Genomic DNA, 51759 nt, shown 5'->3' with positions numbered 1-51759 from the left:
CGAACAACAGTGGTAGTAAGGCGTATCTTCTAAACTCACGAGTGTTTTTCTAGGTCTGGCCATCATTAATTACCGAAAATTAAGTAATAACTAAAGCCTAGTAGAGTGTTTAACATTTAGCCAACTAGAATGGGTGGCCTTGTTATTTAACGAAAGGCACAAAATTTCACCTGAAAACTGTTGCTGAAAGAATCAACATTGTTATCATTGTGTTTACGCTCCTGATTTTTAAGCTAATGTTTTAGTAGTTTATTGGTAAAATTGTCAGGTTTTTAAACCCTCCCATTAATTAGTGCATGATTAGAGAGTAAAATAACTATGTGGAAATGGCTTCACTCATATGCGGATCCTGAACGTGCGTACAAACTATCTGATAAACTGCTACCTTGGTTGGCTATTACAGCAATTATCCTAATCGGACTTGGTACAATTCAAGGGCTACTTTTTACTCCAGTTGATTACCAGCAAGGGGAAAGCTATAGGATCATTTACATCCATGTTCCAGCAGCCTCTATGTCTATGGCTGCGTATATGGCGATGGCCTCATGCGCATTTATAGGTGTTGTGTGGCAAATTAAAACTGCTGATTGGGCGGCCGCTTCGATTGCTCCAATTGGTGCTGTTATGACTTTTATTGCACTAATTACAGGTTCTGCATGGGGGAAACCAATGTGGGGAACTTGGTGGGTCTGGGATGCAAGGCTTACCTCTGAACTCGTACAACTTTTCTTGTATTTAGGTGTAATAGCTCTTTACGCCTCTTATGAAGATAAAGTATTAGCAGCAAGGGCAGCAGGTATTCTCGCAATTGTCGGAGTAATTAATGTCCCAATAATTAAATTCTCGGTCGAATGGTGGAACTCTTTGCATCAGCCGGCAACGATAAAAATCACTGAAGAATCTGCAATGTCATCAGATATGCTTTATCCACTTCTGATTAACATCACAGGGTTTGGGGTGTTGATTGGTGCACTAACCTTAGTTAGATTCAAAAATGAAATATTGGCGAGAAATAGCATGCGCCTCTGGGTTAAAGACCTTGCAATGAATCAAGGAGAAAAATAATGGAATTTGACTCTGTTTCTGAATTTTTAAATATGGGCGGCTACGCCTTCTATGTGTGGTTAGCCTATGGAGTTACCTTTGGCTCTTTAATTATTTTGATAATAACCAGCATTAGGCAAAAAAAATTGGTACTACGCCAAATTGGAGCGAAAGTGAGACGGGAAGAACGTCTCAAGAAGCATAACATCCCATAACGATAAACAACGTAAATCAAAGCGCTAGTATTAAGAGTTTACTTGCGCTTTATTTATGTTAACAGGAAGAAATTAGACAAGTGTAGTGGTATCAGTTTATGAAATTTTGTAGGTGATCTACTGGGAGATTAGGCTAGAAGATAGCTGGGTATATTCGATTTTGCTAAAACTCATAATCGTCAGGTCCCCTGTTCGAGTCTGGGAGGGGCCACCAATTTTGATAAGCCGCTTAAAGAAATTTAAGCGGCTTTTTCATGTCAAAAATTTAAATGACTCTCCCCTTACGCCCATTGATAACATAATCGTCAACAATTCATGCAGTTCGAGGCTGGTAAAATCCAACAAATACTTGATAAGTCGTATGAAGAAGTTTAAGCAGCTTTACATGTCAAAATTTAAATTACTCCCCCCTTACGCCCATTGATAACATAATCATCAACAATTCATGCAGTTCGAGGCTGGGATAGTCCACCAAATATTTGATAAGTCGTATGAAGAGATTTAAGCGGCTTTTTCATGTCAAAAATTTAAATGACTCTCCCCTTACGCCCATTGATAACATAATCATCAACAATTCATGCAGTTCGAGCCTGGGGAAATCCAACAAATACTTGATAAGTCGTATGAAGAAGTTTAAGCCGCTTTACATGTCAAAATTTAAATGACTCTCCCCTTACGCCCATTGATAACATAATCATCAACAATTCATGCAGTTCGAGGCTGGGAAAGTCCACCAAATACTTGATAAGTCGTATGAAGAAATTTAAACGGCTTTTTCATGTCAAAAATTTAAATGACTCTCCCCTTAAAAAATACATAGCCACCCATCATTTAGAAGTTATAACATCACGCCTTTCGTTTTAAGTTGCTAACACCTACATTCATTAACTGATGGGATTATTCCAGCCAAAGGACTGAATATTTCATCATTAATCACCAAAATTAACTCATAAACTAAATTCAACACAGCAAAAAAGCTTGATATCTATCAAGTGGAAAATGCTTTTATTTGAAATTAAGAAATGGTGTATTAAGCGCACAACCAGCGCTGACAGTTAGCTGCACCTTGTCGTCGTTTTAGGTCTAAATGCTCACAATAATCTGTTAATGCAGGCAACGCCCCCACCGCACCTTTGAATAAAGCGCCAAACTCAGTGGTGATTTTTAACCAGTTTTCAGCTGGTATATTCAATCGATTGAGAATATCCTGACTACTCGCGCTGATGGCGCCACGTTTATCATCACGAATAATCCGCCCAGTATCTTCAACCAGCACACTTGTTCAACAAATTAGGGGCAAAGATATGATTCCCAAAAACTTAAAATTTAGATTAGGTAGTACAAATAATGAAAAGAAAATCCTCTAAAAAATTATTAAAAAAATTTTATGGTTTGTGCTGCGTGACTAAAGTCTTTTAAACAAACCTTCGCACTCGTCGATACACCATAAAACTAAAAAGACGAACCAGGCTGTGCTAAAAAAGCTAATTCTTCTATGGTTGATGTTCGACCAAGCAACTCATTTCGATGGGGGTAACGGCCAAAACGTTCAATAATTTTTAAGTGTTTTAATTCAAATTGATAATTAGATTCAAGCCCATTACTTTTAAATAGCGCTAACCCTTGTTGATGCACTTTTAACGACTCACTGTGCATATAGGGCATATACAAAAAAGTTCGCTCGATTGCGGTTAATTGTTGATCAAGCCCCTGTAAAATGGCCTCTTGGGATAAGGCTAATGCCATGGGATCAGCGCTAAATGCTCGAGCATCATCACGGTAAATATTGCGGGAGAACTGATCCAATATGATAATTTCAGCTAAGCGCCCTTGCAGATGCTGACGCCATAACCATAATTCCCCCGCTATGGCTTGAGTATGTAACTTACCAAAGCGTGTGCGAATTAATTCATCAAAGCTAACATCTTTTTTAAACCATTGGGCAGGCTCAATTTCAGTAAACCAAAAGTTAATAACCTGCTTTACCTCATCCATTCAAACTCCTCGTGGTAAAAATAAATTTTTGGGGCGTATTCTAGGGTTTATTCTATGCTAGATTAAAATCAGGTTTAGCTTAGTCATAATAAAGCCGACCTTACGCTAATAACTGGCTGATACCAAAATAGAATGACTGCTATTTTGTTTGATAATTATGGAAAATATATGCCACAAAGCAATACGGATGTAGCTAAAAAAACCGCTAAAACTGACATTAACAATGAAGTTCAACCTAAAGTGACAGCGGCTTCGCCTAAGTCTATTAGGCAAGATCCTCTCATTGCAAAAATGCTTAAGCGTTCGCCGTCAGATATTGCTGATAGTTTTACTGATGCGCAGCTCAATGCGATTAAGCAAGCCTTGGGTCCATCGACTTGGGGTGGTCACTTTCTTGATAGCCGTGGCACCTTTAAGTTTCCTTTTATTAAATGGCGTTTTTATTACGTCTTATTATTAGGTAAAAACAAACGCGCCTATACTCGCCGCGAAAAACGAATATCGCTAGTGATGATGATTACCACTGTCACCGGTTTTATACTTTTCAGCATGTTATTTGGTTTGTTAGCTCTGTATTTATTAAAGTCTGCCTTAGGTATCGACTTGTTTCCTGATACCTCGTTAGGGATTTGGCATTACTTTAAAAGCTTGTTTAACTGATGTGTTTAGACTGAGTTTGGAACGCTGTTTTAATTGATGTTATCAATAGCGATTGTCATAGCCTATTCTCATAGCCAATTGTCAGTGCTTGTTGTAAGCGCCTAGTTACGCAATTGAAAATAAATTTTAACCAATAAAAAACGCGCTAGAGCGCATTTTTTATTTCTGCTTTTGAATGCAGTGATTCAACACCTAACACCTAGTCAATTCATCGCCCTGCTAATGCCGTTGCTGGCGCTATTTTGGTTGCTTTATAGGCCGGATAAATAGTCGCCAGTAAACTCATCACAAAGCCCATACCAACAACCACTAACACATCTTGTTGCTGTAGCTGTGACGGCAAGAAGTCGATAAAGTAAATATCAGATTCTAGTAATTTAATCCCAAAAAATTGCTCAACAGCATTGGCAAACGCACTCAGATTAAGTGCCAATGTCACGCCTATAGCAGCGCCAATAGTGCAACCTAAAGCACCATTGAGTGCACCTTGCATAATAAATATCGCCATCACTTGGGCACGCTTTAATCCCATTGTCATCAAAATAGCGATTTCGGCGCTTTTATCTCGCACTGCCATCACCAAAGTAGAAACAATATTAAAACAAGCCACGGCAATCACCAGTGCAAGTACCAAATACATCACCATTCTAACCAGCTGAATATCTTGATATAAATGCCCTTGTGAACGAGTCCAGTTATTTAAATGCAAATACTGATTTTGTGCATAACCCAAATCGCGAGTAATGCGCGGCGCACTGAAGACTTTGTTAACCGTAATGCGCAGGCCTGTCACTGAGCCCACAGGCAGTTTCAGTACTTCAGCAAGATACGGCAAAGACACATAGGCTTGAGTTGATTCTATTTCTCCACCCAAGTCATACACACCAGCAACCACAAAGCGATGACTTTTCGCCGCAGTTAACTTATTGGTTTGCCCCATATCTGGGGTGAACATTGATAAGGTGTCACCGACCTTTAAACCAAGTTTGTCTAATAAGCTGCGACCAACGACAATGTTGTTGGAGTGAGTACTTAAAGAGGCCCACGCCTGTGCTGGCATAAATTCATCAATGGTTGAAACCTCTTTTTCAAGTTCTGGCTCAATACCATTAAGCTCTAGCCCTTGAAAGCCGCCCGGCTTTTGTACCAAGCCCTGCATTTTAATAAACGGCGCGGTAGCAACAATTTCTGGCATGCTTTTAGCCGTTTCTGCAATGCCTTGCCAGTCATGTAATGGCTCGTTAACGCTCAGCAGTTCACCATGTGCAACAACGCCTAATAACCTCTGCTCTAATTCACGTTCAAAGCCATTCATGGCTGATAACACTAAAATTAACACTGCCACACCCAGCGCAATACCTGCGGTGGAGGCAAATGAAATAAAGCCAATAAAGCCGTTAGATTGTCTTGCGCGATAAAAACGCCAACCGATAACCAGTGGCAGTAATGACTTCATTATTTCTCTTCCGCTACTTGCTGTAAAACGCCGTCTTTCATGGTTAATTGACGATCCATTTTCGCTGCTAATTTATAATCATGGGTTACCACTACAAAGGCTGTGCCCAGTTGCTGAGCAAGCTCACGAATCAGTTCGTACACACTATCGCCGCTGCTGGCATCTAAGTTACCGGTTGGCTCATCGGCCAATACTAACTTGGGTTTATTAATCAGCGCCCGTGCAATGGCGACACGTTGGCGCTCGCCGCCTGAAAGCTGCGCAGGAATATGCTCTAAACGATGCCCTAGTCCAACTCTCTCTAATAAGGCTGTAGCTTCAGCTAACGATTGCTTTTTATCTCGACCTTGAATAAACGCTGGCATGGCGACATTTTCAAGCGCAGAAAACTCAGGTAATAGGTGATGGAATTGATAAATAAAGCCTAAGTCTTTATTTCTGACTTCAGCTTGTCTAGCTGCGCTTAGCTGATAAAGGTCTTCACCATCTAGCTTCACGGTGCCAGATGTTGGGATATCTAAGGTGCCCATAATATGCAGTAAGGTACTTTTACCTGAGCCAGAGGTGCCGACAATGGCCAATTGCTCACCTTGATAAACCGTTAAATCAACGCTCGAAAGCACCTTGGTGGTGGTTTCACCGTCATGAAATTGCTTAGTGACCTTGTTAACTTCTAATACTACTGGTTGTTTATTCATTATTCATATCTCAAGGCTGTTGCAGGTTGCACTCGCGCAGCCGTTAATGCGGGATAAATGGTGGCAAGTAATGTCATGATAAGAGTGCCAACAACAATGACCATAATTTGTTGACTTGCTATGATCACCGGTAAATTTTGCCCTACTCCAAGTACTGATATACCCAAGACATTAAGCATACTATTTAAATTTAAAGTAATTGTGACCCCAGCTAAGGTGCCTAATGCCAAACCAATAATGGCATTCAGTGAGCCCTGAACAATAAAGATGTTCATCACCGATTGCGTCGTTAAGCCTTGGGTTTTTAGCACTGCTACATCGGTGGTTTTATCTATTACCATCATCACTAATGCCGACACAATATTAAACGCCGCCACGGCAACGATTAAACTGAGCATCAATGACATCATGTTTTTTTCCATTTTTACCGCAGCAAATAAATGGCCAAAATCATCGCGCCAATCGCGGGTTTCAATAGCTATGCCTTGCTGAGCTAATTTATCTGTCAATGTAACGCCCATTTCAGGGGCGATGAAGGGATCGGTTAAGTAAACCCGTAATTCATTAATTTCACTGGGGCTTACACGCATTAACCGTCTTGCATCTTGATAATGCACATAGGCTAATACTCCATCCACTTGCGAGCCCATTTCAAATAAACCTGCCACGGTAAATTTACGCTGGCTTGGCACAGGGCCTAATGGTGAGTACACCACCCCATCGCCACTTAAAATGCGGATTTTGTCACCAACATTGATGGATAATTTTCTGGCAAGGTCGCTGCCCAGCACCACGTTGTAACTACCTGGAGTGAGCTGCTCAAAGGCGCTGGAATAGGTATTGGCAACGATGGCTGAAAGGTTTTGCTCATACTCAGGAAACACACCATACACTTGTACAGCGCTGATATTTTTACTTGATTGCACCATAGCTTGAGTGGTCACCGTGGGTGCGAGCCCTTGTACTTGCGGCAATGTTGTTAACGACTTAGCTTGGGTTTGCCAATCACTAAAGCCTGCATCATTAATGAGGGTTAGTTGTGGCACTGCGCCTAAAATTCGCTGTTTAAGCTGACCTTCTAGACCGTTCATCACTGAGCTGACAATGATCAGCGCGGCTACCCCTAAAAAAATGCCCGATACCGCAAAAAAAGTAATGAAAGATGCAAAAGCATTGGCTTTACGCGTCCGCCAATAGCGGTAGCCCATGAATAATGAAAACCGAAAGTTCATAAAGAAAAGTGCATCCTTGGTGTTTATTGGAATAAAAAACAGCAGTTTAATTTAACACAAAGGCTAAAACTTGCTAAATCATTAAGATGGGCATGATAATAGGGGTATTAGTCTGATAAATAAAGAGACAAACCTTGTTAACTGAATCCAATGCATATTTTACCGTGCCCCATGACTTTGCTGTTTATCTTGAAAACTGGTCAGGTTCTCAAGGCATTCCGTCTGAACAAGACTTACGCTCGATGCAATCGGTTGGGCTTAAATTACTGTCAGAAGTCAAAGAGTTAGAAGCAAGCTGTTTACTGCAATTAAGAAGTATTGATAACGATGCTAAAGCTGTGGTCGACTTTCTTAAACTGCAATCACGTAAAGTAGATTTAGTGCTGCATCATGTGCTAGAAAAAGAAGTCCAAAGCGGTGAAAAATTCCAAGGCAGCCATTTTGGTGGTAGCGGCATCAGTTTAATTACCCCTAAGCCACTGACCATTGGTGAGTATTTTAAAACCTCGATTTATATCAGTAGCGAGTTAGTGGCCATTTTGTGTCTTTGTCAGGTGAGCCAATGCAAGCTCATTAACTTTGATGATGACGCAGAGCAAAATAATAAAAGAAATCAGCCACAATATGCCGTCAGCTTAGATTTTAGTCAGATTTTAGATGCCGATGTAGAGCAACTGGTTAAAGCCAGCTTAACAGTGCAGCAAAAAATGCTTCAGCAGCGCAAACAAATTCGCCAACAAGCAGCCAAATAACACATATTGCCTGCATATTGTTTTAAGCTTGCTTATAATAGCTATCATAATCTGGTGCTAATCAACTATCGCCAATACAAATTTAGCCAAGCCTGATTGGTTTTGATGATCACAATCTGCGGGCTAAATTTATCACTTTTATAAAAGAAGTTAGTTAGATATTCAATGAAGAATTTTAGCGTTCTAACACCGCCAAGTGTAAAAAAAGGCCAACAGTTTCAAACCTTAACAACACTGGGGGGGGTCTCACAAGCTATTACGCTTTCTAGCCTAATTTCCCAGCATTCGGGTACTAGTCTGGTTGTTACCAATGACACCCCAAGCGCATTACAGCTTGAGGTTGAACTGGGTTACCTTCTGGCAGAATCTGACATCAATGTGTGTTTATTCCCAGATAGAGAAACCCTGCCTTACGACAGCTTCTCGCCCCATCAAGACTTGATTTCACAGCGCTTAGAAACCTTGGCAAAAATGAGCCAGTCACATCACAATGTGATAATCGTACCGGTGAACACCTTGATGGTGAAGTTACCGCCAAAATCGTTTTTAACCTCCAATGTCATGCTACTTAAAAAAGGTGACATTTACGGCTTACAGCAGGTTAGGCAGCACCTAACCGACACCGGCTACTACTTGGTTGATCAAGTTTATGAGCATGGTGAGTTTGCGATCCGTGGCTCGATTTTAGATATTTTCCCTACGGGATCTTCCCAGCCTTTGCGCATTGAATTATTTGACGATGAAGTAGAAACCATCCGCTATTTTGATGTGGACTCTCAGCGCTCAAAAGAAGAAATTGATTCAATACGCATGTTGCCCGCAAAAGAGTTCCCTACCGATACAGCGGGTATTGAAGGCTTTAGACAACGTTACCGTCGCCGCTTTGAAGTGATTTCAAAAGAAGCGGAATCGGTTTATCAGCAAGTGAGCCGTAATTTAATGCCCGCGGGTATTGAAAACTATTTACCGCTATTTTTTGAAGAGTGCGCCACTTTATTTGACTATATTCCTCAGGATACTCAACTGATCACCCTTGGGGATATTGAACAAGCCAGTGAGCATCATTTAACTGAAATTAAAACTCGCTATGAAGATCGCCGCGTTGACCCGTTAAGACCGTTACTGGCGCCCCAAGAGCTATACATACTCACCGATGAGTTATTTGCAGCCTTTAAAAAATACACCCGCTCGCAAATTAGCACGCCTAACAAAAATGCCGAGGGCGAGCTTGAGCTTATTGTAAAAGCCAAGCAGGCAAATGTAGCCAGGCTGCCTGATGTTAATGCCAACCATAAGCTCAAACAGCCGTTAATTAACCTGCAAGCGTACACCAAGGCCCAAGGTCAGACTAAAGGACAATTATTATTCAGCGCTGAATCTGAAGGGCGACGTGAAGCCTTAATTGAATTGCTTGGCAAAATTGACATCAAACCTAAGTTATTTAGCCATTTAAATGCCTTTATAACCGCTAAAGACAACATAGGTTTAATCGTCTCGCCGTTATCACAAGGTTGCATGTTACTTGATACCCCTAAAGGTGATATCAGCGTAATTTGTGAAACAGAGTTATTTGGCCAACGAATTTCTCAGCGTCGTCGCCGTGAAAAGCAAAAACAAGTTAGCTCAGATGTACTGGTAAAAAACTTAGCAGAGCTTAAAGTCGGCGAGCCTATTGTGCATTTAGAGCATGGTGTTGCGCTTTATCAGGGGCTTGTCACCTTAGATACGGGCGGCTTAGTGGCCGAGTACCTGCAACTTGAATATACCGCAGGCGATAAGCTGTATGTCCCAGTGTCATCGCTGCACCTTATTAGCCGTTACAGCATTGGCGCCGATGAAAAGCCGACATTAAATAAACTGGGTAATGAAACCTGGTCAAAAGCCAAGAAAAAAGCCATTGAAAAAATCCGCGATGTGGCGGCTGAATTACTGGATGTTTACGCTAGACGCCAAGCTCGCCCGGGTGATGCGCTAAAAATTGATGCAGAAGAATATGCCCAATTTTCACAAGGTTTCCCCTTTGAAGAAACCGTCGATCAAGAAACTGCAATTGAAGCCGTACTAAGCGATATGCAAACCCCAATGGCCATGGACCGCCTTGTGTGTGGTGACGTTGGTTTTGGTAAAACCGAAGTTGCGATGCGCGCAGCATTTGTGGCGGTCAATGCCGGTAAACAGGTGGTGGTGTTAGTGCCAACTACCCTACTTGCCCAGCAACACTATGAAAACTTTAAAGATCGTTTTGCCGATTGGCCAATGGTAATTGAAGTGATGTCGCGGTTTCGCTCAGCTAAAGAGCAAACTCAAGTGCTGCAGTCATTATCAGATGGCAAAGTCGACATTGTCATTGGTACCCATAAGTTACTGCAGGCTGAAGCAAACTTTGAAAACTTAGGCTTATTGGTTATTGATGAAGAACACCGCTTTGGGGTGCGCCAAAAAGAAAAGATAAAAGCCCTGCGGGCTAATGTCGATATCTTAACCCTTACTGCCACGCCGATTCCACGTACCCTAAATATGGCCATGTCGGGTATGCGTGATTTATCCATTATTGCCACCCCACCGGCTAAGCGCTTAGCAGTAAAAACCTTTGTACGTGAGTACGATATAGCCACGGTAAGAGAAGCTATTTTGCGTGAAATTTTGCGTGGTGGGCAAGTTTATTTCTTACACAATAATGTCGAAACCATTGAAAAATGCGCTGAAAACATTCGCCAATTACTGCCTGAAGCTCGAGTGGTTACCGCCCACGGCCAAATGCGCGAACGTGAACTTGAAAAAGTCATGTCAGAATTTTATCACCAACGTTTTAATGTGCTGGTGTGTACCACCATTATTGAAACCGGAATTGATGTTCCCAGTGCTAACACCATTATTATCGACAGAGCGGATAAGTTTGGTTTAGCACAATTGCATCAATTACGTGGTCGTGTAGGCCGTTCACATCACCAAGCATATGCTTATTTGATGACGCCGCACCCTAAATTAATGAGCGCAGATGCCCGTAAGCGATTAACCGCCATTGATGCCTTAGAAGACTTAGGTGCAGGCTTTATGCTCGCCACTCAAGATTTAGAAATTCGCGGCGCCGGTGAATTACTGGGCGATGAACAAAGCGGTCATATTTCTAAAATTGGTTTTAGCTTGTACATGGAAATGCTTGAATCAGCAGTAAAAGCATTAAAAGAAGGTAAAGAGCCTTCACTAGATTATATGCTTAAATCCCAGTGTGAAGTTGAATTACGCATTACAGCGCTACTGCCTGATGATTATGTTTCTGATGTTAATATGCGCTTATCGCTTTATAAACGCATTGCTAACTGCGAAACTGAACGCATGCTTGATGAGTTAAAAGTTGAGTTTATTGACCGTTTTGGCATGTTGCCAGAACCGACTAAAAACTTAATGGAATTAACCTTATATAAGCATCAGGCAACAGCTTTAGGTGCAACAAAGATTGAAATGCATGCCAAAGGTGGCAGCATTGAATTTAGTGACGACCATGAAATTGACCCAATGTTTATCATTGGCTTATTACAAAGTCAGCCACAAATTTATCGAATGGAAGGCCCAAATAAGTTAAAGTTCACCTTGCCTGCTGAAACCAGCAAGCAACGACTAGACTTAATTAAGACCTTGCTCGAGCAACTTGATAAACATCGTACTGGAGAAACTAAATAGTGCTGCGTAACATTGCTTTTTCTATTGCCGCTATATCGGCACTATCGACACCAATGCAAGCCCAAGCTAAAACATGGTTTGAGGTTGAAGTATATGTGTTTGAAAGACAAACCAACAGTGTCGAAAAGTGGCAAGACGATAATGCAGCGGCGCCAAACCGAAAGAATATCGATTTGATCACCCCAATGATCAGTAACGATATTACCGGGGTTGCACTAGGTTTAAACGGCTGCACCTCAACTGACTGGAGTAGCAGCGAAATCGACTGCCAAGATCCGTTAGTGAGCGCCAACAAAACCGCCTTTCCAAGCCAAGTGCCATTTTCTATTGCTGCTGCGAGTGAGCAGCAAGCCTATTTAGGTGATGGTCCTGTATTACTGGCTGAGTCTCAAAGTGAATTTGGTGAAATCATCCAAGCGGTGCGCCGCGAGTCAAACGTGCGCAGTTTACTTCACCTGACTTGGCAACAAGATATGCAATCTCGTAATCGTGCCAAACCGATACGTATTTTTGCAGGTAAAGATTACTCTGAAGACTTTGAATATTCTGGCAATGCTATTTCTGAGCAAGTAGAGGATGAATTTTCAGGCTTTGATTTTAATTCAAGTTTTGCCAGTTTAGCGCCAGAGCCTCAAACCACTCCAGTGTGGGAATTAGACGGTAATATTAATATTTACCTAAGTCATTATTTGTTTATTGAAACCAACTTAGCACTGCGCCAGCCAATCCAAAAGCAAACAGCGTCCAGTGAATACTTTCAATACACTGAGCAAGCTGATATAGACAAGGTAATGAGTCCATTTTTACAATCGATTCCTATGGTGCAAAACCGCCGCGTGAGAAGTGGTGAAATCCATTATTTTGATCATCCAAGGCTCGGCATTGTGATGCAAATCCGTAAAATGGAACAACCGACGGAAACTCGTCCTGTGGCGTTATTGCTTGATGACACTGAGGTAAATACCGCGGTTACTGATACCAATCTTGATGCTATTGTTGATGCTATTGTTGATACTGAGGCAGAAAGCGGCCCTGAATCCATGGTTGATGCTATTGTTGATACTGAGGCAGAAAGCGGCCCTGAATCCATGGTTGAAAACGCAGTCGCAACTGAAGAGCGGACGCTGAAAAGCTTTTAACTCAAACCACTATAAACCTCTAGAAAAAAAACAGCTAATCATAGGATTAGCTGTTATCACAAGTCTCTAGTAAAACTTAAAAAAGCCCTAGAAATAAAGTTTTTAAAATAATATGACAGTGAGCTTGGGTCGCATGCCAAACTCACTGTATCAATATGTAACATAGGCGCTGCGGTTTTACTATTGTCTCACGTGTGACTGGCCGTTAATTAACCAGCCATAATTTATCGTGCAACTGCAAACAAACTCTGTCGTTTAACAGCAAGCCAAACTTAACCGCTCAAAAATCATCTAAGGCTCAATTTCTATTATTTTTTTGCCGCTAATATTTGCTTTGCCAATTGCTGCGCATGTTGCCAGCGCTCAGACTGTTCAAGGGCATTAATCACCTGCTTAGCATTCGCTCTTAATGCGAGTGCAGATTTAAATTCAGACAATTGCTCAGGCCAAGTAAACTCGGTTAATAAGGTTTTAACCCCTTCAGGATCATTACAAACCAAAATCATATTACAACCTGCTGATAATGCTGCTTGGGCTCTGCCAATATAATCGCCAGCAAAACTTGCGCCTTTCATGCCTAAATCATCTGAGAAAATCACCCCGTCAAATTTAAGCTCTTTACGCAGCACCTGTTGCAGCCAATAGTTTGAAAAACCTGCCGGATTTGGATCTACTTGCGAATAAACCACATGGGCAGGCATAACGCCATTTAGCTGCTGCTGGCCTATTAACTGCTTAAAAGGCTCCATATCATGATTAAAAATAGTCTCTTTAGTGCGCGTATCTACAGCCATCGCCACATGGGTATCTGCTTTTACACTGCCGTGACCGGGAAAGTGTTTACCCACTGTCGCCATACCCGCTTGAGTCATGCCTTGAATAAAGCTGTGAGCTAAACTGGTCACTTGCTCAGGTTCGGCGCTAAAGCTGCGAGTGCCAATAACATCACTGATACCATTAACATCTAATACTGGCGCAAAGCTTAAGTCGATATCACAAGCTAAAAGCTCAATCGCCATTAAAAAGCCTAACTCTTGGCTCCAACGTTTCGCAAGCGCCATATCGCCCTTGGCGGCAGGCAAAATATCCCCCATGGCTGGTAGCAGAGTAAACTCTTCACGAAAGCGTTGTACCCTGCCACCTTCATGATCAACCGCAATCAATAAATCACGGCGAATATGTCGAACAGATTTAATCAAAGCCTGTAATTGTGCTTTATTAGAAAAATTGCGTGTAAATAATATAATGCCGCCCACTTTATCGTGGCTTAATAGCTCGGCTTCTTCTTCGCTGACCGTAACGCCAGCCAAATCCATCATTAGATAACTCACGCTTACTCCTAAAATATCCTGTTAAATGTTAATTACCACTGTCATTGTTGATAAATTTAAAAACAACACCTTGATAACTGACGCTGCAATAAACTCACCTAATCTGAACCACTATGCATAAGAAAATCTAATGAAGTATCTCGTAAAAAGTATGGGATACTGCAGTTAAATGGCGCCATTGCTCTAGATAAAAATACCAGCTACTTAGGCTATATTGCTTGGTATAATCGCAGTTAATTGCAAACTTAGTCTGCCAAATTAACGCCATTATGCCGCTAAATTTTAATTTCCCTAAGGAAATTCCCAATAAAATGACCCGTTACAGGGAGATAACTAACATTGCCGCACAATTTTTACTCACTGCGAGCGCTAGAATAAAACGCCAAAAAATTTAAACGACTAAAATAATAAAAACTGATTAAAGGTTAATAACAATGATTAGTGTATTTGATATGTTCAAAATCGGTATTGGGCCTTCAAGCTCCCATACTGTTGGCCCGATGAAAGCGGGTAAATTATTTATGCAGCACTTAAGCGATCAAGGCTTGCTGGCACAAACTGACGAACTACAATCGCAACTGTTTGGCTCTTTAGGCCAAACAGGTAAAGGCCATGGAACTGGTAAAGCGGTCATTTTGGGCTTAATGGGTGAAGATCCTGATACCGTAGATACCGATGCGATTGATGCCATACTGGAAAAAGTTTCAGCCGAACAAACCCTTAAAATTGCCGATGGCCGCCTAGTCAAGTTCACTCGAGACAACGGTATTACCTATCATCGCCGTAAAAGCCTGCCTGCCCATGCCAACGCCATGACCCTATATGCGTTTAGCAAAGGTGAATGCATTTATGAGCGCACATATTACTCAGTCGGCGGCGGATTTATTCTAGATGAAGATGAAATTACCCAGCGTGATGCCTCGCCTGCGACCCCGATAAAATCCGCCCCTTATGATTTTAATTCTGCCGCGCAGTTACTGGATTTGTGTTGTGAAAATGGTTTAAGTATTTCTTCACTCATGATGTCAAATGAGCTAAGTATTGCCAGCGAAGAGGACGTTAAACAAGGCTTGTGGAATATCTGGCAAACCATGAAAACCTGTATTGAACGTGGTTACCAAAAAGAAGGCATGTTACCCGGAGGTTTAAAGCTGCGCCGACGCGCGCCAGCTTTATATCGCCGTTTGCAAGCAGAAGGCCGTAATAACAATGACCCATTAACCGCCATGGACTGGGTTGATTTATTCGCATTATCTGTCAATGAGCAAAACGCCGCTGGCGATCGGGTCGTCACTGCACCAACCAATGGCGCTGCTGGTATTATTCCGGCAGTATTATGCTACTACCACACCTTCGTCCAAGAAGTTGATGAGGAAGTCTGTTGCCGCTTCTTATTAACCGCGGCCGCTATTGGTATTTTGTATAAGAAGAACGCCTCTATCTCGGGAGCTGAAGTAGGCTGTCAGGGTGAAGTGGGCGTGGCTTGCTCAATGGCAGCAGGTGCACTCACTGAAATAATGGGCGGCACTGTCGAACATGTGGAGAATGCAGCTGAAATTGGTATGGAACATAACTTAGGTTTAACTTGCGACCCTGTTGGCGGCTTAGTACAAGTGCCTTGTATTGAACGTAATGCCATGGGCGCAGTAAAAGCCATCAACGCTTCACGTATGGCACTTCGCGGTGATGGCAATCATAAAGTCAGCCTCGACAAAGTGATTAAAACCATGATGGATACCGGCAAAGATATGCGCAGTAAATACAAAGAAACCGCCAAAGGTGGTTTAGCAGTCAACATTGTTGAATGTTAAGCGCTTATTACTAAGCTAATAATGCTCACTGCTCAGGGTAAGCACAAGATCTTAGTAAAGTAATTAACTTGCTGATGGATTAATTACTCGAATTAAAAAGAGGCTGCAAAGCCTCTTTTTTAATGATATTTTCAGCCTTATCTCGTAAGTATCCCTGCCAAACACAAGCTAAAAGGATTAGACATATTTTTATTGGATAAAAACCATAAAGTCCAATTTATAATTAATTCGTTGACAGCTTTTAATAAAACTTACAGTTTAACTCACCAGTAGCATCACATATAAGGAAGTATCATGCTCAGTGTCGAAGACCATTATGAAACGTTATTATCTGACGTATACACATGGCTGATGGGCGGTTTTGCTCAAGCAAAACAACAGAATATCGCCTTCTTTAGCCATCGTAATATTAAACCAACAGGTTCAGGCATTGCAGTCGATCTCGGTGCAGGTTCGGGGTTTCAATCAATCCCGTTAGCCGAATTAGGCTTTAATGTCACCGCCATCGACCTCAGCCGAAAATTATTAAATGAGCTAACATCTAACGCCAAAACCGTTGACATTAAAACAATCAAGGATGATATTTTAAATTTCCCACATCATCTGAGTGAACCCTGTGAATTAATTGTCTGCATGACAGACACTATGACTCATCTAAAATCAAAATCTGATGTTTTAGCCTTACTGCAACATGCATTTAATTCACTTGAAGATAACGGCAGCTTGATGTTAAGTTTTCGAGATTTATCCAATGAACTCAAAGACACTGACAGGTTTATTCCATTAAGAAGTGATGAAAACATCATATTCACCTGCTTTTTAGAGTATGAAGCTGAAACTGTTAAGATCCATGACCTGGTACACCTAAAAACTAATGGCACATGGACGCTTAATAAAAGCTGTTATCGTAAGTTGAGACTATCCGTCACATGGGTTGAAGCCGCGCTTTTGAACATTGGCTTTGAATTACAAGAATCAAGTGAAAACGGTGGATTTCAAACCATTGTTGCCGTCAAGAAAGTCACAGCCGAACATGAACGTTAACAAGGGGTGGTAGTACACATCATCATAAATAATCCAAAAACAAAAAGTCCGTTGGTGGTTAGCCAACGGACTTTTTGTTTGTGAAACGTGATGATATTTAATATAAATGCCATTCATATTTCACTATCTGGCAAGCTATTGATTTTACACAACTGATGCGGGCAGTAAATGTAATGAATCAATATCTTCAATCAATTTGTAAGCCATTAGAGGGGAGGCTAACAACTCAAATTGATTACGCTTCTTTAGCGTCAGCTGGCATTTCTTTAGCTTCAGCTTCAGCTACTTCAGGAAGTGCAGCAAGAAAAAGTGCACTAGCAAATAAATTTTTGAATGCTGTCATGTCATATTCCTTCAATTTAAACGGTTAACTGGTTTCTATGGAATAGACTATATTCTTAGGTTATAAATAAGTAAAATGACAAAAAATTACCTACTGGATTCCATATTGGCATGAACATATCAATTAAAAACTTACAATGTTTTTTAACTGTGATTGAGGTTGGTCACTTTACCCTCGCCGCTGAGCAACTTTATATGACGCAGCCGACCTTGAGTAAAACCATTAAAAAAATGGAACAAACCCTTGATCAGACATTGTTGATCCGTAACAACCAAAAAGTGGAAGTCACTGAAGCGGGTTTATTGCTGGCTAAAAGCGCTCAGCAAATCGTTGGTCAGTGGAATCGAATGTATGAAGATATGAATGCATTAACCGGTTTAAGAATTGGTCGTCTGCGCTTAGGTTTAAGCCCTATGACTGGCGGGATGTTTATTAATATGCTGGCATCTTTTACTCGCACTTATCCCGGCATTGATGTCAATGTGTTGGAGGTTGGCGGCGTTGCGGTCGAAAAAGCCCTACTCAATGACAGTTTAGATATTGGCGTAACCGCTTTGCCATGCAGTAACACTGACGAATTTAATATCTTACAGCTGCAAAGTTACCCACTCAATGTATGCGTGCATGTTGAGCATGAACTGGCAAATCACAGCTGTATTCATTGGCAAGATCTCACCGGACTGCCTTTTGTGCAATACAACGACCAATTCTCTATCGGTAAAGTGATCAGTCAAAGTTGCCAAGATGCCGGTTTCAAGCTCAATGTGGTGTCTCAAACTGGGCAGTGGGAATTTATGGCGGCAATGGCCAAGGCCAAAATGGCTTTTGCCATCTTACCGGCACCGATTTGTAAGCGAGTTACCTCAAAAAAATTAATTTTTATTCCCTTAGCTGAACAGGTCGCTTGGGAGTTAGCCTTTATTTGGCGTAAAAATTTACCCTTAACCGCTGCGGCCGCGGCTTTTATTGCTCAAGCAAAACCATCTTATAAAGAAGATAGTTAACTTGCTCTGTAAATCATCGCACTAATAAGGGTCATGACGCTAAGTAAGGTTAACTTTGCAGCTTAAATTCGCCAGCTATACTTATTAGGTTATTTGAATTTAAGCTGAGTACACCCTATGGGCTCTGAATATGAAAAAGGTAAGATCGAAAAAAGCATTTTTGTTCGCTTTGCAGCAGCTGCAGGGCTAAATTTTCAATCGGTTGAAAAACAGTCCCCTGAAGAAGGAAAGCCTGATTTAAAATGCATGACCGATGGCAAGGTTATTTACTTTGAATTAACTGAGGCTTGCTCTGAAGATGTGGCCAAAGCCATCTCGCACCCTAAAAGCATTAATTGCAATGACTTAAGCGCAGAAAAAAGCACAGACAAAAGCACTGCCACATCAAGCAGTACAACTAATTACCCTAGCGACACAGACATTAAAGATTACACCTCTGAAACCTATAAAAAGAAGATCAATAAACGCTACTCGGTATCAGAGCCCATTGATTTACTGATTTATAATGTCGGCAGAACCTTACTTACCGATGATGTATTAGTTAACAATGTCAAAGCCTTAGCCAAAGATAATAAAGGCCCTTTTCGAAAGGTGTGGTATTTTGGCGAACATGTCACTGAGCTATAGTACTTAATTTTAGTACTTAATTTTAGTACTGAGTATTAGTACTGCGTTTTGTTTTTGTGCAGTAACATGCTCAGGATTGATGACCGTAGTCACTCATATACTATGATGACTCGTCCGGTCGATTTAGCCCTAATCAATAAGGGCAAGATGAACACAAACAGTGTTAATCATGCCCGTAATAAATCATTGCTTTAATTAAGTCATTATTAATTAGACTTTAGCTACTTAAGCCTTATTTATACCTTAGTTTTCCAAACGCTTTCAATAAACAGTTAAAACGCTTCATAGGCATTGGCGGCGATAGGCTTGACTGCCTTCATCGCTGATACTCAATACTGCACTAGCATCTTTGATAATACAGCGACCATCCTCTACTTTGGCCGTTATATTGGTGCCATTATATTCAAAGGCTTTAACGCTACATTGCTCAAAATTTAATGCATCGGTTACGGTTTGACTACCATGATCCCAGTTAGAAAACAGTGTATTACCTTCACTCCAAAAAGTATTTTCAGCTTCAATGCTAAAATCACATGCTTGAAACCTTAAGGCATATATTGCCCCTGTCACACCTGCGCCGCCGCCCATGTTGACAGTAATAGTGCCCTGCTCTCTATTAGTATCAACCAATGACATTGAGCGGCTAAAACGTTCCTCTGAAGCTAAAGATAAATCAAAGCCGCCCTCGGTTTCATTAATGCGGCTATAAGATTTAACGCTTTTATCGGGGTTTAAATACAATACATAGCCCACCCCTGCGCCATATTGATTCGCGCCAGTGATTAAATCGGCCACGCCATCACCATTTAAATCACCAGCTGCCACTAAGGCATGGCCAAAGTGTCCACCAGCAGTGCCATTAGGGTTTGAATCTAAGGGAATGGTTTCATCAAAGCCTGCTAGACCTGGAGCAATTTTCAGTTTATCTACAACTTCATAAGTGTCGCTATCAAGAGACAAAACCCAAATAGCACCCATACCACTGTCTGACTCAAATGCACCGACTGCGAGCTCTTGAGTACCATTATTATCAAGATCCCCAAGCAACGCTGACTCTCGACCGCCAAAACTATCATTGGCAGTTAACCCATCACCAAAGCCACCCTTATTGCTGCCTATGGTGACGATATCATCATCAATAACCTCTGCATTTTCATCAAAAAATAACAGTTGAATGCTGCCACCATCAACACTACTGGGTTGGGCGGCCACTAAATCGATTTTACCGTCTTCATTTATATCCCCAATAGCGCTCAGACCTTGAGCCACAATACCGCCATTTTTAACCATGGATTTGACTGTGCCATCGCGATTAAGGTGCAGAATGTACACAGCCGGTATACTGGCTGCGGGCGCCGATACGGCAATATCGGGAATAGTATCGCCGTTGTAATCACCAATGCCAGCAACGCCATAACCAAAAAAATCGCCCTCATCTAGGCTATCTGAAAACCGGCCTTGCACCATGGAGATTTTTTGATTTGCCTTGACGGTACCGTCTTGATTCATAAATAAAATATACACAGCACCGGCATCCGTTGCGCCGTCATCATCCGAGCGAGCACCGACGACCAAATCATCAATACCATCACCATTAATATCACCGGCATTGTCATGATCGCGGCCAAAACGATCGCCACTGTCCAAATCTGCTAAAAAACCAGACTCACCTTCGGCAATACGAACAACCTCACTTGGGCCAAATGCTACAAAGTCGCCTAAACTGGGTTCAGTGGGAGTGGTCTGCGGCGGTGTGCTGGTTGGTGGATTGACTATCTCGTCTGTGGGTAAGCCAGTACTATCATCTGAACCGCCGCAAGCTTGCAGCGCCAGTGTTATTGTTACGAGAAGTGTGAATAAGTTTGGTCGCGATTTATTGTAATCCATCAGTATTCCCTATTGCTGAAGTTGTTATTGTTAATTTGGATATCTCGAGGCTGTTTAGGTCGCTATCAAAATGTGACCTTGCGCACTTTTATAATGATTTTTTAATCAACACATTGTTTTTAAATCATCATATATGAAAAGCTAGCCAAACTACGTCAAGACAAGTTAAAGAAATGTAAAGCGGGTAGTCGCGATAAAATAAAGGTGTCAGCGGATTTGACCACAAGGCGGATTCTGAAGAGATAAAATAGCTAACGTTAAATAATCACCTTGAATTATACCTCTTTGGGGCTAACTCAAAAATTGAGTTCTTAGATATTGATGACGTCAGTTAGGCAGTAAAAAGAGCCTTGGGGGGCTTATCAAAAGCCATAAAATACTTGAGCAGCAAACAATCACAACAGACAATTTAACTTCTTTAACACAAAATTACAGAATAATTGCATTGTAACCACGCTAAAAATGAGATCTTCATCACTATAAGTAATACCCGCTACAATTACAGCTCACACTTTGAGCTAGAGTATTTAACAATGTTCATCTAGATGATCTCGATCAAAAAGCAACATCCCTAAATGCAGTCTATTGTAGCCACTTTAGCAAAAGCGAATAATGGGTTTACGCTTTCGTTAACAAAGTCACTTAAACTAGTAAAAATCTAAAATATTATAATATGCACTCCAATAGAGGTACGCATGACCATATTACAACTACTCGCAAGTCTGACACCAATCATCAGTGTCATGGTGTTTTTAGTTTTATTACGTATGCCCGCATCGAAAGCGATGCCAATATCTATGGTAGCTACCGGCTTAGCTGCTTTATTTATTTGGCAAATGGATACCACTTTAATCGCCGCCTCAGTGGTAGAGGGACTGTTATCCGCACTCACTCCTCTCACCATCATTTTTGGTGCTGTATTTTTACTTAACACCCTTAAATATTCTGGTGCAATGGATACTATCCGCGCTGGTTTTACCAATATTAGTGCTGATGCTCGTGTTCAGGTCATTATTATCTGTTGGTTGTTTGGCTCATTCATTGAAGGCTCAGCTGGTTTTGGTACCCCTGCAGCGATTGGTGCGCCACTATTAGTGTTACTGGGTGTTCCGCCGATTGCATCTGCCGTTGTGGCATTGATCGCTGACTCAACCTCTGTGTCATTTGGTGCTATTGGTTTGCCTGTGCTATTTGGTATCGAGCAAGGATTAACTGAAGGCGGCGTGAACATGGCTGCTGTTCAAATCGCCCAACATGGCGGTAATTTTGCTGACTACGCTCAGTATATTGCAATGCACATGATCACCATTGACTTAATCACTGGTAGTTTATTGCCTTTGGTCATGGTGTGCGTACTAACCGGGTTCTTTGGTAGAAACAAGTCTTTCCTTGAAGGTCTTCAAGTTTGGAAGTTCGCTATTTTTGCCGGCCTAGCATTCACTGTACCCGCTTGGTTAATTAACTATTTTGCAGGTCCTGAATTCCCATCAGTGATTGGTGCATTAGTCGGCATGGCTGTGGTTATTCCTGTAGCTAAAAAAGGTTGGTTACTGCCATCAAAACCTTGGCATGATTTTGCTGAATCTGACTTTGATAATGCCGCGGTAACAGAGCAGTCTGCTACCCCTGCTAAATTCAGCCAAATGGCAGCATGGTCTCCTTACCTCATCATGGCTGCGTTATTGGTCTTGTCACGTGTTGTTGAACCATTCAAAGCCTTCTTAATCAGCTTCAATATCAGCTGGACTGGCTTACTCGGTACTGAATTAAAAGCAGGTTTTGCGACCTTCTATGCCCCTGGTATTTTCTTTATCGTGGTATGTTTAATTGGTTTTGTATTATTCAAAATGAATAGCAAATCTATTAAGCAATCATTCACCACATCTTGTTCTTCAATGCTGCCTACGATTATTTCTTTAGGTGCTTCAGTACCTATGGTGAAAATTTTCCTTAACTCAGGTGAAAACAGCGCAAACTTAGCATCAATGCCTGTAGCACTAGCTGACTTACTGGCTAACACTATGGGCGCGGTATGGGCATGGACAGCACCGGTTGTGGGTATCTTCGGTTCGTTCTTATCTGGCTCTGCCACTTTCTCTAATATGATGTTCTCTGGACTACAATATTCTGTTGCAGACAACATTGGAATGAACCATGCGCTAGTTTTAGCACTCCAAGGTATTGGCGCTAACGCAGGTAACATGATGTGTGTCATGAATGTTGTTGCTGCTGCTACTGTTGTTGGCATGGCAGGTCGCGAATCAGAAATCATTCGTAAGACCATGCCTATCGCACTAGTTTATGCCTTTGTTGCTGGTACTATCGCAGTCGCTTGGGGCGGTTTCTAAGATTGAATTAATTGCAAGCAATCATCAGGTTGCTTGCTCTCATTGTAGATAACAAAATATGAGTACAAAATATGACTATTAATTATCAAACAGTCATGGATGAGTTATTGGTTAAGTTAGGCAAAGATGCCGTTAGTAACGACCCTGTACGTCGTTTCGCTTGGTCAACAGATGCAAGTTATTTCAGAATTGTCCCTGAAATTGTTGTTCATGCAGATGACGTCGAGCAAGTTAAAGCCACGCTAGAAATTGCCAATAAACATCAAGTCCCTGTGACTTATCGCGCTGCTGGTACCAGTTTATCAGGCCAAGCCATTGGTGAAGGTATTTTGCTTATCTTAGGTCATGATGGCTTCAGAAAAATTGAAATCACTGAAGACAGCCAAAAAATCACTTTAGGCTCAGCAGTTATCGGCTCTGATGCTAACGCAGCCTTAAAGCCATTAAACAAGAAAATCGGTCCAGATCCAGCAACCTTAACCTCTGCCAAAATTGGCGGTATTGTCGCTAACAATGCCTCGGGTATGTGCTGTGGTACTGCGCAAAACTCTTATCAGACCATTGCATCAGCTAAGTTAATCTTTGCCGATGGTACTGAACTTGATACTGGCTGTGATCAGTCTAAAGCCGCATTTAAAGCAACACATGGTGAGTTACTGCAGTCGTTAATGGACTTAGCAGAAATGACGCAAAATAACCCTACCCTTGCGGCGCGAATTAAGAAAAAGTTCTCTATCAAAAATACCACGGGTTACAGTATCAATGCGTTAATTGACTATAGCGACCCATTTGACATCATTAACCACTTGATTGTGGGCTCAGAAGGCACACTGGCTTTCGTTAATGAAGTGACCTACCACACTGTGGAAGAAGCGAAATTTAAAGCTTCTGCCATGGCAGTATTTTTCAGTATGGAAGATGCCGCTAGCGCCGTACCACCATTAAACATTGATGCGGTAGCAGCAGTAGAATTACTTGACTGGGCATCGATTAAAGCCGTAACAGGTAAACCTGGCATGCCAGAGTGGTTGTCACATTTGCCTGAAGGTTCGGCGATTTTACTTATCGAATGTCGCGCAAATGACTCAGAAACCTTAGCGCAATACACTGAAACAGTAACCGCTAAAATAGCTCATATTAAAACTGAGCGCCCAATTACCTTCAGTGCCGACCCTGCGGTATTTAGTAAATACTGGGCAATGCGCTCGGGGTTATTCCCAATTATTGGCGGCGCGCGCCCAAAAGGTACTTCAGTTATCATTGAAGATGTGGCATTTGAATTACCACACCTTGCACAAGCTGCGGCTGATTTAACCGCACTATTCCATAAGCACGGCTACCCTGAAGGGGTTATTTACGGCCATGCATTGGCAGGTAACTTCCACTTTATTATCACCCCAACTTTTGCCAGCGACGCTGATATCAAGCGCTTCCATGCCTTTATGGAAGATGTGGCTGAAATGGTGATTAATAAGTACGATGGCTCAATGAAAGCTGAGCATGGTACCGGCCGTGCTGTCGCGCCATTTGTAGAAATGGAATGGGGTGCTGATGCTTATACGTTAATGAAACAAATTAAGCATATTTTCGACCCAACCACGTTATTGAACCCAGGTGTGTTATTAAACGATGACGCCGAAGTTCATGTTAAAAATATTAAACCTTGCCCAGTTGTGGATGACTTTGTCGATCGTTGTATTGAGTGTGGTTTTTGTGAAAAAACCTGCCCAACTTCAGCGCTAAACTTTTCCCCTCGTCAACGTATCGCAACCTTGCGTGAAATTGAGCGTTTAGAGCAATCGGGTGAAAAAGAAGCCGCCGAAGCAATGCGCGTCAGCTCAAAGTATGACGTGATTGATACTTGTGCAGCTTGTCAGCTTTGTACTATTGCTTGTCCAGTTGACAACAGCATGGGTAATTTGGTGCGTAAATTGCGTACTCCGCACATTACTACGACAGAGCAAAAAGTACTCGACTTTCAAGCTAATCACTTTGGTTTAGTTAACCAAGCGATCAGTACAGGCTTTGACGCCTTAGGTGTTATTCATAAAATCACTGGTGATGGTGTCACCAACTCAATTATGAATGTCGGCCGTATGATCACTAAAGAAGTGCCATATTGGAATCCTGACTTTCCTAAGGGCGGCAAAGTCGCTAAACCATCGGCTCATATTCCTGGTCAGCAGACGGTATTGTACTTCCCTGCATGTGGCGGTCGTACTTTTGGCCCGACACCAAAAGACCCTAACAAGATAACGCTGCCAGAAGTAGTTGTGACTTTGCTAGAACGTGCAGGCTACAACGTGATCACCCCAGACAATACTCGTGAGCTGTGTTGTGGCCAATTGTGGGAGTCAAAAGGTGATTTCAAAAATGCGGATGCTAAGCGTGATGAACTGATTGATACCCTGAGTGAGCTAAGCGAAAACGGTAAAGTCCCTGTGCTTGTTGACGCATTGTCTTGTACTTATCGCACTCTAACCGGTAATCCTAAAGTAGCGATTACAGATTTAGTTGAGTTCATGCACGACAATATTTTGCCGAACATTAAACCAAGTATCACCAAGAAATCTAGCGTGACCCTGCACCAAGGTTGTAGTGCCCGCAAGATGAAACTTGAGCCAAAACTTCAAGCCATTGCTGATGCCTGTTCTGAAACAGTGGTATTGCCAGATGGTATTGCTTGTTGTGGTTATGCCGGTGAAAAAGGTCTTTATAAACCAGAAATTAATGCCAGCGCCCTGCGTAATATTAAAAAGCTGATCCCAGCTGAAACCAAAGAAGGTTACTACGCTAACAGAACCTGTGAAGTGGGCTTGACCCAGCACAGTGGCATTTCGTATCGCCATTTAGCATACCTACTGGAAGAATGTACTCGCTAGGCATTTAAGCTAAGCAAGTATAAAAAGCACTGAAGTTGATATTATCAATTCAGTGCTTTTTTTTGTGCCAATTAAAACGACCTCCTCGATTGATTTAGATGATTTATCGCGCAAATTATGTTTGTATGAATGGGCAAAAAACCTTTTATGGATAGCATTAAAGATTAAGACTCGAGGCGAGTGTATGAAAAATATTATCTGCGACATTGATGGCGTTTTACTGCACGACAACAAGCTCATACCAGGAAGTGACAAGTTTATTCATCGGGTACTTGAACAAGGCAACCCACTGGTTATTCTCACCAATTACCCTGTGCAAACCGGAAAAGACTTACAAAATCGCCTTGGCGCTGCAGGCATTAACGTTCCTGAAACCTGTTTTTATACCTCAGCCATGGCCACCGCTGACTTTTTAAAGCATCAACAAGGCAGTAAAGCCTATGTGATTGGTGAAGGCGCCCTCACCCATGAACTTTACAATGCAGGCTTTACCATCACAGATATTAATCCTGATTTTGTAATTGTCGGTGAAACCCGTTCATTTAACTGGGACATGATCCATAAAGCATCAAAATTTATAGCTGCAGGAGCGCGTTTTATTGCCACCAATCCTGATACTCACGGGCCAGCTTATAGTCCTGCATGCGGCGCATTATGCTCACCCATTGAGCGTATCACTGGCAAAATGCCTTTTTATGTGGGCAAACCCAGTTCGTGGATTATTCGCTCAGCACTTAATCACATAAAAGGTCATTCAGATAACACCATCATTATTGGCGATAACATGCGCACGGATATTTTAGCTGGATTTCAAGCGGGACTAGAAACCATCTTGGTTACCAGTGGCGTTAGTCAATTTACCGATATTGATAAAGAGCCATTTAGACCTAACCATGTGTTCAAATGCGCAGGCGATATTGATGTGGTTTAAGCCATTATTTCCTGTTGATTAACATTAGGTAACATAATTTCAAGCCTATGCTCTTGTGTGATGCATAGGCTTGATTCATTATGCGGCTACAATAATCTTTATTGCCTTTATGCCGCTGTAGTTTTGTCTGAAATATCGTCTACAAATATAGCCTGTAAACCTGCAATAACACATAAAAACGATAACAATAGGAATAAGACCTATGAAGAAAATACTCCCCTTATGCGCACTTACCCTTTTAAGCGCCTGCAGCCAACAAAGTACTGATACCAATCAAAGTTTACAAAGTCAGCAATTAGCATCAGAAACCAGCACCATCACTTTTGATGAAGCGCGTTTTAGACAAGATATTAAAACCTTATCCTCAGATGAATTTGAAGGCCGAGCGCCAACAACTCACGGCGAAAAATTAACCTTAGATTACCTAACAGCAGCTTTTGAAGAAATGGGCTTACAAGGGGCTTATCAAGGCAGTTATCTACAACCAGTGCCCATGGTCAGTTACACCGCCAGTGAGCAACAAGCGGTCAGTTTAGCCGGCATTGAGCTTAAATATCGCAAAGACATCGTCCTAAGCACCCGCCATGATAAAGGCGGAGTCAATATTAGCAATGCCCCATTAGTGTTTGTTGGCTACGGTATTAACGCTCCAGAATACCAATGGAATGATTATGACGGTCTTGATATGACGGGTAAAATTGCCGTTATATTAGTTAATGATCCAGGCTTTGCTAACCCAGAATCGAAAAAGTTTAACGGTAAAGCAATGACCTACTACGGTCGCTGGACATACAAGTACGAAGAAGCCAGCCGCCAAGGCGCCTTAGGCGCTATCATCATTCACGATACTGCACCTGCGGCATATCCATGGTCAGTTGTTGAAAATAGCTGGACAGGTCCACAGCAAGACTTGGTATTCAGTAAAGCGGTACAAGATGAGCGCATTGCGGTTGAAGGTTGGATAACCATGGACAGCGCTACTGCCTTATTCAAAAAATCAGGCTTTGAGCTTGATACTTTAATGGCCAGAGCCGCTAACAGCGCCATAAACATCGATCTTAAGCAAAGCGCAGATATCGCCTTTAGCAGCAAGGCAGAGTATGCCGACAGTTACAATGTTGTGGCCACCTTACCAGGTAGCGATGCCGCAGATGAACATGTGTTATTTACAGCTCACTGGGATCACCTTGGGGTTGACCCAACTAAAGACGGCGACAATATTTACAATGGCGCACTTGATAATGCCACTGGCACCGCGGGTATTATGGAAATTGCCCGCCAGTTTGCCAAACAGGCAAAAGCAGGAAACCCCTTACAACGTTCAGTTACCTTTATTGCCACCACAGGTGAAGAGCAAGGCTTATTAGGTTCACGCTATTATGCCGCGAACCCTATCTATCCTATTGATAAATCGGTGGCGGTATTTAATTTAGACAGCACCAATGTTTATGGTAAAACCCAAGATTACACCATAGTGGGTAAAGGCCAATCTGAACTTGAACGCTATTTAACAGAGATAGCGACATCGCAAAATAGAACGGTCACCCGTGAACGCAATCCTGCATCAGGTGGTTTTTTCCGCTCAGATCATTTCAGTTTTGCAAAACTCGGTGTCCCAGCTGTATTTGCCGGTGGTGGTAGTGTGCCGTTAGATGAGCAAACTGCCCAATACAAACAGCAAATGCAAAAGTTAATGAAAGGCTGCTACCACAACGTCTGTGATCATTACCGTGAAGAGTGGGACTTATCAGGCGCGCTGCAAGATATTAGCGTGTACTACCAAGCGGCAGAAACATTAGCCAACAGCCAAGATTGGCCTGGTTACTATGAAGCTTCTGAGTTTAATCGCCTTCGACCAGCGAAAACTGAGTCAATAACCAACTAGGGCCAAATAAATTTTCGTGAACTTGGCGCTTAATTTGAGCATGCCAATAAAAAGATAAAATCAGCAATGCCGTTTTGTGTTAATCATAAAGCGGCATTTTTGTACAAATAACACCCAAAATAACAATGTTTTTATTGATTTTTTATTTATTAATTTTGATTCCATAATCATAAAATCTGAGTCTATATCCACACCGTTAAATATAGATACCTCAACAAAAACTCACTATATTTAAACGATCCTCAAAATAGATAGCTTCAAAGTTAGATTTTGCCGCACCAAAAGGCCAATTTAACAAGAATAATTCAACAAAAGAGTTTGTACACTGATAAAAATGCTGTCAAAGTAGATTTCAGATACAGATCCTTAAGTTTGTAATCATCAATTTTAAGTGACCTTTTAAATTAGATTTAACCTGATATTTGCTGGAGCCACATTATGTGTTCAATTTTTTCGATTTTAGATATCCAATCAGACGCTAAAGAATTGCGTCAAGTGGCTTTAGAAATGTCTAAGCTATTGCGTCACCGTGGACCAGACTGGTCTGGTGTCTATGCCGATGATAAAGTCATTCTTGCCCATGAAAGACTTGCCATTGTCGATGTCGATCATGGCGCTCAGCCATTAATCAGTGAAGACGAAACCATTGTGCTGGCGGTTAACGGTGAAATTTATAACCACAAACAACTGAAAGCTGAGTTAGGCGACAAATACCGCTACAAAACCAACTCTGATTGTGAAGTTATCTTGGCCTTATACCAAGAATACGGTGTCGATTTTTTAGATAAATTAAACGGTATTTTTGCGTTTGTGCTTTACGATAAAACTCAAGATGCCTTCTTAATTGGCCGTGATCACATGGGGATTATTCCATTGTATTCAGGCCGCGATAGCTTAGGTAACTACTATATTGCATCAGAAATGAAAGCTCTAATGCCAGTATGTAAAACCGTTGAAGAATTTAAACCAGGCCATTACCATTTCTCAAAAGATGGCAATTTAACCCAGTATTATCACCGTGACTGGCGTGATTATGACGCAGTAAAAGATAACCCAGCCAGCAAAGAAGAATTACGTGATGCGCTAGAAGCCGCTGTAAAACGTCAATTAATGTCTGATGTCCCTTATGGGGTATTGTTATCTGGCGGCCTAGATTCATCGGTAATTTCAGCGATTACTCAAACTTATGCTAAGCATCGTATCGAAAACGACGGTGAAACCGATGCTTGGTGGCCGCAACTGCATTCATTTGCAGTGGGACTTGAAGGCGCACCAGATTTAATCGCTGCCAAAAAAGTTGCTGATTCAATTGGCACTATTCACCATGAAATTCATTTCACCTTCCAGGAAGGTTTAGATGCGATTAAAGAAGTGATTTACCACTTAGAAACTTATGATGTCACCACCATTCGTGCGGCGACACCTATGTATTTAATGGCCCGTAAAATTAAAGCTATGGGTATTAAAATGGTACTGTCAGGCGAAGGGGCTGATGAATTATTTGGTGGTTACTTGTATTTTCATAAAGCGCCAAATGCACAGGCATTCCATGAAGAATTAGTCAGAAAGCTGGATAAATTACATTTATTTGATTGCTTGCGTGCTAACAAAGCCATGGCAGCTTGGGGACTAGAAGCCCGTGTACCATTCTTAGATAAAGAGTTTATGGATGTGGCAATGCGCATTAACCCCGAAGCCAAGATGTCTAAAGATGGCCGCATTGAAAAGAACATTTTACGTGAAGCCTTTGAACACGCTCTTCCCCATGAAGTGGTATGGCGTCAAAAAGAGCAATTTAGTGATGGTGTTGGTTATTCATGGATTGACGGCCTAAAAGATATTGCCGCAGAACAAGTTGATGACTTGCAGCTCGCAAATGCTAAATTTAGATTCCCATACAACACCCCAGAATCTAAAGAAGCTTATTACTACCGCTGTTTCTTTGAAGAGTTCTTCCCCCTAGAAACCGCAGCCGAAACAGTGCCAGGAGGCAAAACGGTAGCCTGCTCAACCCCTGAAGCCTTACTTTGGGATGCAAGCTTACAAGGCATTAACGACCCATCAGGCCGTGCCGTTAAAAATGTGCATGACAGTGCTTATTAAGCATAATCTAGTGTCATAAGTCATTTAACAGCCATCTAAATTATAGGTGGCTGTTTTAGTTACTGTTCACCAATTTTCATTAATGATTCAATTCAAACTTTATTCGTTTCCAGTTAAACTGCAGCTACAACTTCCACCATATAAAAAGCCACTATGACTGCCGTTTCCATTTTTCATCTTGAAATGCTTTGCCTTGAACAATTCAATCCCAAATTAGATGCTAAAGATCTCACCGTCATCAAAGCTGAAAAACAACAATATGAATTTAATAAATTTTTATATCAGTTTGTGGGGAGTGCTTGGCAATGGACCGACAAGTTGTCTTGGACTGATGAGCAATGGCAAGCTTACAGCGAGGCTGACAACTTGCACCTGTATGTGGCTTATTTTCAAGGCTCACCAGCGGGCTACTTTGAGCTGCAACAACAAGCACAGGGTAACGTTGAAATCATGTATTTTGGTTTAGGCAATCGTTTTATCGGCCAAGGAATGGGCGGTTATTTACTAAGCCAAGCCATTGAGAATGCATGGGCACTTTCAGGCACCCAACGCGTCTGGGTTCATACCTGCTCTTTAGATCATCCTAGTGCCTTACTCAATTATCAAGCTCGCGGCTTCAAACTGTTCAAAACTGAGATCGAATAATAACTCTAAACCCATGATGATTTAAAAGCCCCATTATCCAAAAAGCGCTGCTAAACATGTCGTTTAGCAGCGCTTTTTAATCAGCATAAATTTAATCGCTCGATTAATAGGGCTTTCTTTGCTCTGCCCTAATTTTTAAACTATCAACTAAAGCCAATTTTTCAGCATCATTCATAGTATGCCAAGCAAGAATTTCATCATAGCTTCGGTGGCAACCAAGACAAATATCAGCTTCATCTAAGCAGCAATTTGCCATACAAGGATTACGTGGGCCATTCGGGCCACTGGAGGCGATCATTATTCTGACCAAACGGCATATTCATTGCCGTTAACATCGTCAAAATGAAATCGTTTTCCGCCAGGAAAGTTAAATATCGCTTTAACAATACTGCCACCAGCAGCAATAATGTTCCGCTGGCTAGTTTCTAAACATTGGCTGTATAACACGATAAGTGGGCTACCACAGCTCACCTTGAAGTTTTCATCAGCAACATAAAAGCCGCCTTCAATACCTACATCTAAAAAGCAGCTGTATTCAGGGCCGTAATCTTTAAATTGCCAACCAAATGCTTCGGTAAAGAATGCCTTTGTCTTGATCAAGTCTTTAACCGGTAATTCGATATAGTTAATCTTATGATGCTGGGACATTGGCACTCCTTCAATTTGAACTCACTCGCTTAAAAGTAGTGGAGATTAGGACTATTGTCGATTATTAATCGAGCAAAGCAAGAAAACTTACGCTTGTACTAACGCCGCTACAGCACCAATGATACCGCCAAATACGCCGCCCCAAACAACCAGCCAGCCTAAATGTTTACGGATCATTTCTTGAATAATATCTTTAACCATTTCTGGGGTTAATTCATTTAAACGTTGCTCAACAATATTTGCGACTTTCGCTTGTAAGTCCGCCATCACGTTGGGCTGTTCTAACTCGTTTATAAGGATTTGATTAAACGCTTCACTTTGAGCAAGGTCAGTCAGCGATAGCTTCATTTTTTCGATAAAAGGCTCTTTTAACGGTATTAAAGCTTCTGTACCGCCAAACATTGCTAGCATTCCACCAAATGAGGATTGCTCTACTGTAGTGATTAACGCATCAAATGATGGCTCTAAATCCACCTTTTCAATAACGGGTGTTAAGTCTATTGCTGAAGCATTATTTTCCGTCAGTAATCTATCAATATTTTCTTGAGTAAAAAACTGCTCCATCATCAGATGCTTAATGCCACCTTTAAACTCTTCAAAGCGAGATGGGATCACACCTGAGCCATATAAGCCTGGTACTTTTTCAAATAACATATGCACTGCCAGCCAGTTTGTCACTGCGCCTGACAAGGCAAATAAACCAATAGTAAAAACCACTGGTAAAGCTAAAAAATGCCCCGCAACAACTAATGCAGCGGCGATGACATTGACTATTAAACTCTTGTTCAATCTAAAATCCTCGGACATAAAAAAACCTTTGGCATTTTATCAATTTCCAAAGGTTATACTAGGGGCTGACTCAATAATAAAATTTATAACTAAGGTTCACTGTGGTAAAGGTACATTCCCTCAACTTCAGTCATATTCGTCAAGCTTGAGCTTAGCTCATTATTATTGACCTGAGTTCGTTTTACAAAAAGGACCTCTGTGCCTAGTGCTAACGTTTTAGCTTTATCGAGCAGAGCAGTCGCGATCCCCTTGCCTCGAAACTCTTCAGCCACGTACACATCATCAAAGTACCAAACCGACTTTAATAATAAAGAAGAATAGGATGGGTATAACTGAACAAAGCCTAATGCTTGCTCACCCTCTAATGCCACGAATATCATCGAATCATTTTCAACTAAACGGGCTTTAATAAAGTGACGACATTTTTGCGGTTCAGCATTAAAGCCTAAACTTTGCCTATAATCATCAAATAATGTGACTAGAACATTGAGATCAAGTTCAGAAGCGAGTCTAATTTGCATCCTTGCATCCTTTTTTTAAGAGAATCAAACCATACAGTTGCTACATCTGAGTAAGAAATTACCCTTGGCTATTACACCACGAGATAAAGCATTGATTAATCTATATAGCTAACCAAGACAGGTAATTTGATACCACAGCAGCCCAAAAATCTAAATGAAGAAATTATTCATTAATACATAAGCTTAATTTGTAACCTCGCAATTGTCTATTTAAAAAGCAAATGAAGATAAATTGTAAAAAAGTTTTAAAACCGACGAGTAACTGAACCTTAATTTGGTTAAAATGTCTAAATTCAACTATAGCCATTATTCAGCAATAGGCTCGATGTTTATGAAGTCATCTTTAAAAGCGTTAACATTAGCATTCAAACAGCGCCCTCGTTACCAAAAAATCGTCATTTACACTGCGATGTTGTATCTGATTTTTGTCATGATATTAGGATTATTAATCCCTTTTATCGCAACAAAACAACTGCCTAAAAGCCTATCAGCTTTACTCGGTAGAGATGTCAGCATTGAAGCCATCAAGATTAACCCTTTCAGCTTTGAATTGAGTGTCGATAACATCAATATCGCAGAAGATGACACAGCTAACACCTTCATGCACATTAACCATATTGCCACCGATATTATGGTGTGGAAGTCTCTTTTTAACTTAGATGTATCACTAGACTACCTGACTATTGATGGTACTGATGTCGCCTTAGCAAGATTTGCGTCAAGCGCTAACGGTTCTAATAGTGCTTACCAATATAATTTTTCAGATATTGTCACCACCTTAGCCAACAATTCGATTGATGAAGAAGTTAAACCAGAGCCCAATGACAGTGACCCTATCTCCTTCAACATCAACAATTTCACTTTTGCCAATGCAAATATTAAGATTACCGATGCCATTACCGATTCAGCTTTAAGCTATAACGAGATATCAATATTACTAAAGCAATTTAGCACCACGGCGCTATTAGATAGCAGCACTAACGCCAATCAATTTTCATTGAAGCTTGATGATAATCAAACCGGTAAAATTACCCTCAATGGCCAAGTGCAACTTAGCCCACTGATAGTTAATGGCCAATTGGATGTCAATTCACTGTCAGTAACGCCTTATTGGCGTTTGGTCGATAGCTTATTTGAGGCTAGCCTGACATCAGCTGATATCAAGCTCAATAGCACCTTTTTAATCACGCAAAAAAGCCCTGACACCCCAATAGAAGTTTCACTAACAAACACTGATTTTGCCCTAAAAAATTTAACCGCCAAAGATGCTAACAGAAACGTAGCCAGTATTGGTTTACTTGCTCTTAATGGGATAACCGTATCAACGGCCAAGCGCAGCATTGATATCAATGAGCTGCAAACAAACAATGCTGACTTCTGGCTTACTGCAGCGCCAGAGAATATCAATTTCGTGAATTTATTCTCACCAAAACTTGAACAGCTTGAGCACATTTTAGGCACCTCAGAGCCTGCAGCTAATTCAACGATTAATGCACCTAAAAACGCTAACACTGACGTCATTGAGCCAAACTCAAATACTGAAAGTGAACCACAATGGCTAGTCACGTTAAATAAACTGAACCTAAGTGACTATAAAATTGAAGTCACTGAAAGTGTTGCCACTGAGCTTGAAAATTATTGGCTGTTTAGTGGCTTATCACTGTCAACAGAGCAATTTAAATCTGATCTATCATTACCCCTAAGCTACCAGTTGGGCGTTGATATCAATAATCAAAGCCGCATTGATTCTAGCGGCCAATTTGATGCTAAAAATATCAATTTAGAAGCCGAACTTGATTATCAAAATGCCAGCTTAGCTAAGTTACAGCCCTATATATCGCCATTTATGAACATCACCCTTGAATCCGGTTTTTTCAGTACCAAAGGTCATATCAGTGCCGATACTAAGGATAAATTAATCTATCAAGGCCAAGCTTCAATCATTGATTTAAAGATAAAAGATAATTTGCTTAAACAGCCACTGCTAAACTGGCAAGCGATGACTGTTAGTGAGCTTAAGTTTGATCAACACGCTAAATCCCTGTCCATTGATGAAATCTTGTTTGATACCCTATTTAGCCGTTTGATCATTGCTGAAGATAGAAGCACTAACATTGCCGATTTAGTCGTTAGCCAAGTTCAGCCTGCTGATAGTACGATCGTCACCGAAGCAGCACCTGAAACAGCACCTGCAGAGGCCGCATTATCTTCAAACAATGAGGCAAAAGCGCAAATCAACGCCCAAGTCGCCACCTCAGATACCACTGAAGCAGCATTTAACTTATCGATTAATAGAGTTGCTTTTAAAGATAGCTCCGCCTTCTTTGCCGATAATTCATTAACACCAAACTTTGCCTCAGGAATTGAGCAACTTAATGGTGAGATCACCCAATTATCTTCCAATCCAGACACTAGAGCTTCAGTTGATTTAGCCGGTAAAATCGATAAATATGCCCCTGTGACGTTAAAAGGCGATGTAAACCCGCTATTAGCTAACCCATACCTTGATTTAAACTTAGCCTTTAATAAGGTGGAGCTCACTTCAGTTAACCCCTATTCTGGTACCTACGCGGGCTATTACATCGACAAGGGCCAATTGTCGCTAGCGCTTAATTATCAGCTAGAAAATAATCAATTAGTGGGTAGTAATCATTTGGTTATTGATCAATTACAACTGGGTAAACCCACGGATAGCTCCCTCGCCACTTCTTTGCCTATCACCTTAGCCATTGCCCTATTACAAGACCGACATGGTGTGATAGACCTCGGGGTTGATGTTGATGGTGATTTAGACTCGCCAAGTTTCAGCATTGGCGGCATTGTGATGACCGCTATCACTAACGTCATTACCAAAGCCATCACAGCGCCGTTTTCACTGTTGGCAGGTTTAGTTGGCGGTGATGATGACGAGATGGATAAAATTGCATTTGATTATGGTCAATTTGATATTACTGATAAGCAGCAAAGCACATTAACATCACTGGCAAAGGCCCTTAACGATAGACCGCTACTGAAGCTTAATGTTAGAGGTGACGTTGATTTAGTTAACGACCAACAAGCCTTGCAAGTACAGCAGTTACATCAAAAGCTGGCGCAATTAGCACAAATACCCGCAGAGGAATTACCGGCGGATTTATCTGCTAGCCAATACCCTCAGCAAGGGCCATTAACTGACGCATTAATAGCTTTATATCAATCAGATTTACAACTAGATCCGCAGTTAATTAAACAAGCCATTAGTGAAGAGCACCCACAAATTGACAGTGTCGAGCTTCAAACCCGCTGGCACATCGCTTTATATAACTTTACTCTTAATCAGCAAGATATCTCAGAAGACGAACTCGGCGAATTAGCTCAGCAACGTGCTAACGCGGTTAAAACCTTTTTGGTAGAGCAGGCTCAAATCGACCCAAGTCGAGTGTTTATTTTAGAAAGCAGAGTCAATACCGACAAAAATGCGGCCTTAGCGACCTTAAGTCTGGATGCTAACTAAGTAAAATTCGATTCAAAACAGAGCGTCACTAACATTTTAGAACAGCACTGTAATAGATACAGTGCTGTTCTCTGTGATAAACATCACGTAAACTGTGGCAAAATGGATTGCGGTAAAAATGGATTATCGCAAAAGCTGTTTAATCCATTACATAAAATAACAAGATCAATTATTAAAACTGAATATTTAAGGAAGCAGTATGTTTGTCATTCGTTGGATCCTTGGCCGTATCATCTTATTACTTAACTTTGTTTTCCCTCCTAAAAAGCGTCAGCGACCTATCATTGAACAAGCTAAAATTGATGAGCAAACAAAGTCGTTAGCCCTTTATCAATATGCCGCTTGTCCTTTTTGCGTTAAGGTGCGCCGTTCAATTCGCCGCCAAGGCCTTAATATTGCTACAGTTGATGCCAAACAAGACGTTCATAAACAGCAACTGGTTAATGAAGGCGGTCACTTAAAAGTGCCATGTTTAAAAATACAACAAGATGGTCAAACTCAGTGGATGTATGAGTCTAAGGACATTATTGCTTATTTATCGAAACAATACGCTTAAGCGCTTTTATTGAGATAACTGCTGGCTTGAATTGATTTAAGCCAGTACATTTGTTTTACGCCCTTGATAACAAGCAGCCTCAAGCCCCCAATCATCCATCGCCAATATCTGACAGCTATTTTTTACAGATAAAATCCAGAAGGATTAATTTAGTGTTCAAGTTTTTATTTACGCTTACCAGTACATTACTCCTCAGTGCATGTGCAACCCAAGCACCCGATCCCGAATTATTCGCAGGTAAATATAGAGATACCTTTAGCTCATCAATAAAAGGCGAAGGCATCAAACTATTTACTTATAAAGCTAAGGTCGCTAATGCAACAGACCGCGGTATAGAAGATCCACTACCACATCAGCAGCGTATTGATCGCCGTAAGCAAGATGCCCGCAGTTATGCAAGAGAACAGGAGCGTCGAGCCGACTTTTTGGCGCTATGGAGTGCTCAGGTGGATTTAGGTCTAGAGAAAACCCTCGATATGAATGGCTACTGTAAAGAAGGCTATATTGTACTTCATCGCAATGTCAGTGAAGGCAGAGGTGAGATTCGAGGCGAATGCAATGATGGTGCAACTGCAGCCGACATTCAGAAATTTAGCCGTAAGTATTAACCTTCGGTGCCTAAATGTTAATTCCATTAACATTCAAACTGCCTAACTAGCACAAGATCAATAAATAACGCAGTTATACTGTATACCCATAGTAGATTGCGCTAAACTTAGCGTTATTCAAGACATTTAGCTTAGCGCACCACTAGCTAATTTTATTTTCCAAATCGTGCCCAGCTGGCACTTTTTAAAAGAGTTACCAAATATCATGAACAGAAAACAGCTAATGATAAAAAAGACCGCCAAGCGGGCTAAAGCAAAAAAAAATAAAATTACGCCGGATAATCCGCAAAAAAATCCAAAGGTTGGCTATATTTCAAAAGCTGAGCGAGCGCGAATTGCTTTAGAAGAAGAGCAACAATTGTTAGCAGCAGACAACAACTCTGCAGCTGAAGTGCTTGAAGCCAAGGAAAATACCCAAGCTTAATCGCCACAAAGGTTTTTTATAAAAAGACCTTTATAAAAAGATTATTAAAAAAGCCCTCAACATACTATGTTGAGGGCTTTTTACATCTTGTTGCCCATTGAGTTTTACAAGGCAGCATTCAGACAGCGACTTGAGTCAATCTGTGATGCACTAGCTTTTCGGCGTTCGCGGGTTATCTAAATCCCCATCACGGACAATCTCTTCACACAATGGCTCTTCGTTTAATTGCGCTAACTGAATATATGATGACGACTGAGGTGAGCTGGTCGGGCTCATTTCTAATTCAATCTCATCATCAATGGTCTGTGGCTTAATTAGCTGCTGAGGCCCTTGTGAAGCCGCTTGAAGCTTATCAACCAAACGATAACCCAACCACACTCCGCCAACACCAAATAAAATAGACCCAATCGCTTGACCAATTAATACGCCGTATACGCCGCCCATTTGCGCGCCAAAATAAACAAAAGGAATGGTGCCTAAGGTCGCTTTACCTACATTAAAAAAAGTTGAGTATTTGGGTTTACCAAGATTATTAAATGCGGCATTAGCGACAAATAACACCCCTGAAAACACGAAAAATATTGCAATGTATTTACAGAAAAACAAAATAATATCTGCCGCGTCACCTTTCATATCAAAGGCTGACACAATCACATTTCTGGATAAAAACAGCAATAACGACACCACTAACACGTAAACAAAACAAAATTGAATCGCCTTAGTTAAGCTTTCTTTTACTCGTTCAAATTCTTGCGCGCCATAGTTTTGCCCGATAATAGGCCCTACTGCGCCGCTTAAAGCAAAAATCATCCCAAAGCTTACGGGGATTAACCTACCAAGCACCGCCCAACCAGCAACATAACTGTCACCAAAATCAGCAACCGCTTTAGTGACCACCGCGTTACCAATTGGTGTCGCCACATTGGTAATCATCGCAGGCAGAGCAATGGAATAAACAATGCTAATATCTTCAACAAAATGCTGACGGTTAAACTGACCTAACATCTTATGCTTCACAATGACCCCTCTGGCAGAGACCACAAATACCGCAATTCGGGCAATAACTGAGGCAATTGCTGCGCCTTCAATGCCCATCCCTAAGGCAAAAATGAATATCGGATCTAGTACCAGATTTACACCGCCACCCGCTAAGGTAGACAACATGGACAATTTCGCATCGCCAATGGCTCTTAAAGCGCCACCTAACGCCATAGCTAAACAAATAAAAGGTAAAGAAGGCACCAAAATTTGCAGATAACTTTGCGCCAACACCGCAGTTTTCCCCGTTGCGCCAATGAGAGCCAGTAACTCGGGAATAAATATAAACACCACAATCGCAACAAAAATACTGGTTAGCAGAGAGATCAACGCGCTGTTAAGCAACATTCTTTTAGCTAGCACCATATTTTTAGCGCCAACAGCACGGGAGACAAGCGCCCCAAGCGCAATGGATAAACCAATCCCAATTGAAGTCGTAAAAAAAGAAATCGCCCCGGCATAACCCACGGCGGCAGCTAATTCCAACTCACCGAGCAAACTGAGGAAAAAGATATCTAATAAATCCACCACAAACAGCGCAGAAATTCCCACTGCGGCGGTGGAGCTCATAACCAATATATGACGAAATATTGGCCCTTGAACAAATTTAGCTTCGGTCATGACTCCCCTTCAAGGTTGCTGATTTCTAACTCACTGCCACAGTGATGGCAAAACAATGCATGTAATTGATGACCACGAGCGCCGCAGTTACTGCATTTTCTTAAATCTTTATTCAGTTCTCTTTCTGCGCCCATTTCATGGGAAATTTCAGCAGTTAATATTCCCGTTGGTATCGCAATAATAGAATAACCTATCAACATGGTCAGCGATGCAATGGCTTGGCCTAAATTGGTTTGCGGAGTGATATCACCATATCCAACCGTGGTTATGGTAACGATAGTCCAATACATGGACTTAGGGATCGAAGTAAACCCGTTACTTGGCCCCTCAACCACATACATCACCACACTCAGCGCCATAATAATCAGACTCACTGAAAAGAAGAAGATGAAGACTTTGCGTCTAGCGTGGATCATCGCCTTAAGTAAAATATTGCCTTCACTTAAATAGCGTAATAACTTTAACACTCTGAAAATTCTGAATAACCGTAATACTCTAAAGGCCAATGAAATATTGGCTCCTGGGATAATCAGCGCTAAAAAGCTTGGCAGAATTGACATTAAATCCACAATGCCATAAAAGCTACGCATATAGGACCAGCGATTAAGTGAGCCGTATATTCTCAGCAAATACTCAAAGGTAAATAACCAAGTAAACCCCCATTCAGCGTAATAAATCGCTTGGCCATACTGAGCATGAACGCTATCTATCGTGTCTAAGACAATCAGCGTTACACTGAGTAAAATACAAATAATCAGTGTTATATCAAAGCCTTTACCCAAAGGGGTATCGGTACCAAATATAATGGTTCGGATTTGCTTTTTATAATGGTTATCGTGTTTATCTTCTAACGTCATGGGTTACTCTACAATCCACTTAAATTTAATACCGCCCTAAGGAAAAAGTAAGGTATTATCACTAACGATATCTGCTCTAATCATTTTTATGCGAAGCATATTTTGAACTGATACTCATGTTAACATTATTAACATAAAACAAATTAGAAAATCCTGCTTTTTTGGAGTCTGCATGCGCTTGGTTAAATCCCTTATTTTTATCGTCATTTTACAGTCTAGTACGGTTCTTGCGTCTGTTGATAAATTAACTCAAGCAAAAGTTGATTTAGTTGTTGTGAACAAGTCAGAAGCTAAAATGTCTATCTACCAGCAAGGCAAGGTATTAAAAACCTATCAAATTGCCATGGGCGATGCCCCACAAGGCCATAAATTTAAAGAAGGCGATCAACGCACTCCCCAAGGCCGCTATGTTTTAGACTATAAAAAGTCAGACAGTGCATTTTATAAATCAATTCATATTTCTTACCCTAATGAAGAAGATAAATTACGTGCCAATGCCCTAGGTGTTAGTCCTGGCGGCATGATTATGATCCACGGTCAAAACCCCAACTCAGAATTACCCCCTGAACAAGCTCAGCAATACAATTGGACTAACGGCTGTATTGCGGTGACTAATAAAGAAATGGATGAGTTGTGGCGAGTCATCGAAGAAGGCACCCCAATCGAAATTTGGCCTTAACCTTCACAGCTTAATAATATTAACAATATCGTGATAGCGGTTGAGTGCGACTAATACTCCAGCCTATACAAACGGATACTACCGATGAATTACCCTTATTTAATAGAAACTTGGCCAGAATTTAGCGCACGCATTGAGGCCTTCATTAGCCAACTTGGTTTAGATAAACTGTCTCTTGAATGTGATCACTGCGCTTTAAGAGTCAATGACGCAGATAAAGCAAAATTACTCACAGAGCAATTCAGTGAGCACGGTGAAGTGATTTCGAATAATATGATTAACGGCCGACCGATATTGATCATTAAACTGACCCAGCCACTGACACTGGCAGATAAAAACGTTACTTGTGTTGAGCTGCCCTACCCATCAGATAAAAGCTATCCCGTTGAAGGCTGGGAACATGTTGAGCTAGTCATGCCTTCTACTGCACAAACCTGCGAGCAATTAGTTACCGAGTTAGTTGAAAAAGTACCGACACTCGCCCCTATCATCGCTGGTGAAACAGCCATTAAAGTTAAGCAAAGCTCGCCTAAAGGGGATAATGAACGCTTAGCCAATCCCACAATTGCCTTTAAAGCCGAGGGCATTTGCGTCAAAGTGCATCCATTAGGGATCGAAGCCATTATTGCGAGCGAGCTAAATTAAAACGGCATAAAAAAGCCGTTATTAACATAACGGCTTTAAGTACCAGCCCTGTTTAAGAAGGGTTATTTGTCGTAATATTGGCTTATTGCTTTTCTGCGGTTTTAGCCTTGTTTTCAGCCGCAAGCACACTCTCCATTGACGGCACAATTGACACGGGATCCAGACGCTTTTGGAACCAGTTCAAACGCCAATCGAGATGCGGTCCAGTCACCCGCCCTGTCGCACCAATTTCAGCTAGTGGTTGGCCTTGAGTGACCACATCACCTTCTTTGGCATATAACTTACTCAGATGTAAAAAAGTCGAGTTAATACCATATCCATGGTCAATGATTAACGTGCCACCTGAATAGAACATATCTGGCACTGATAAGGTAATAACCCCATCAGCCGGAGACACGACAACCGTTCCCGTAGGACGGGCAACATCTACACCATAATGCGGGTTACCCGGCTTACCATTGTAAACTCGCTGACTACCATAAACCCCTGAAATCCTACCAGTTACCGGCCAGATAAACGCTTGCATAAAGGCATCTTGCTCACTGAACACATTACGTGCGGCGCGAGTTTGCTTTGAGTCCTTTGCAGCTCTAGCTTGCGCCACAGGATCTGGCTGCATGATTTTTTTACTAATGCCGGTTAAGCGATCAATTTTATATTCACGGCTCGCAATTGTCAGTGGTTTAAGTTGTGTTAACCCATCAGGATAAGTCACTTCTAGCAGCTGCTCTGTTTTTGCTTCGCGCTCAAAACCAATAGCAAATTGGCCTTTTGGAGTCACTTTTACCACTTCGCCATTAAGCTTGACTGCGCTACCAGCAGGAACAGTGCCACGCACTAACGCGCCTTGCTCTAACTTGCCTTGTAAATTAATACTGCCATAACTGGCAACAGAAAACAGCGTAACCATAACCAATGAAGATAGTTTTAATCCCTTCAAAAACATATAAATAACCTTAATCCTTGCTAATTCAGCTCACACTCAAAATGCTAAGTTTACTTAACGGCGATGGCGCCTTTACCCACACCTTCAAAGGCAATGACTTTGAACACAGAATCTGGAGATTTAGCAGCCATAGTGTCAGCAATAAATTGTGCTAACAACTCAACGGTGGTGTCGTGGGGAATGATGTCACAATTCGCTTTTGGCATTGCCAATTGAAAGTCACCTTGTGGGGCTTGATAATGAAAGCCCAAATGGCTGTCATCAGAGATACGGGTTTGCGGTGATAATGCTAAGGCGTGCACAGAGACAACATCTTCTTCACTGCCTAAGTAAATATCTTGCCAGCGATCGGCCCAGTATTTATCCCATTTAGGCGCAGCAATGCCGTTTTCAAACACAGTTATAGGGCTACGGTGACCGTGAGCAATACGCTGGCAGTTACCGTCATGCTTTCGTAAACCATGGGTGTAGTGGTAATAAGGGCTTTCAAGCACTTCGGTGCGCAAAGTTAAGCTAATGCCTTGAACATTATCAGGCAGTGCCTGACGTAATGCTTTAATTAAAAAGGCATTAACGCTTTCAAAATCGATAACTTCAGTAGGTATAAGCGCAAAGGCTTGTGATGGGCATGCCAGATGAATATCACCTTGCTGACTGGTGAAATCCATCCATACTCTGTCGCCCTGCTGCTGCCAACGAACGTCACTGCATGCGGTAGGTATTAATAGTCGGTGATCTGCTACATCATCAATGGTGCTTTTGATGGTCTTTTTGACTTTAGAAAAATCGAGCACCATATTTTGCTCATCTAAACCACCATCAAGCAATACATCAACAATCCAGCTTTCGCCCACCATGCCCCGAATTGGACATAAATAAGAAAAGTCGATTACGGTTAAATCTTTTACAAACAGTTGCATTCAAGCTCCTAGACAGAAAAACAGTCCGTCTCAGTTTAAAAGTGTCCCAAATAGCGATGGCTAAGGGGATCCTAAAATTAAAGCTATTCTAAACAAAAGCAGACCAAGGCGCGAGAAACATCAGCAAATATAGTAAAAAACTCATAAGCACAATTAATAGGGGTAAAAGGAAAACTACTCAATTTTATAACCCACACCGTAAATAGAGTGCAGTAAATCAGCTTGTTTATTATTGAGTAATAATTTTGAACGTAAGTTTTTGATATGACTGTCAATGGTGCGAGAGCTCACAACGCGGTCATCGACATAGCAAACTTGCATTAAACTATCACGGGAATGCACCACGCCCGGTCTTTTAAGCATAGTATGCAAAAGCCTAAACTCAACGGGGGTTAAATCGACCTCTACGCTAGCAGCGTGGCATTTAAAACGCTCAAGATTTATCACTAGATGCTTATAGGCTATTTCATCTTCAGCAAGTTGAGCGCTAGGCTCCATTCGTCTAATAATTGCTTTAACCCTTGCTACCACTTCCCTTGCTGAAAAAGGTTTACAGACATAATCATCAGCGCCAATTTCTAAGCCAATTAAACGATCAATCTCTTCAACGCGCGCAGTTAACATCAAAATCGGCACGTTTGAAAATGACCGCACTTCTTTACAGATAGTCAAGCCATCTTTGTGCGGTAACATTAAATCTAAAATGACAAAATCAATAGCGTCATTTTGGATCCTTGCGACAGCATCAAGCCCATCGTGTAAAACCGTAGTGACAAAGCCTTCAAGGGTTAAAAAATCCACAAGCACTTGGGCTATTTTGGGCTCATCCTCTACAATCAATACGCGTTTATTTTGATAATGATTATTCATGATCTATGAATACTCCGTTACTTGTAACAACAGCCAAGTAGCTAGGCCAATGGCAATACAATCTCAATACATAAACCGCCAAGATTAGAAGGCCTTGCGGTAATTGTCCCTTTATGGGCTTCTACAATATTTCGGCAAATCGTGAGTCCAAGGCCTGCGCCATTACTACGGCGCACCCGAGAGCTATCTTGTCGATGAAGCGCCTCAAATAGTAGCTCGCAATCGTCTGTCGCTACTGAAGGTTTAGTATCATTAATTAATATCAGCACCTTGGTATTTTGCTGAATTAAATCGACATCAATACTACCCGGTGAATCTGTATAAGCGACTGAATTTAATAAAACATTAGAAATTAGTTGCTGAATTCTCATTTTATCAGCATTGATTAATACCGGCTCAATATGGTTAAAACGGTAGCCTAACCCTTTAGCAGAAATTTTATTGCCTAATGAGGCTATTGTTTCTGAAATGCACTCAGTGAGATCCATCGGTTGGATATTGTATTTAAGTCCACCGACATCAGATAAAGACAGCTGATACAAATCATCGACTAGATGTTTGATGCGCATGACTTCTTGCTCTAGTGACTCAAGTTGTTGTTGATCAAATTGACGAATTCCCGCTTTGATGGCGTCAATTTCACCACACAAAATACTTAAGGGGGTTCGAAGCTCATGTGATATATCGGCAAACCATCTATTTTTTGCAGTACGGTTTTTATCTAAAATCATCGCTAAATGGTCAATGTCATTCATCAATTGACCTAATTCATCTTGACGTTGCTGAGTAAAACGTTCGCTATAATTGCCCTTTGAAAGAAAGGAAATACCTTTAACCACCTCTTTCACAGGTACTAATAAAAATCGAGCTAACAGCCATGAAATAATACTTGCCAATAACAAGCAGCCCAAACCTATCCAGAGTGTGGCCCAAAGCTGTTGTTGCGAAAAAATAGCTGCAGATTCACTATTAACCTTAACGATTGGTGAGCTATATAACTTAGCAATAAGCTCTCCTTTATAGGTAACAGGAACATAAGTTGCCTTATTACGGTCATCGATAGCCACGCCGGCAAGTAACTTATTCTCTAAGTTGTAAATTGCTGTAGGAGGTCCAAAGCGCACCTGAGGCTTCACCTCTCTATCCCTTCTTTTGCTGTCGGGTCTTTTATGAGGCGGCGGTTGCCGGTGTTCTGGCTCAAAGCCTTTAGCGGGTTTTCGATGTTCAGATAAGTGTGGCGGTCTACGATCTGGAGGTGGTATACCTTGCCTATTCGACAATGAATCATTTCGGCCCAAATGCCTTGGGGCAGGCCCAGGTAAATGCAGTCTGAGTAATTGCTTATATTGGCCTGAACTGATGTTGCTCCAATTAAAAGCTGACTGCTGATACAAATCAGCCACTGCAGTTGATAAACGAGCTAAACGTTCTTGTTCTAGGGTATTAATATAATTTAGAAAGCCTTGATCAAAGCTCCACCTTGCTAACGATAAAGTCGCAAGTAACACTATGCTAGTTAAGCCCACAAAGGCTAAAAATAATTTCTTCGATATTTTCATAAACTCAGTATATCGACCAACAAGGCTGCAAACTAGTCACAACAATGACTTGGCTTTAATCTCCATGAAATCTGCACAATTACTGCATATTTAATTGCTAACCTAATGACGAATCGAACAAAGACTTTAATTAAAGTCATATCGTTATCATTAGGATGGATTTAAAATGAAAAAAATAGTCACTTTACTCGCCCTTATGCCCTTACTGACATTGATGTCAGCCAATATCATCGCACAAGAAAAAAACCGTCAAATGCGTAAACCACCACAAGAAGCTTATGCAATCTGTGAAAATAAAAACGCTGAAGATCAAGTTAGCTTCACGACGCCAAAAGGCGATGAAATCGAAGCCACCTGTATTTTAATCGATGAAGAACTGGTTGCTGTACCTAATAACCACACACCGCCAGAACATAAACAAAAACGTGGTCAATAAATAGGAGCCTGATATGCAAGTCTTAATGAGCAATAACATCTCGGCACAACAAACTCAGCTAAACACGCAATCAAGCAGCAAGCCTGAAAGACCACAAGGTCCACCGCCACCTGGGAGCACTCCACCAGGACTTGAAAAAGCAGTATCGACCTTAACTGAAGAACAACAAGCTGATATTTCATCAATGTTAAGTACATTAACCCCAGAGCAGCATGAGTCTTTGAAATTAGCGTTAGATGAGCTAAAACCTATGGCTGAAACCTTATCAAAAGATGATATGGGAGACGTATTTCTAACAACGTTAACTGAAATAGCAAACACTTCAACCGAAAATGATATCAGCAACACAATAGATATATACGCATAAATCAGTTTAAAAGTGGACTTTTCTATTACAGTAAAGTCCTTAAATAATCGCCTATAAACAAAATTTAAGGACTTTTATTTACTGTTTGTTAAGAGAGGCGTGAGTGTTGATGCTAATTGCGGACGACTAAAATAATAACCTTGTGCTTGATCGCAGCCATTTTCCAATAAAAAAGCCGCTTGCTCTTTAGTTTCTACCCCTTCAGCAATGATGTCGAGATTAAGTGCATGACCTAACACAATAATAGCTTTGGCTATTGCGGTATTATGACTATCAAATGGAATATCGCAGACAAAAGACTGATCGATTTTAAGCACATTAATAGGTAACTTTTTAAGGTAACTTAACGATGAATAACCGGTTCCAAAATCATCAACAGATAATTGAATTCCCATGTCCCCCAAGCGTTTTAAATCACTGATCACTTTTTCAGGTTCATACATCATGCAGCTTTCAGTCATCTCTAACTCAAGACAACTAGCAGGCATTCCAGTTTCTTGCAAAATCATTGCGACATTGTCGATAAAATTACTGCGCTGAAATTGTATACTGGCAACGTTAACGGCAATCCGACCAAAATGATAGCCATTATCAAGCCATTGCTTGCCTTGAAGACAAGCCATTCGAAGTACTACTAAACCAATTTCGTGAATTAAACCGGTTTTTTCAGCAATAGGAATAAACTCAGCTGGTGAAATAAAACCATACTCCCGATGCTCCCATCGGATCAACGCCTCTAGTCCCACCAATTGACCACTACTCAACGATAATTTAGGTTGATAAACTAAATGAAAATGCTGCTCTTGAATGGCTTCGTGTAAAGCATTTTGGATTTTCAAATGCGCTACTGAGTTCATTGTCATAGCTGAATCGTAAAAGGTCACTGTATTACGACCACTTTGTTTTGCTATATGTAACGCTGTATCGGCATTTTGTAATAAGTTTTCGCTATTTACAGAATCATGAGGGAAAACTGAAACGCCCATACTCAAGGTAATTCGAATTAAAGAACTGTCATCAAATCTAAATGGCTGCTCTATTAGAGACTTAATATGATTTACACGGGATGCCACCATATCACTCTGAGTATTATCATTTAAAACAAGCACAAACTCGTCACTGCTTAGGCGGCCAACAGTACAATGTTCATGACTGATATTGGATAATCTGCGGCCGACTTCAACTAATAGTTTATCACCCACCTCGTGACCTAAACTGTCGTTAATATGTTTGAAAAAATCAATATCGAACATGATAACTGCAAGTTGCGATTGTTTAGTTGCCGCATGCTCAACTTGAACTTGTAAATTAGACCGTAATAAAATTCGATTAGGTAATTGGGTTAAGTTGTCGTAATAAGCTAAATTCTCGAGCTTTTCTTCGTTAATTTTCTGCTTTGATATATCTGAAAATACAGCTACGAAAAAATTAATAGTATCATCTTGGCCATAAACCGCATTAATGGTAGCTGCTTGGAGGAATATGTCACCATTTTTTCTTTTATTCCAAATTTCGCCATGCCACTTACCTTTTACGAGCAAGGTATTCCACATTTTGGCAAAAAACTCAGTATCATGTTTGCCGGAATTTAAAATACGCGGGTTTTGACCTATAACCTCTTCACGTTCAAAACCGGTAATATTGGTAAATGCACTATTGACCTCACTTATATTGCCATCTCTGTCGGTAACTAATACACCATCAATCGTGTTCTCAACCACACTTTCGGCCAGTAACAATTGTTTTTCATTTTGTCTATGCCGACCAATATTTCGGGTAATACCGATAACGCCTTGGATAGTATTTGTATTATCGATTAATGGCGCTTTAACCGTTTCTAACCAGTGACGGTTATTGTTTGGATCTGTGCCTTCACACTCAGACACTACAATCGGTTTTCTTGCCAAAATCGCACTGTTATCGGTCTCGATAAAAAGCTTTGTTGTTTCAACATCAAATAGATCATGGTCCATTTTACCGACTATTTGACCCGTCTTTTTATTCCAAGCTTTTTCTATACTCTGATTACAAACAATATACTTACCGTCAAGATCCTTTACCCAAATATGTTCACTAAAAGCATCAATGAAATTCTGTAAGTTAATGGATTGATATTGTTCCTGTTGGGAGTGAAGCTTAGATAAAGAGTGTTCCAGGCTATCAACAGTGAGATTAATTAAAGCTAAGTTAAAATCTTTAGATAACAATTTAGAATAAATCGCACAAAAGCAGCCCAGTTGTTTACCGTAATCATCAACAAGAGGTTGCAGATGGATACTATATTGTTTTTGTTTATGGGTTATTGATATGACTTGATTAGTGGCTAATTCCGATAAAGGAATATTATTGATGACTGGAGTGGTAATTTGCTGTAATTCGCGTAAATCTCTATCGATGATTTCTTCATTACATGCCACATAACGCATCATCTGCTGAGCATCTAACAAAAAGGCACACACATCAGTACTCAGTGCTTTTGCCGTTATATCTAAGGTTTTTTGCCAATAAGCTTTGATATTTTGAGTTGTATGCATTGCTAAAAAGAACCTACTTATTGGACTTTACACTTATATATACATTTGATTATATAGCCACACAGAAAGTTAATAAATCAGTAAACCGCGGTTCTGCTAGCTAGATCATTTAACTGATAAAAAACCACTTAAATATTTGTATGATTTTATAAGATACTGATATTGGCATGCTGTTTTAAGGGAGGGTTACAGTTGAGGGTGCTGTTCTTTACTTAAAACAGTGCAAACGGTTGAAATAGACTTTATAAACTGATCGAGATACTGTAACTACTATTGGCTTACGATGATAAAACTTCGTAGAAACATAATTTCAATAATATAGTTCTACTCAGTGGCAGATATTTAATTGAATTCGACAACGAAAAAGTCATATTCTAAAAGCACAGACAACTCAGCTAACATTCTTTTTCTTTATCAATATAAAGCTGAAAATAATTAAATTACAAAACGAAAAAAACCTCTACATTGCTGTAAAAGCTTTCGTCTTTGTGTCGGCGGAGCGGACTTACTCTTATCAAGAGACGAACCCTCGCCGCCATCGTGACAGGCCGTTGAGCTCTAATCAAGCGTCTAAGCAACTGAATTACTGCTGCTTTAGCAAACTACTTTTGCAGGTCACTATTATTCATTCTTTAAATAACAGATACGAAAAAGCCCTGCTATTGCTAGCAGGGCTTATCGTAATGTTGGCGGAGCGGACTTACTATTATCAAGAGACGACCCCTCGCCCCGGCGTGACAGGCCGTTGATCTCTAATCAAGCGTCTAAGCAACTGAATTACCGCTGTTTTAGCAAACTACTTTTGCATGTCACTATTATTCATTCTTTAAATAATAGATACGAAAAAGCCCTGCTATTGCTAGCAGGGCTTATCGTAATGTTGGCGGAGCGGACTTACTCTTATCAAGAGACGAACCCTCGCCCCCGGCGTGAAAGGCCGTTGATCTCTAATCAAGCGTCTAAGCAACTGAATTACCACTGCTTTAGCAAACTACTTTTGCAGGTCACTATTATTCATTCTTTAAATAACAGATACGAAAAAGCCCTGCTATTGCTAGCAGGGCTTATCGTAATGTTGGCGGAGCGGACTTACTCTTATCAAGAGACGACCCCTCGCCCCCGGCGTGACAGGCCGTTGACCTCTAATCAAGCGTCTAAGCAACTGAATTACCGCTGCTTTAGCAAACTATTTTAGCAAACTATTTTAGCAAACTACTTTAGCAGGTCACTATTATTCATTCTTTAAATAACTGATACGAAAAAGCCCTGCTATTGCTAGCAGGGCTTATCGTAATGTTGGCGGAGCGGACTTACTCTTATCAAGAGACGACCCCTCGCCCCGGCGTGACAGGCCGTTGATCTCTAATCAAGCGTCTAAGCAACTGAATTACCACTGCTTTAGCAAACTACTTTTGCAAGTCACTATTATTCATTCTTTAAATAACAGATACGAAAAAGCCCTGCTATTGCTAGCAGGGCTTATCGTAATGTTGGCGGAGCGGACTTACTCTTATCAAGAGACGACCCCTCGCCCC

The 51759-nt window shown here is 41.1% G+C and carries 41 protein-coding genes and 1 pseudogene; 24 read left to right on the top strand and 18 right to left on the bottom strand.

What is annotated here, in order from left to right; genetic code table 11:
- Positions 1-318 precede the first annotated feature (318 nt).
- Positions 319-1065 carry a heme ABC transporter permease gene (locus Q4591_RS17075; RefSeq protein ID WP_303462069.1) on the top strand — a complete coding sequence of 249 codons (747 nt, stop codon included), beginning with the start codon at positions 319-321 and terminating at the stop codon, positions 1063-1065.
- Entirely contained in the window at positions 1065-1259 is a 195-nt protein-coding gene (ccmD, locus tag Q4591_RS17070) for a heme exporter protein CcmD (protein ID WP_303414992.1), read from the top strand. Before Q4591_RS17075 ends, ccmD begins: the two co-directional genes overlap by 1 nt.
- A gap of 1030 nt (positions 1260-2289) precedes the next feature.
- On the opposite strand, the pseudogene Q4591_RS17065 reads toward ccmD, so the two are convergent.
- Positions 2290-2532: pseudogene (locus Q4591_RS17065) on the bottom strand (transposase); the annotation flags it as partial.
- A gap of 179 nt (positions 2533-2711) precedes the next feature.
- Positions 2712-3254 carry a DUF924 family protein gene (locus Q4591_RS17060; RefSeq protein ID WP_303462067.1) on the bottom strand — a complete coding sequence of 181 codons (543 nt, stop codon included), beginning with the start codon at positions 3252-3254 and terminating at the stop codon, positions 2712-2714.
- 168 nt (positions 3255-3422) lie between these two features.
- On the opposite strand from Q4591_RS17060, the gene Q4591_RS17055 reads away from it, so the two are divergent.
- Positions 3423-3914, top strand: coding sequence for a hypothetical protein (locus Q4591_RS17055; RefSeq protein WP_241900997.1), 492 nt, complete (start codon positions 3423-3425; stop codon positions 3912-3914).
- Between the two features lie 208 nt (positions 3915-4122).
- Here the strand turns inward: Q4591_RS17055 and lolE are convergent, their stop codons facing one another.
- From lolE to Q4591_RS17040, 3 genes are read right to left on the bottom strand one after another with little or no spacing between them, the layout of a single operon-like run.
- Positions 4123-5370, bottom strand: coding sequence for a lipoprotein-releasing ABC transporter permease subunit LolE (lolE, locus tag Q4591_RS17050; protein ID WP_303462065.1), 1248 nt, complete (start codon positions 5368-5370; stop codon positions 4123-4125).
- The gene (gene lolD, locus Q4591_RS17045; RefSeq protein WP_102436866.1) at positions 5370-6068 is read right to left on the bottom strand and encodes a lipoprotein-releasing ABC transporter ATP-binding protein LolD; all 699 of its coding nucleotides are present in this window, start codon (positions 6066-6068) and stop codon (positions 5370-5372) included. The genes lolE and lolD overlap by 1 nt, the downstream gene beginning before the upstream one ends.
- Positions 6068-7300, bottom strand: coding sequence for a lipoprotein-releasing ABC transporter permease subunit (locus tag Q4591_RS17040; protein ID WP_102519639.1), 1233 nt, complete (start codon positions 7298-7300; stop codon positions 6068-6070). The genes lolD and Q4591_RS17040 overlap by 1 nt, the downstream gene beginning before the upstream one ends.
- A 134-nt stretch (positions 7301-7434) precedes the next feature.
- On the opposite strand from Q4591_RS17040, the gene Q4591_RS17035 reads away from it, so the two are divergent.
- From Q4591_RS17035 to Q4591_RS17025, 3 genes are all read left to right on the top strand, one after another.
- Positions 7435-8052, top strand: a complete 618-nt coding sequence (locus Q4591_RS17035; RefSeq protein WP_102436862.1) for a hypothetical protein — start codon at positions 7435-7437, stop codon at positions 8050-8052.
- A 165-nt stretch (positions 8053-8217) separates the two neighbouring features.
- Positions 8218-11733 carry a transcription-repair coupling factor gene (gene mfd / locus Q4591_RS17030; RefSeq protein ID WP_303462063.1) on the top strand — a complete coding sequence of 1172 codons (3516 nt, stop codon included), beginning with the start codon at positions 8218-8220 and terminating at the stop codon, positions 11731-11733.
- Positions 11733-12872, top strand: coding sequence for a peptidoglycan binding protein CsiV (locus tag Q4591_RS17025; protein ID WP_303462061.1), 1140 nt, complete (start codon positions 11733-11735; stop codon positions 12870-12872). Before mfd ends, Q4591_RS17025 begins: the two co-directional genes overlap by 1 nt.
- Before the next feature lie 308 nt (positions 12873-13180).
- Here Q4591_RS17025 and nagZ read toward each other — a convergent pair whose 3' ends face one another.
- Entirely contained in the window at positions 13181-14203 is a 1023-nt protein-coding gene (nagZ, locus tag Q4591_RS17020) for a beta-N-acetylhexosaminidase (protein WP_303462059.1), read from the bottom strand.
- A gap of 434 nt (positions 14204-14637) precedes the next feature.
- Between nagZ and Q4591_RS17015 the strand changes: the two genes are divergently transcribed.
- From Q4591_RS17015 to Q4591_RS17000, 4 genes are all read left to right on the top strand, one after another.
- Positions 14638-16014 carry an L-serine ammonia-lyase gene (locus tag Q4591_RS17015; protein ID WP_303462057.1) on the top strand — a complete coding sequence of 459 codons (1377 nt, stop codon included), beginning with the start codon at positions 14638-14640 and terminating at the stop codon, positions 16012-16014.
- A 294-nt stretch (positions 16015-16308) separates the two neighbouring features.
- On the top strand, positions 16309-17058 hold the full coding sequence (locus tag Q4591_RS17010; RefSeq protein ID WP_303462055.1) for a class I SAM-dependent methyltransferase: 750 nt from the start codon (positions 16309-16311) through the stop codon (positions 17056-17058).
- 453 nt (positions 17059-17511) lie between these two features.
- The gene (locus Q4591_RS17005; RefSeq protein WP_102436851.1) at positions 17512-18405 is read left to right on the top strand and encodes a LysR family transcriptional regulator; all 894 of its coding nucleotides are present in this window, start codon (positions 17512-17514) and stop codon (positions 18403-18405) included.
- Between the two features lie 117 nt (positions 18406-18522).
- Positions 18523-19032, top strand: coding sequence for a hypothetical protein (locus tag Q4591_RS17000; protein WP_102436849.1), 510 nt, complete (start codon positions 18523-18525; stop codon positions 19030-19032).
- Between the two features lie 282 nt (positions 19033-19314).
- On the opposite strand, the gene Q4591_RS16995 is transcribed toward Q4591_RS17000, so the two are convergent.
- On the bottom strand, positions 19315-20919 hold the full coding sequence (locus Q4591_RS16995; protein WP_102519635.1) for an FG-GAP-like repeat-containing protein: 1605 nt from the start codon (positions 20917-20919) through the stop codon (positions 19315-19317).
- 695 nt (positions 20920-21614) lie between these two features.
- Between Q4591_RS16995 and Q4591_RS16990 the strand changes: the two genes are divergently transcribed.
- From Q4591_RS16990 to Q4591_RS16965, 6 genes are all read left to right on the top strand, one after another.
- Positions 21615-23267 carry an L-lactate permease gene (locus Q4591_RS16990; RefSeq protein ID WP_303462053.1) on the top strand — a complete coding sequence of 551 codons (1653 nt, stop codon included), beginning with the start codon at positions 21615-21617 and terminating at the stop codon, positions 23265-23267.
- Positions 23268-23338: 71 nt separating this feature from the next.
- A complete protein-coding gene (locus Q4591_RS16985; protein WP_303462051.1) occupies positions 23339-26149 on the top strand; it encodes an FAD-binding and (Fe-S)-binding domain-containing protein in 2811 nt (936 codons plus the stop codon).
- A gap of 184 nt (positions 26150-26333) precedes the next feature.
- Positions 26334-27080, top strand: coding sequence for an HAD-IIA family hydrolase (locus Q4591_RS16980; RefSeq protein WP_102436842.1), 747 nt, complete (start codon positions 26334-26336; stop codon positions 27078-27080).
- Positions 27081-27282: 202 nt separating this feature from the next.
- On the top strand, positions 27283-28965 hold the full coding sequence (locus Q4591_RS16975; protein ID WP_102519633.1) for a M28 family metallopeptidase: 1683 nt from the start codon (positions 27283-27285) through the stop codon (positions 28963-28965).
- 438 nt (positions 28966-29403) lie between these two features.
- On the top strand, positions 29404-31068 hold the full coding sequence (gene asnB, locus Q4591_RS16970) for an asparagine synthase B (protein WP_102436838.1): 1665 nt from the start codon (positions 29404-29406) through the stop codon (positions 31066-31068).
- A gap of 153 nt (positions 31069-31221) precedes the next feature.
- Positions 31222-31713 (top strand): GNAT family N-acetyltransferase, encoded by a 492-nt coding sequence (locus Q4591_RS16965; RefSeq protein ID WP_102436836.1) that lies wholly within the window; start codon positions 31222-31224, stop codon positions 31711-31713.
- A 103-nt stretch (positions 31714-31816) separates the two neighbouring features.
- Here the strand turns inward: Q4591_RS16965 and Q4591_RS16960 are convergent, their stop codons facing one another.
- The 4 genes from Q4591_RS16960 to Q4591_RS16945 form a co-directional block, all read right to left on the bottom strand.
- Complete coding sequence (locus Q4591_RS16960) at positions 31817-32011, bottom strand: DUF1289 domain-containing protein (RefSeq protein WP_102436834.1); 195 nt, start codon at positions 32009-32011, stop codon at positions 31817-31819.
- Positions 32011-32361, bottom strand: a complete 351-nt coding sequence (locus Q4591_RS16955) for a VOC family protein (RefSeq protein WP_102530802.1) — start codon at positions 32359-32361, stop codon at positions 32011-32013. Before Q4591_RS16955 ends, Q4591_RS16960 begins: the two co-directional genes overlap by 1 nt.
- Before the next feature lie 87 nt (positions 32362-32448).
- Positions 32449-33150 carry a DUF445 family protein gene (locus tag Q4591_RS16950; protein WP_102436830.1) on the bottom strand — a complete coding sequence of 234 codons (702 nt, stop codon included), beginning with the start codon at positions 33148-33150 and terminating at the stop codon, positions 32449-32451.
- 89 nt (positions 33151-33239) lie between these two features.
- Positions 33240-33671: a GNAT family N-acetyltransferase gene (locus Q4591_RS16945; RefSeq protein ID WP_303462046.1), complete on the bottom strand. Its 432-nt coding sequence runs from the start codon at positions 33669-33671 to the stop codon at positions 33240-33242.
- A gap of 331 nt (positions 33672-34002) precedes the next feature.
- Here Q4591_RS16945 and Q4591_RS16940 point away from each other — a divergent pair, with 331 nt between their 5' ends.
- The 4 genes from Q4591_RS16940 (at position 34003) to Q4591_RS16925 (ending at position 38752) form a co-directional block, all read left to right on the top strand.
- Positions 34003-37164 carry a DUF748 domain-containing protein gene (locus Q4591_RS16940; RefSeq protein ID WP_303462044.1) on the top strand — a complete coding sequence of 1054 codons (3162 nt, stop codon included), beginning with the start codon at positions 34003-34005 and terminating at the stop codon, positions 37162-37164.
- Positions 37165-37363: 199 nt separating this feature from the next.
- On the top strand, positions 37364-37720 hold the full coding sequence (locus Q4591_RS16935; RefSeq protein WP_102436824.1) for a glutathione S-transferase N-terminal domain-containing protein: 357 nt from the start codon (positions 37364-37366) through the stop codon (positions 37718-37720).
- Between the two features lie 152 nt (positions 37721-37872).
- Positions 37873-38328, top strand: a complete 456-nt coding sequence (locus Q4591_RS16930) for a hypothetical protein (RefSeq protein WP_102519629.1) — start codon at positions 37873-37875, stop codon at positions 38326-38328.
- Positions 38329-38533: 205 nt separating this feature from the next.
- Positions 38534-38752, top strand: coding sequence for a DUF2986 domain-containing protein (locus Q4591_RS16925; protein ID WP_102436820.1), 219 nt, complete (start codon positions 38534-38536; stop codon positions 38750-38752).
- 150 nt (positions 38753-38902) lie between these two features.
- Here the strand turns inward: Q4591_RS16925 and Q4591_RS16920 are convergent, their stop codons facing one another.
- Entirely contained in the window at positions 38903-40411 is a 1509-nt protein-coding gene (locus tag Q4591_RS16920) for an MATE family efflux transporter (RefSeq protein WP_102436818.1), read from the bottom strand.
- Positions 40408-41268, bottom strand: a complete 861-nt coding sequence (locus Q4591_RS16915) for an ion transporter (RefSeq protein ID WP_102436816.1) — start codon at positions 41266-41268, stop codon at positions 40408-40410. Before Q4591_RS16915 ends, Q4591_RS16920 begins: the two co-directional genes overlap by 4 nt.
- A gap of 172 nt (positions 41269-41440) precedes the next feature.
- On the opposite strand from Q4591_RS16915, the gene Q4591_RS16910 reads away from it, so the two are divergent.
- Both Q4591_RS16910 and Q4591_RS16905 read left to right on the top strand, forming a co-directional pair.
- Positions 41441-41947 (top strand): murein L,D-transpeptidase family protein, encoded by a 507-nt coding sequence (locus tag Q4591_RS16910; RefSeq protein ID WP_102436814.1) that lies wholly within the window; start codon positions 41441-41443, stop codon positions 41945-41947.
- A gap of 84 nt (positions 41948-42031) precedes the next feature.
- On the top strand, positions 42032-42592 hold the full coding sequence (locus Q4591_RS16905; protein WP_102476610.1) for a VOC family protein: 561 nt from the start codon (positions 42032-42034) through the stop codon (positions 42590-42592).
- An 82-nt stretch (positions 42593-42674) separates the two neighbouring features.
- Here Q4591_RS16905 and Q4591_RS16900 read toward each other — a convergent pair whose 3' ends face one another.
- The 4 genes from Q4591_RS16900 to Q4591_RS16885 all read right to left on the bottom strand — a co-directional run bounded on the left by Q4591_RS16900 (position 42675) and on the right by Q4591_RS16885 (position 46887).
- Positions 42675-43538 (bottom strand): M23 family metallopeptidase, encoded by an 864-nt coding sequence (locus tag Q4591_RS16900; RefSeq protein WP_102436811.1) that lies wholly within the window; start codon positions 43536-43538, stop codon positions 42675-42677.
- A gap of 50 nt (positions 43539-43588) precedes the next feature.
- The gene (locus Q4591_RS16895; RefSeq protein WP_102436809.1) at positions 43589-44458 is read right to left on the bottom strand and encodes a 6-carboxytetrahydropterin synthase; all 870 of its coding nucleotides are present in this window, start codon (positions 44456-44458) and stop codon (positions 43589-43591) included.
- 174 nt (positions 44459-44632) lie between these two features.
- Positions 44633-45328 (bottom strand): response regulator, encoded by a 696-nt coding sequence (locus Q4591_RS16890; protein WP_102436807.1) that lies wholly within the window; start codon positions 45326-45328, stop codon positions 44633-44635.
- 41 nt (positions 45329-45369) lie between these two features.
- Positions 45370-46887: an ATP-binding protein gene (locus Q4591_RS16885; protein WP_303462037.1), complete on the bottom strand. Its 1518-nt coding sequence runs from the start codon at positions 46885-46887 to the stop codon at positions 45370-45372.
- Between the two features lie 166 nt (positions 46888-47053).
- Here Q4591_RS16885 and Q4591_RS16880 point away from each other — a divergent pair, with 166 nt between their 5' ends.
- Together Q4591_RS16880 and Q4591_RS16875 are read left to right on the top strand one after the other, a co-directional pair.
- Positions 47054-47323: a hypothetical protein gene (locus Q4591_RS16880; RefSeq protein WP_303462035.1), complete on the top strand. Its 270-nt coding sequence runs from the start codon at positions 47054-47056 to the stop codon at positions 47321-47323.
- A gap of 13 nt (positions 47324-47336) precedes the next feature.
- Positions 47337-47690 carry a hypothetical protein gene (locus tag Q4591_RS16875; RefSeq protein ID WP_303462032.1) on the top strand — a complete coding sequence of 118 codons (354 nt, stop codon included), beginning with the start codon at positions 47337-47339 and terminating at the stop codon, positions 47688-47690.
- A gap of 74 nt (positions 47691-47764) precedes the next feature.
- Here Q4591_RS16875 and Q4591_RS16870 read toward each other — a convergent pair whose 3' ends face one another.
- Entirely contained in the window at positions 47765-50224 is a 2460-nt protein-coding gene (locus Q4591_RS16870) for an EAL domain-containing protein (RefSeq protein ID WP_303462030.1), read from the bottom strand.
- Between the last annotated feature and the right edge of the window lie 1535 nt (positions 50225-51759).

Origin of the sequence: Shewanella sp. 3_MG-2023 (genome assembly GCF_030548765.1) — a bacterium.
Lineage (GTDB): Bacteria > Pseudomonadota > Gammaproteobacteria > Enterobacterales > Shewanellaceae > Shewanella.
The sequence above is the reverse complement of the archived record's forward strand: the minus strand, read 5'-3'. Positions and strand labels throughout refer to the sequence as shown.

Coding starts and splice junctions, on each gene's coding strand:
- Q4591_RS17075 (WP_303462069.1), top strand. CDS start 319: ATGTGGAAATGGCTTCACTCATATGCGGATCCTGAACGTGCGTACAAA.
- ccmD (WP_303414992.1), top strand. CDS start 1,065: ATGGAATTTGACTCTGTTTCTGAATTTTTAAATATGGGCGGCTACGCC.
- Q4591_RS17060 (WP_303462067.1), bottom strand. CDS start 3,254: ATGGATGAGGTAAAGCAGGTTATTAACTTTTGGTTTACTGAAATTGAG.
- Q4591_RS17055 (WP_241900997.1), top strand. CDS start 3,423: ATGCCACAAAGCAATACGGATGTAGCTAAAAAAACCGCTAAAACTGAC.
- lolE (WP_303462065.1), bottom strand. CDS start 5,370: ATGAAGTCATTACTGCCACTGGTTATCGGTTGGCGTTTTTATCGCGCA.
- lolD (WP_102436866.1), bottom strand. CDS start 6,068: ATGAATAAACAACCAGTAGTATTAGAAGTTAACAAGGTCACTAAGCAA.
- Q4591_RS17040 (WP_102519639.1), bottom strand. CDS start 7,300: ATGAACTTTCGGTTTTCATTATTCATGGGCTACCGCTATTGGCGGACG.
- mfd (WP_303462063.1), top strand. CDS start 8,218: ATGAAGAATTTTAGCGTTCTAACACCGCCAAGTGTAAAAAAAGGCCAA.
- Q4591_RS17015 (WP_303462057.1), top strand. CDS start 14,638: ATGATTAGTGTATTTGATATGTTCAAAATCGGTATTGGGCCTTCAAGC.
- Q4591_RS17010 (WP_303462055.1), top strand. CDS start 16,309: ATGCTCAGTGTCGAAGACCATTATGAAACGTTATTATCTGACGTATAC.
- Q4591_RS17005 (WP_102436851.1), top strand. CDS start 17,512: ATGAACATATCAATTAAAAACTTACAATGTTTTTTAACTGTGATTGAG.
- Q4591_RS17000 (WP_102436849.1), top strand. CDS start 18,523: ATGGGCTCTGAATATGAAAAAGGTAAGATCGAAAAAAGCATTTTTGTT.
- Q4591_RS16995 (WP_102519635.1), bottom strand. CDS start 20,919: ATGGATTACAATAAATCGCGACCAAACTTATTCACACTTCTCGTAACA.
- Q4591_RS16990 (WP_303462053.1), top strand. CDS start 21,615: ATGACCATATTACAACTACTCGCAAGTCTGACACCAATCATCAGTGTC.
- Q4591_RS16985 (WP_303462051.1), top strand. CDS start 23,339: ATGACTATTAATTATCAAACAGTCATGGATGAGTTATTGGTTAAGTTA.
- Q4591_RS16980 (WP_102436842.1), top strand. CDS start 26,334: ATGAAAAATATTATCTGCGACATTGATGGCGTTTTACTGCACGACAAC.
- Q4591_RS16975 (WP_102519633.1), top strand. CDS start 27,283: ATGAAGAAAATACTCCCCTTATGCGCACTTACCCTTTTAAGCGCCTGC.
- asnB (WP_102436838.1), top strand. CDS start 29,404: ATGTGTTCAATTTTTTCGATTTTAGATATCCAATCAGACGCTAAAGAA.
- Q4591_RS16965 (WP_102436836.1), top strand. CDS start 31,222: ATGACTGCCGTTTCCATTTTTCATCTTGAAATGCTTTGCCTTGAACAA.
- Q4591_RS16960 (WP_102436834.1), bottom strand. CDS start 32,011: ATGATCGCCTCCAGTGGCCCGAATGGCCCACGTAATCCTTGTATGGCA.
- Q4591_RS16955 (WP_102530802.1), bottom strand. CDS start 32,361: ATGTCCCAGCATCATAAGATTAACTATATCGAATTACCGGTTAAAGAC.
- Q4591_RS16945 (WP_303462046.1), bottom strand. CDS start 33,671: ATGCAAATTAGACTCGCTTCTGAACTTGATCTCAATGTTCTAGTCACA.
- Q4591_RS16940 (WP_303462044.1), top strand. CDS start 34,003: ATGAAGTCATCTTTAAAAGCGTTAACATTAGCATTCAAACAGCGCCCT.
- Q4591_RS16935 (WP_102436824.1), top strand. CDS start 37,364: ATGTTTGTCATTCGTTGGATCCTTGGCCGTATCATCTTATTACTTAAC.
- Q4591_RS16925 (WP_102436820.1), top strand. CDS start 38,534: ATGAACAGAAAACAGCTAATGATAAAAAAGACCGCCAAGCGGGCTAAA.
- Q4591_RS16920 (WP_102436818.1), bottom strand. CDS start 40,411: ATGACCGAAGCTAAATTTGTTCAAGGGCCAATATTTCGTCATATATTG.
- Q4591_RS16915 (WP_102436816.1), bottom strand. CDS start 41,268: ATGACGTTAGAAGATAAACACGATAACCATTATAAAAAGCAAATCCGA.
- Q4591_RS16910 (WP_102436814.1), top strand. CDS start 41,441: ATGCGCTTGGTTAAATCCCTTATTTTTATCGTCATTTTACAGTCTAGT.
- Q4591_RS16905 (WP_102476610.1), top strand. CDS start 42,032: ATGAATTACCCTTATTTAATAGAAACTTGGCCAGAATTTAGCGCACGC.
- Q4591_RS16900 (WP_102436811.1), bottom strand. CDS start 43,538: ATGTTTTTGAAGGGATTAAAACTATCTTCATTGGTTATGGTTACGCTG.
- Q4591_RS16895 (WP_102436809.1), bottom strand. CDS start 44,458: ATGCAACTGTTTGTAAAAGATTTAACCGTAATCGACTTTTCTTATTTA.
- Q4591_RS16890 (WP_102436807.1), bottom strand. CDS start 45,328: ATGAATAATCATTATCAAAATAAACGCGTATTGATTGTAGAGGATGAG.
- Q4591_RS16885 (WP_303462037.1), bottom strand. CDS start 46,887: ATGAAAATATCGAAGAAATTATTTTTAGCCTTTGTGGGCTTAACTAGC.
- Q4591_RS16880 (WP_303462035.1), top strand. CDS start 47,054: ATGAAAAAAATAGTCACTTTACTCGCCCTTATGCCCTTACTGACATTG.
- Q4591_RS16875 (WP_303462032.1), top strand. CDS start 47,337: ATGCAAGTCTTAATGAGCAATAACATCTCGGCACAACAAACTCAGCTA.
- Q4591_RS16870 (WP_303462030.1), bottom strand. CDS start 50,224: ATGCATACAACTCAAAATATCAAAGCTTATTGGCAAAAAACCTTAGAT.